Raw genomic sequence first — 57,671 nt, forward strand, 5'->3', positions numbered from 1 at the left:
GCCGATTGCGCTACGAGAACCGGAACTACCGCCTGCAAAAGGGCGACACTTTGCTGGTTCTCGTGCCGCACAACCACCGTTACTGGCTGGCCAAGGGCGAACGCTGGGAGTTCTTCTGGATATCGATGAACGGCGAGGAGGCACTGCGCATCCACAAGTCGATCCTTGCCGCCGTCGGTCCGGTGCTGCGGCTGCAGCCCTCGACGATCGATCATCTGGCTGATTGCAGTGTGCGCCTGATCACGGGCGCGGTCTCGCCGGGAGCCGCCTCGGCCGTCGCCTATGAAGCAGCCATGGCGCTCTACGACGATGTCTTCGGCTCGCATGCCGTCACCGACGACAAGAGCGCCATGCAGCCGGTCATCGATCACATCAGGGCCAATCTCGACAGGCCGCTCCGCGTTGCCGATCTCGCTGAGATCAGCGGCCTGAGCCGCGCGCATTTCTCGCGCTGCTTCGCCGAGAGCGAGGGACTTCCGCCCGCCGAATTTGTGCTGCAGCAGCGACTGCAGCGCGCGGCGAAGTTGCTGACGAAGGCCGATTTCCTGCCGGTCAAGGAAGTCGCCATCATGTGCGGCTTTGAGGATGCCAATTACTTTTCGAAGGTCTTCCGCCGCCTCTACGGCATCAACCCGACGCAATTCCGCACCAACGGAATGTATGCCAGCCTGGGAACCGCCCGATAGATTGGCACCGCGCGTGGCGTCGGAAGCGGGAACGCTTTTGCTTCCCCTTGGTTTAGGACAAGAGAGCCTGCTCGCCGCTGCGGCAACCCGCTCTTGGCGGAGATCAGGTCACAGTTGTCAGGGGAGTGATCGATGAACAATCCCGATCCGAATAACCCGAATCCACTGCCGGACAATCCCAATCCGGAGCCGGCCCGGCCGCCTGCCCCGCCGGAGACTCCGCCGGGAGAACCTCCAGGCGTACCCCCGCCCTCGCCGGATCCAATTCCGACGCCGGACCAGGAGCCGATCGGAGTTCCTCCCGGCACGCCTTCCGAAATTCCTTCGGAACCGACCTTTCCCGGGCCGACCGCCTGAAGGGCGGTCGGGTGGAGGATGGCAAGGGTGATTTCGGCGAAGCGCTCGAAACGGGTCTTGCCATGGAACGTTTTGCGCTGGCGCTCATTCACCCTTCCATCATGGAAACCCGCGGCGGGCCCTGCAACCAACGGAGGTTAAAATGAAAGTTAGCAACTGCATGACAAAGGACGTCGAGATCGCCAGTCCGCAGCAAACCCTGCGCGATGCGGCAGAAATGATGGGTCGCCTCGACGCCGGCGCAATGCCGGTGGGCGAGAACGATCGGCTTGTCGGCATGGTAACCGATCGCGACATCGCAATCCGCGGCGTCGCCCAAGGCAAGACACCTGACGCCAAGGTACGGGAAGTGATGAGCACCGAGGTCAGGTATTGCTTCGAAGACGAAGACGCGGAGGATGTTCTGCGTAACATGGCTGACCTGAAAGTGCGCCGCTTGCCGGTGCTAAACCGCGACAAGCGCCTGGTCGGCATCGTTTCGCTGGGCGACCTCGCCACCAACAGCGAGACGGCGACAGCAGGTGAAGCGCTGAGCGGCATCTCGCAACCCGGCGGCGAGCATTCGCAAACGATACACTGACGGCGCACCACCGGCCGGCCTTTGCTACGACCGAACCGCCGGCTGGATAGACGCCGGCCTGCCGGCGAAACTGTTCAGAGCGAACTGGACTGCAAACCGACGAGGAGCAAGCCATGATTACGATGAAGGCCGTCCGTATCCACGATTTTGGTGGACCGGAGGTTCTTTCGCTGGACGCGGTTCCGTTGCCTCAGCCGCATGACGACGAGGTCACGCTCAAGGTCTACGCGGCAAGCGTCAATCCCGTCGACTACAAGGTTCGCGAGGGCTCTTCGGGCGCGGATCTGCCCGTCACGCTCGGCCGCGACGTATCCGGCGTGGTGGAACTGTGCGGCACGCGGGCCCATATGCTGAAGAAGGGCGATCCGCTATATGCCATGCTCGGCAACGACCGCGGCGGCAACGCCGAATATGTCGTCGTCAAGGCAACGGAGGCGGCGGCGAAGCCGCAACGCTTAAGCCACGCCGAAGCCGCCGCCGTGCCACTTGCGGGCCTTACCGCGTGGCAAGGCCTTTTCGATCACGGCGGCCTCAAATCCGGGCAGCGGGTCCTTATCCATGGCGGCGCCGGCGGCGTCGGTCATCTGGCGGTGCAGTTCGCAAAGGCCGCGGGCGCGTTTGTCGCGACGACCGTGTCCGCGCAGGATTTCGATTTCGTCCGCGCGCTTGGCGCCGACCAGGCGGTCGATTACAAGAACCAGCGCTTCGAGGAGCTTGTCGAGGACGTCGACCTCGTCTTCGACCTGGTAGCGGGTGAAACACAGGACCGCTCGTGGGACGTGCTCAAGCCCGGCGGGACGCTCGTCTCAACGCTTTCCGAGCCGTCGGCGGTGAAGGCCCGCCTGCATCGGGCTCGCGGCGTTTCCTATTTGACCAAGCCGAACGCGGCGCAGCTTGCCGAGATCAGCCGCCTCATCGACGCCGGGAAGGTCAGGCCATTCGTGCAGGCAATCTATCCTCTTGAGGAAGTCGCCAGGGCCGAGGAACAGCTCGAGAAGCAGCATACGCGCGGCAAGATTGTGCTTCAGGTAGCTGCCTGAGCACTCGCCGAACAACAGGCCGCAGGCCAGTTTGCGGAGTGCTCGGACACAGGCCGTTTTCTGCTGTCCAGAAGCCCGGCGGCCGAGAGTTTGACACAGGACGGCCCGCCGGGCCTGGCCGGCTTAGGCAGGTGCCGGCTGAAGCAGCATGCGCCGGGTTTGCCGGGATGCACAAATCAAACAAATCAAGGAGATGCAACGGATTGTGAGGCACGTCGCGACGACATCGTCGCACGGCCGCCGTCAGTTAACTGCGAAGCGAAGGACACAGCGTTTACCGACAGGCGGGCTAGGTTCCTACCGGCCGCAAGCCGCAAAAACCGCTTCAAACTGTCGGAAACCGGCGATAGGTTCGAACCATGTCTCAACCCGCCAATCCGATCTCCATTGCCCGTCGCGATCAGATGTTTCCAGTGCTGGCTGAGGCAGAACTGGACCGCATGGGCCGTTTCGGCGAAGCCGTGTCCTATGCTGCAGGCGAACAGATCGTCAAAGCCGGCGAGCTGGCGCCCGGTCTGATCGTGGTCCTGTCCGGCAAGGTGGATATCATCCAGGGCGGCAGCTTCGGCCGGCGCGAAACAATCGTCACGCACGGTGCAGGCAATTTCGTCGGCGAGTTGGCGCAGCTTTCAGCCCGACCCTCACTGGTGGATGTGGAGGCGGTCGAGCCGGTCGAGGCGCTCGTCATCCCCTCGCAAAGGCTGAGGGACCTGATGGTGCAGGAAGCAAACCTCGGCGAGCGCATCATGCGGGCGCTGATCCTGCGCCGTGTCGGCCTGCTCGAGAGCGGCACAGCCGGCCCGATCATTGTCGGACCGGTCGACAGCGGCGACGTTTTGAGGCTGCAAGGTTTTCTGGCTCGCAGCGGTCAGCCGCATCGCGTTCTCGATTCGGCTGCCGATCCCTGCGCCAGGACCCTGATCGAACGCTTCCATGTCGATATCCACCATTTGCCGATCGTGCTCTGTCCGAACGGCAAGCTGCTGCTCAATCCCGGAGAGAACGAGCTTGCCCGCTGCATCGGCCTGGTGAGGCCGATCGACGCCGGCAAGCTGTACGACGTGGCCATTGTCGGCGCCGGACCGGCCGGCCTCGCGGCGGCCGTCTACGCGGCTTCCGAAGGGTTGTCGACGATCGTGCTCGATTGCCGTGCCTTCGGCGGACAGGCGGGTGCCTCCTCGCGCATCGAGAACTACCTCGGTTTTCCGACCGGCATTTCGGGAATGGCGCTGATGGCGCGCGCTTACAACCAGGCGCAGAAATTCGGCGTCGAGATGGTGATACCGGACGAGGCGAAGCTGCTGGGCAGCGCAAGCGACACGTCCGGTGCCCACTACACGCTCGCCGTCGGCGGCGGGGAGACCGTGCGGGCACGGTCGGTGGTGATCGTCAGCGGAGCGCGCTATCGCCGCCTCGACATGGCAAACCTGGCGCAATTCGAGGGAACCTCCGTGCATTACTGGGCTTCGCCGATCGAAGCGCGGCTTTGCGCCGGGCAAGAGGTAGCCCTTGTCGGCGCCGGCAATTCGGCTGGTCAGGCTGCCGTCTACCTGGCGGCGCATGTGAAGAAGGTATGGCTGCTGGCGCGCGGCAGCAGCCTCGATGCGAGCATGTCGCGCTATCTGGTGGAGCGCGTCAGGGCACAGCCGAACATCGAAGTGCTGGCTGAGACGCAGATTGCGGCACTGGAAGGCGACGACGGCAATCTTGGCAAAGTGCGCTGGCGCAACCGCGACACCGAGACAGCACGTCCGATCCGCCACCTCTTCCTGTTCATCGGCGCCGATCCGAACACCGACTGGCTGGCGCAATGCGGCGTGGCGTTGGACGCGAAGGGCTTCGTTCGCACCGGGCCTGACATTGGCCAGGAACGTGGTGCACTGGAGACGAACCGCGGCGGGGTGTTCGCCATCGGCGACGTGCGCTCCGGCTCGATCAAGCGCGTCGCCGCTGCCGTCGGCGAAGGCGCCCAGGTGGTTGCAGCGCTGCATGCATATCTCGCGCGAAACGGCAGTCTCGCCGTGGCGCCACAACTGGTCAGGAGCGTATGATGGCAGACGAATGCAGGCACGCCGGGGACATTCGCGACGTGACACCGAGCGCGCTCGGCTGCGAGGAATGCCTGAAGAGCGGTTCGCAGTGGGTGCATCTGCGGCTCTGCCGCACATGCGGCCATGTCGGCTGCTGCGACGACTCGCCCAACCGTCATGCCACCAAGCATTTTCGGGCAACCGGCCATCCTGTCATCGAAGGCTACGATCCGCCGGAAGGTTGGGGATGGTGCTACATCGACGAAATCTTCCTCGACCTCGGCGACCGCACCACGCCGCAAAACGGTCCGATACCGCGCTTCATTTGAGCTTTTTGCGAGCGGGCCGCTACAGCAATTCCAGGAAAAGTGTGAACGGTTTTCATCCGGAATTGCGTCAAAACAAAAGATGGAGCTGTTCGGCGTTTCCGTGAAACGATGGACCGTTCTAGTCCAAGGCTGCTTCGGCTTGAGTGGGCGTATCGCGTCCCTCTGGTGGTGCCGATGAACGCTCGCGCATATGCCTGACGGTCTGGAGGACACGATCGGCAAGAGATGCAAGCGCACCCTGTGCCGTGCGCGTCCCGATGACGGATTCCAGCGTAACCGACTGCGTTGAGAATTTGTGTTTGAACGACTCTGCGCCACAGAGGAAATCGACCATGCTCAAGCCGTGATCGATCGACCACTGCACGTAATCCATCAACAGGATCACACCTGGCGACGCCCGGCCGAAATCCGGATCGAACGTCGTCACGAAGGCCATCATCATGTCGTGCTGGACGAAGTTGATCGACACCGCGACCATCACGCCATTGCATTCGAGGACGAAGATATGCAGCACGCCGGCGCGCGCCAACGCATCGACGAGCGCGGCGAGTACCGGCACGCCCTCTTCGAAGAGGTCTGATTCACGCATGCGCTCGGTCAGCCATTTCCGCTTCAAGGCCGCGAGGCGCTCCAGTACCGGTTGCAGCGGCTCGTCGGGCGCAAGCAGGCGAAATCTCACCTCTCCGGTTTCTTCCAGCGCCTTGATGCCGCGCCGATAGTTCTGGCGCGTCTTTTTCGACTGGTCCGCCAACCATGCCGCTCCGCTTTCCCATTGTCCGGCAACGCGATAGCTGACTTCCGTTCGGTGAAAGTGACGAAGCCTGATGCCGTCGGAAGCTCCCGGCGTGAAAATTTTGCGGGCCGCCGCATCCGGCGAGAGACGACTGATCAAGGCAAGATCGAAGCCACCTGCATCGCAGAGTTGGGTCCATAGCTCCTGCAGCGCCGATAACGAGCATTCCGGAGCGACGAGAATATCCCCATAGTCGGTATAGCTGCCGGCCGCCCATTCGAGAAACCGCAGCCCCCTGCGCCTGCCGATCGCCAGCGGAACGACAGCAACGAGTCTCTCGCCCTTCCAGACCAGGCCGATCCGCAACGCGCGCTGGTCACGGCGTTGTACGGTACTCCACCATGCCGAAATCCAGGCATGGCTTTGAAAGATCAGCCCGTCGGTACGATGCCAAAGCTCCATCCAAGCGGCTTCGATCGCAGCCAGGCGATCCGCCGAACGGACGATTTCCAGGCGCTCCGCGCCTAGGACGTCGATGGAAACAGCGGTGTTCATGAAGGAGAACTGTCCTGTGGCTGCGCGACCACATTGGGCCGTCTGTGAAACAGTCGCATGACATGCCTTGCCATCTTCTTGAGCGGCAGGATGTAGAGCCCAAAGAGCGACTGGTAATCGCGCACATCGCGATCGACCAGGCCAAATTTCAGGTCTTCATCCGGCTCCGGGACAAATTGCGTTCCGAACAGACGATCCCAGAACGAAAAAAGCAGGCCGAAATTCTTATCGTAGTGACGCGGGTCGATGCTGTGATGCACCTGGTGCCAGTGCGGACACAGGATGATGTTGTTCAACGGGCCGAACGATATCTTGAGATGCGTATGGCGAACAAAGTCCATCATCAGGATGTTGCGGATGACGTAGACGTTGATGCCGAAGATAGCGACCTCTACCGGATCGAGTGCGATCAGGCTCCAGACACCGAAGCAGATGCCCGGGATGACGCCATCCCACATACGGTTCATCAGATCGTCCAGCGGATGAACCCGGTCCTTGGTGATCCCCACCATCACTTCGGCCGAATGATGTACCTTGTGCAATTCCCACAGGAACGGGAAACGGTGCTGGGCGACGTGGTAGAGGTAGTATGAAATATCATAGGCGACCAGCATGGTTGCGGTGAAGATGACGATCGTCACCGGTCCCGCCGGGCCGCCGAGAAGCGGCGCGTGGATGTTAAGGAGCCAGCCAATTGCCTCACGTGTGCCATAGCCCACCGCGACGACGAAGGTGACGCCGGCAGGAATAAGCAGGAAAGGCATCATCGCCCGTTTCGTGATCCAGAACAGGGCGTCGGCTCGCGCCGACGGGTGCAGGATGACTTCCTGTGGGAAGGCGAAGTCGAAAAAGTCCCTGAGGGACTTATGTTCGGCAGTTCGCCAGTAGGCGATCACCGCGCTGCCCAGTGCGGTGAGGAGAAGCAGGCCGAGCGTGGTCAGATTGACGTTCGAAAGCTTTTCCACAATCGCTCTGGCAAATTCGGAAAACATTGATGCAGCGGCTCCTGGTCGTAAGTCGTAAGAAGGCGATCTGGCGAATAGCAAAGCACAAAATTCCCGCCAAACTCGCTACGCCGCCTGCAACCAGTGGCTGTTGCGGGCGCAGCGGGCAAAGCAGGCTGGATGGTGCGAGACTAGCAGATCAACGGTAACGAAACCGCTAAATGTCCAAACGTAATTAATGTCGAATACGGCTGGAACTCGCCCGGCAACTCTACGTTGGCACCGGTTTTTGCTGTTGCGGCGGGTGAATTGGGGCAAGATGGATATCGATCCCGGCTTCGCCCACTTCACCGTGCCAGGCGAGGCGTTCGGCTTGCTGCCTAGTGCCAAAACGCAGTGAAACCCAACCGCCTTGGCCCGGCATGTCACCGCCCGCGCCGATATCGAGCGCAGCATCAGGAAAGCGGATGGCCAACAGTACCTCGTCGCCGCGCAATACCGTGACCGTATCTTCGTGCCGGTCGGCATGGAGGCCGGCGGCCAGTTGGAAGACGATCTCGGACTGGCGCCTGCCGCCGAGCAGTTGGTCGGTGATGAGGATGCCATCGGCCTGGCGCGCCAAAGTGCGCTGATGCACGACGCCGAAGCGGCTTCTATAGCCGTCATGCCGGGCGCTCAGCCTCCAGTGCGGTCCCGGCTCGCTCTCCACCAGCGCTGCGACTGCCTTGTGCGACCAGTTGAAATTTCCAGCGATGGTGCTTTGGCTCTCGCCCTCGATGTTGAGCGTGTTGTGCGCCGGTGTGGAGCGGAACCAGTCGCGCCATGCGCCTCCCGAACCGTAGAGCCAGGTGCCGGGATCGACCAGCACCGGCTCATCGTCGATGCACAGGGTGAGCGACAGCGCGTCGGCATGGCCGTGCGCCGCTATCGAGAGATAGCCGAGCGGTCCATGGTCGAACGTCAGTTCGACATTGCGGCCATTCATTGCTCCGCGCCAGACGGAGAGCCCGCCTTGCGTGAATGTCTGCAAGCCATGCACCGCGGGCGCCGGGCCTGACGGCGCACCAAAGAAAAGCGAACGAAAATCGTCAGGCTCCGGCGCGTTGCCCGGCGTCCCCAGTAAGCCGTGGATGGCGGCCGCGACGGATCGGATATAGTTCGGCTCGTCGCCCAGCTTCAGCACATGGCCCTCATCGTCGTCGCCGAAGCGGGCGGCTTTCTGTGGCAGCCAGCCGACGAAATTGGCGAAGGCGCCCAGACGCGCTTCGACGGCCGAGGGAAACGGCGTTCCCGCCTGGCGTGCCGCGGCGGCGCACAGCAAGATGAGTTCGGCGCTGAAGGCTGCATAGGTCGGCGTTTGCTCGGCACCGGCGCCGTCGGCAAGAATCTGCTTGTGCGTCTCATTTAAGAGGGCGCTGCGGGCAATTTCGGATTCGGCCCCGAGCGCCAGGCAAACCAGATATTCGCCAGCCAACTCTGCGACGAGATGGTTGTTGGCGGAGGAATATCGCGACGGAAACCGCGGCAGCCAATAGGCGCTTGCCGCGAGTATCTCACCAGCTTTCCGCAGCGTCGCCGGGTCAAGCCGGTCACCGATAAGGTCCAGGGTGACGATCAGGCTGATGGCTCGCAGCGCTACTTCGATGCCGGAAGCCCAGCCAATGCCTCGGAACGGCGGATTGGCGGAATGCCAACTGCCGATTGCCGCCTCAATGGCACTCCGGGATCGATTGTCCTCGCTGAGGAGCAGGTGTGCAGCCAGTACTGGCAATTGCTGCAGCCGGTTGACCTCCCAGACATATTTTATATCGCCAAGGTCGCCGCCATCGCGAAAATCGATATCGAAAGTATGAGCCTCGGCGCCAGGCCAAAGCCTGCCGGTTACCGGATCAAGACGCCAAAGCTCAGCAGGAAACAAAAGATCGGGCTCACGCTTTGGCCATGTCCGCCCGAGTGCCGAAAACCGGCCATGAAGCATCTCTTGCGCGGCCGCCGCTATGGCCTGCCGTTGAGCGTCGGTCGCTGCCAGCGCAGCATGGCGAAATCCGGGCAGCACTGGGTGCAACTGCGGCGATGGATAGCGCTCCCACCCATCATCGCGGCGGCGCGACACGATCCTTCGACGTTGCTCGCCCAGCCGGTGCAACACCTCGGCCGGTCCCATGCTGCGCAATCGGTTGATGTACCAGCCGATTCTCATGCACGCCCCGTCAACGTTTCGGTCCTTGTATACCATGCCGTCGAAAAGCTGCGGGCCGGCAATCTTCTTTCCCGTTCGTTGCGGTTAATATCTCCCGCGAGCATGCGGAGGGAGCGATGCGAAAAGCGGTGTATGTTGTTGCCTGGGTGCTCGCCTTGCTTGTGGCGGCCGCGGCAGAGCCCATCCCTCTCAAGCGCGGCGTTGGCGTGCATCAGTGGCTCAACTGGTCGCCGGTGGAGAAAGACGGAACCTACGTTTGGCCGCCCTATCGCAGCGAAAAGGAGTGGCTTGCGGAAAGCAGGCCGCTCACCGACTGGCCGGCCGGGGAGGTGTTTGCCCACATCCGATCGATGGGCTTCGACTTCGTCCGGCTGAGCGTCGATCCCGGCCCGCTGCTTGCCAGCGGGGACGCCAAGCGGCAGCAGGCGCTGGACATACTTGCCGCCGCCGTTGAGCGGATCACGTCGACCGGCCTCAAGGTGGTTTTCGACCTGCATGGCGTCACTCAGGTTCCCGACTACAGCATGGAGATGATCTATGGCGGCGCCGACAGCGAGGGCGTTGCCCGCTATCGTCAAATGGTTGTGGCGGTCGCTGCCATGCTGGTCAAGATAGGCACCGACAAAGTCGCCCTCGAACCTTACAACGAGCCCGCATACTACCCTTGCGATGCGAGCGGCAGCGATCACTGGCAGCGGATCATGGCAGGGACCGTCCACGACATTCGAGCGGTCAGCAGCGAACTTACCATCGTTGCAACCGGCGCCTGCGGCGGCAGCATTGCCGGATTGGTTAACCTCAGCCCCGGCTTTGATGACCCAAACCTCTATTACAGCTTCCATATGTATGAGCCGCACAGCTTCACCCACCAGCGGCCCGATGACACGATCAGCTTTGCTTCGGGACTTCCCTGGCCGGCCGACAGTAGTAGTACACCCGAAGTGGTGACCGAAACCCTTAGAGCGCGGATGGAAGCTGCCGGCTTGAGCAGGGTCGAGCAGGTCATGAACATGGCCACCGCGCGCCAAGCAATCGCGAACTATTTCGAGCAGAACTGGGGCCAGAGCCAACTGGAGGCGAGCTTTCGCCAGGCTGTCGACTGGGCTGAAGGCCATGGCATTCCCAGCCGGCGGCTCTTCATGGGCGAATTCGGCGCTATCCTCATGTCCGCGGACGGCCGCATGGGCGCCTTTGAGGCCGACCGTTCGCGCTATCTCAAGGCAGTGCGCCGAGAGGCCGAACGCTTCGCGATCCCATGGTCTGTCTGGGAGTTCTCCAATCCTTATGGGATGAGCCTCATCCCGCCCGATGGTCCCCCGGTTCCCGACCCGGAGATGCTGCAGGCATTGGGCCTGCCATAGGTGCCGTCACTCGCCCTCACCAGCGAACAACCGGTGCAACCCCTGACCGCCAGGCTCGATCGAGGAACGGCCCGTGGCAGCTTTCTCCCGGTTGGGTTGTATTGGCACGAAGTGTTTAACACATTTGTTGTACTGAATTGAGGAATGTGCGCGCCTAGGGGGAACAATGTGTGGAATTGCCGGATGGATCGGTCGAAGGGCTAAAAATCCACAAGAGCGGGCCGCCAGAATGTCAAACGCATTGCGGCATCGCGGTCCCGATGCCGAAGGCGCCGAGATATTGGACCTGAACACCGGCGAGCAACAATTGGCATTGGTCCATCGCCGCCTGGCGATCATTGACTTGGCGCCTGAGTCAAATCAGCCGATGCAGATTGAGGACGGCCGTCTCAAAATAATTTTCAACGGAGAGATATATAACTACATCGAGTTGCGGCAGGAACTGATCGGCCTTGGCCATCATTTTCGAACGCGCTCCGATACCGAGGTGCTGCTCCGAGCCTACGATCAGTGGCACTTGTCCATGTTCGACCGGCTGAGCGGCATGTTCGCCTTTGCACTCTGGGATGCTCAGAGGCAGGAATTGATCCTCGGCCGGGATCCCTTCGGGGAAAAGCCGCTTTACCTCATGCAAAGCGAAAGCTTGCTGCTGTTTGCCTCGGAGATCAACGCATTGTTGTCGGCGCAGCAAGATGCGCAGCAACTCGATCTGGATGCGGTGGACGAGTATCTGAACTGGCGTTATGTGCCGGGACCACGCACGCTTTTTAAACAGATCCGCAAGCTCAATCCCGGAAGCTATGCTGTCTGGTCGCAAGGGGTGGTCAAGGAAACGCGCTACTATACGCCTCCGGATCAGGCGGCCCTGGCCGAGCGGATCGACGGAAAAACCGCCAAGAAGCGATTTCTGGAACTGCTCGACCATTCCGTCGAGATCAGGATGCGCAGCGATGCACCTTTTGGGGCCTTTCTCTCCGGAGGACTCGACTCCTCGGCTATCGTCGCCCTGATGGCCAGGCATAGCGCCACGCCCATTCGCACGTTTTCCGTCGGGTTCGACGACGCAGCCTATAGCGAACTTGCATTCGCCCGGCGCGTTGCCGATCATTTCAAGACCGATCATTGCGAACTTGTCATCCAGCCAGGCGATCTGATGGATCAGCTGCCCGCGATGGTTCGCCAACGCGGGGGACCTGTTTCGCAAAGCAGCGATATTCCAATTTACCTGATGTCGGAGCGCGCCGCCCAGGACGTCAAGATGGTGCTCACCGGAGAAGGAGCCGACGAGATTCTCGGCGGCTATCCCAAGCATCGCGCGGAATCACTGGCCGGGATCTACCAGTCGCTTGTTCCAGCCTCGCTGCACGATAACGTCCTTTCCCCTTTGGTACGCGCCATGCCGGGCGCGTCGGCCAAGGTCGATACGTTTGCCCGCACCGCGGGCGAAAGGGACTTTGCCGCCCGGATGGTCTCCTGGTTTGGAGCCGTTTCGGCGCAGCAGCGCGCCTGCCTGATCGGCGCGTCCGCAAATCGCCGTTATGAGCGCAACGACTTTCCGTTCTCGTCAAGCGCTGCGGCTTCCCATCTTCGCCGCGTGCTGTTTTTCGATCAGACATCGTGGCTGCCTGACAATCTCCTGGAACGAGGCGACCACATGATGATGGCCGGTTCAATCGAAGGAAGAATGCCGTTCCTCGATCGAGACCTGGTTTCATTCGTCAGCAAATTGCCCGATCGCTACAGGCTGGGTTGGTTGCACAGCAAGCAGATCCTGCGCGACAGCATGGCCAATATCCTCCCGGAGGAAATTCTCAGCCGCCGCAAGGTCGGGTTCAAGGTACCGGTCGCCGAATGGTTTCGCGGATCGATGAGGAACTACGTGCATGACCATCTTTGCTCGCCTCACTCCGTCATTCGCAGCTATCTGAGTCCGAAACAGCTAGATCAAATCGTCTCGGAACACACCACGCGTGCTGCAGACCACGAAAAGCTGATATGGGCGCTGTTGAATTTGGAGATATTCCACCGCGAATTCAGGCTCGACGCGCCGCCGCGATCGTCGGCCTCAGCGCTTGACCGGTTGACGGCTTGACACGGCCGACCGCCAGACATCGCAGATTGCGCCAACAAACGGGGCGAGCTCAAGCCGTTCCCGATGCACGGCCATGGCACCGGCACCAAGCTTTGCCCGCAGTGCCGGGTTCTCCACGAGGCGGCTCAGCGCCTCGGTCAACGCTGTAACATCGCCTGGCGGCACCAGCAGCCCGGATTGCCCGTCGGTGATTATGTCTTCGACGGCGCCAACCGGGGTCGCCACCACCGCCAAACCGGCTGCCATGCCTTCGATCACCGACATCGGCAGATTTTCGGCGAAGGATGGAAGAACCAGAATATCGGCCGAAGAAATCAGCGATGCGACATCGTCCGGTCCCACCCAACCCGGAAAGGCGATCCGGTCTGCAATCCGCAGCGCGGCTGACTTTGCCCGTGCCGCCTCGACTTCGCCATCGCCGGCAATCGTGGCGCGCCAATTCTTGACAGGGCTCATGCGGTGCAGTGCCTCGAGCAATTGCGGTACGCCCTTGCGGTCGCCGATGCGGCCCAGGAACAGGATATGCACATGGTCGCCGCCGCCGACATGCGCCAGCGACGGGACTTCGGTCGCATTGGGCACGATCACGATATTGCCGGCTGCGCCCGGCGCCCGGCTGGCGACGAAATCGCGCCAAAGTCTGCCCAAAACGATCACCCGATCGGCATGCTCGAACAGAGCTTTGATACGGCGGCTTATGAAACCGCGGTCGGCTTTCCAGAATGTCTGATACTGCGCCCCGTGCAAATGCAGGACATAGGGTATCGACAGCAGCCGTGCGCAGGCGGCGATCACCATCTTGCGGTAGGTGCTGCCGGAAACTGAGATGTTGATATGAATGACATCGGCGCGTCCAGCCAGACGCGCTTTAAGCATCCGTAAGCAAAAACCGAGCATATAGAAGATCGAAAGTCCGACATGCCCCGGGCCACGACTGGCAAGAAAGCGCACATCGATGTCGGTGATTTCTTGCCGTTCGAACTCCTGCTTGAGCGCCCCCATGATGCGGTCGATGCCGCCCTGCCCCGAAACGCCCGAGGGCGTCGCGACCAGGACATGTATTTTTCGATCGGATATGAGGCGCTGCAACATGATGGTACTCTAAATAACACAGACCGGGTAACTGCAAAGCAAACATTCCCGATAAGGTTTACGGCAAATCTTTTAGTTCAAACTGAATCTGTTCACCCTTCGGCATCATCGGGCTGGATTTTCCGCCAGTCGGCGGCTAGTCGAAGGTGAGTTTTCCAGGGACACGCCCTTGCTGCTTCGTTCCACGCTCATTTATGCTCCGGCGATCCTGCTGACGCGAATTTCGGCGCTGCTCCTGCTGGTCGTCGTGACGCGTTTGATCGACCAGACCGAGTATGGCCTGCTCACCCTGGTGGTGACCGTCGGGGAAATGACCGACATTGCCGTCACCAACTGGCTGCGCATCGCCTTGCTCAGGCTTGGCGGCAAGGGCGAAGTCAGCCGCGGCAGCCTGATGCTGGCCGGGCAGGTGTTGCTTGCCACCACGGCACTGGCGCTGGTCATATCGGTAGGCGCGTCGGCGGTGATCGTGCCTGAACGCTGGGTCGAGTTCGCGATCGCAGTCTGCGGCTATCTGGTCGCCGGGTCCATCAGCCGCTTCGCGTTGACGGTGCTGCAGATGCAGCAGCGCCATTCGGTCTATTCGATGCTAGAAGCCCTGCGTGCCCTGCTGCAACTCGCGTTACCGATCGGCGCTATCCTCGTCTTTCAGGATAGCTTTCTGACGGTGTCGCTCGGCTCGAGCCTCGGCGCCTTGATTGCCGGCATCGTGGCGGGCATCATGGCATCGCGACGGCTCGTTGCCGGTCCGCCGCGCTTCACCCACAGGGACTTCTTTGCGCTCGGTGTGCCGCTGATCATCATGGCGCTGGTAGGCTTCGGGCTCAACAGCGCGGAGCGTCTGTTCCTCAAGATCTATTACGATGCCAGCGCTGTGGCGATCTTCGCCGCAGCCTATGCGCTGGCCCGCCAGCCGATCGACATGGTCGCCAACGCCATCAACATGGGCGCCTTTCCCGAGGTGGTCAGCCGGTTCGACGAGGATGGGCCCGCGGCGTCGGGCCGGCTGCTGTCGCAACTGATGGCGCTGATGATGCGGCTTTGCCTGCCTATTGCAGCGATGCTGGTCGCGCTCAGCAGCGATATCACCGAGCTCATGCTGCCCTCGCAATATCACGGCCGCTTCGGCCTGCTGTTTCCGATCATTGCCTTCAGCGTGCTGTGCGCCAACCTCACCAGCTTCGTCTATGGCGTCGTAGTGCACGCGCACAAGCGGCCGTGGCTGCTGATCATCGCCAATCTCTTCGGCTCGGTGGCAACAATCGCATTGTCCCTGCTGTTGATCCCCCCGATGGCGGAGATCGGCGCCGCTTTGGCGCTGGCGGGCGGCTCGGTGGTGGGCTCCATAACCTGCATCATCATCAGCGAGCGGCTCACACCGGTGCCGGTGCCATGGCGCGACATCGGTGTCTCGGTGGTCATCTCGCTCAGCACGGGGGTGGCCGCCAAGCTTGCCAGCATGGTGCCCGGCGACGTGCCGGCAATCTTCTCGCTTGTCGCCGGCGGCACTGCCGGTGCTGCGGTTTTCTTCGGGCTGACCTCGTTGTTCCACCCTGTGGCAGCGACGCAATTCGTCGCCCAGCTGCGAGCGCGGCTACGGATCGCGTAAAGCGAAGTCCAGGGTCAACGCCTGTTTTGTGGGGGAACGCGAAACTATAAACCGGCGTTTCGGCGCCAGCGACGCTCCCAGAACTCTCGGCACAGCAGCCCTGCATAGGCAGTGTTGGTATCGTAGTAGCGGCGCCACAAGCGTCGCGGCTCCTGGACGACGCGGAACAGCCACTCCAGGCCGGCCGCTTGTATCAGCTTCGGCGCACGGGCAACCTTGCCCCCATAGACGTCGAAACTGCCGCCCACGCCCATCACGAAGCTTGAGGCGAGTTCATCGCGGTAGCGTTTGAGAAAGCGTTCCTTGCGCGGTGTCGGCATGGCCACCAGCAGGCAGTCGGCGCCCGAGGCGTTGATCGCCGCGACGATCCCGGCCTCGTCCTCCGGCTTGAAATAGCCGTTGCGCATTCCCGCTATGACGAGGCTCGGATGGTCCTTGGCAAGTCTCACTACAACCGCGTCGAGAACGTCCTGTTCGGCCCCCAGCAGATACGGCCTGAATCCACGCTTCGCGCAGAGGCTCAGCAGATTGATCATGATGTCGACGCCCGCCACCCGCTCGGGCAGCGCGACGCCGCACAGACGTGCACCCCAAAGCACGCCGATCCCGTCGACATTGACCACGTCCGCCCCAGCCACGTCCTCGCGCAGCTCGGCATTCTGGCGCATGGTCACCAGCTTGGCGACGTTCACGACCACATGATGCAGCGGCCGCCCCAGGGTCATCGCCTCGTCGGCGATGGCCAGTGTCTCGGCCATGGTCAGCGCATGGATCGGTGCGCCAAGGAACTCCCGGCGCCGTGATGCCAACAGGGAATGCTGCGCCCATGCCGGGGCGTGCGCGTTCATGCGGCCTGCTCCCTTGCAAGCGTCACTTGTGCGACCTCTGGTTTCTTGCCTTCGATGCGGGCGTCGGGCTTGCGTGCCTTGCGCCACGTCCACAGACCCCTCGTATCGACGAGCTTCTTGTCCTTGAGCGCTTCGGGGTCGACCAGATTGAACTGCCGATGGTCGACCAGGAGGACGACGATATCGGACTTGTCGATGGCCGAAAGTGCGTCGGTGAACACGATGCCCCTGCCCTCGAGCTCATGCGGCAGCGCATTTGTGTTGGGTTCAGCCGCAATGATCTTCACATTGGGGATATCGGACAGAAGTTTCACCACCTCGACGGCCGGGCTCTCGCGCAAATCGTCGATGTTGGCTTTGAAGCTGAGGCCAAGACAGGCGATCGTCTGTTTGCGGGAGGGGTCGAGCAAGGCCTCAATATCCCTGACCACCGACATGGGCCGTTCGGAATTGATCCGGCGTGCCGAAGCCATAAGCCGCGTGCTGTTGGGTGCGGCGTCGATGATAAAATATGGATCGACCGCAATGCAGTGACCGCCAACGCCCGGGCTCGGCTGGAGGATGTTCACGCGAGGGTGTCGATTGGCGAGATCGATCACTTCCCATACATTGAGCGACAGATCCTGACACACGGCGGCAAGCTCGTTGGCAAAGGCGATGTTGACGTCGCGGAACGCGTTCTCCGTCAGTTTCACCAGCTCAGCACTTTCGGCCGTTGTCATGAACAGGTCGCCGGTGACGAAGGTCGAATAGAGTGCCGCGGTCCGCTCCGACGATTTGCGGGACAATCCGCCGATCGAGCGATCGTTGTTGATCAGCTCGGTCAGCACCTTTCCCGGCAGCACACGCTCGGGCGAATAGGCGACCAGCACATCGGCGTCTTCGCCATGCTGGACAGGAAATTTGAGATCAGGCCGCAACTCGGCAAGCAGCCCGGTCATGATACGCGTGGTTCCAACCGGCGATGTCGATTCCAATACCACAAGGTCTCCCCGCTTCAGCACGGGGGCGATGCTTCGTGCCGCCGCGAGCACGTAGGTCACGTCCGGCTTATGATCGTGGGTCATCGGGGTCGGCACGGCGATGATATAGGCGTCCGCCGGCTGCGGCGTGCTGTAGGCCATGAGCTTGCCGTTCGCCACGACCTTCTGGATCAGACCGTCAAGGTCCGGCTCGACGATGTGGATTTCGCCGCGGTTGACCTTCTCGACCACCGCTCGGTTGACATCGACGCCAATGACGTTGAGCCCGCGGCTGGCGAAAATGGCGCAGGTCGGCAGGCCGATATAGCCCATGCCGATTACGGAAACGGTTTTGATTTCAGCCATGATGCAGCAGTTCCTCAACAATCCGGTTACTGGCCCGGCCATCGCCATATGGGTTGTGTCGTTCCGCCATGCCGCAATAGGCAGCCTGATCGTCGAGCAGGCGATTGGCGTTGAACAGGATTTTCTCGACGTCGGTGCCGACAAGACGGGCGGTGCCGGCCACGATCCCCTCGGGTCGCTCGGTATTTTCGCGCATTACCAGCACCGGCTTGCCGAGTGAAGGCGCTTCTTCCTGCACGCCACCGCTATCGGTAAGCACCAGATAGCTCTGCTTCTGCAGGTACAGGAACGGCAGATAGTCCTGCGGCTCGACCAGGTGGATGTTCGGCACGCCTTCCAGCTCTGCGTTGACCACTGAGCGCACATTGGGGTTTGGATGGACAGGGTAGACGATCTGCACATCTCCGCGCGCCGCCAATCCCTTCAATGCCGTACAGATGCGCTGGATGCCGCCGTCGAAATTCTCGCGGCGATGACCGGTGACGAGGATCATCTTCTTGGAAGGGTCGAGGAAAGGGAAGCGGGCAGCGAGCTTCGCGTTCATCAGCCTGTCAGCATCGATCGCGCTTGAAAAATGCAACAGCGTGTCGATCACCGTGTTGCCGGTCACGAAGATGGTGCTTTCGGCCTTTCCTTCGGCGATGAGATTGTCGCGCGCTTGAACGGTCGGCGCAAAATGCCAGGTAGCGATGTCGCCGGCAATCTTGCGGTTCAGTTCTTCAGGAAACGGCGAGTTGATGTTGTGGCTGCGCAATCCTGCTTCGACATGAGCGACGGGGACACGCTTGTAGAAGGCAGCCAGCGCCGCGGCCATTGCCGTGGTGGTGTCGCCCTGTACCATGACGATATCGGGCTGCGACTTTTCCAGCACCTCGGCCATGCCCAGGAGCACGCGCGAGGTCACGTCGAACAGCGACTGGCCGGGTTGCATGATGTTGAGATCGTGATGCACCGGCAGGCCGGTCAGCTCGACAACCTGGTCGACCATTTCACGATGCTGGGCGGTGATGCATATTTCGGTGATGAAGCCTGGATGAGCAAGGGCGGCACGCGCCACTGGAAAGCATTTGAGTGCCTCCGGCCTAGTGCCGAACACGATCAGCAGTTTCTGCCTGGATGGCAGTTTTGGACGTGAAAGGACGTTCATCGCTGATCCTGGTCGCCTGCAGCCTTCGGGACATGCCGACTATTGCCCGCAAGAGCCATAATAGCGCCGGAAAGCGCCTTCGTGATCTCAATTCTTAATATATGATTAACAACCAAGGCCGCGTTCTCCCGGTTTAACTCTTGTGAAAGGTTGGGCTGACAAGTAGTCTATGACAGTAGTCTTGAAAAAGAATATATTGGATTGACTAATATTTTAATCATCGGCCACGCCGACACATCCCGGCGCTGGGAAAATGAGCTTCTGGCGCGGTTGAGTGCAGCTGGACATGCGGTTTCGAGTTGCCGCGCGCCGACGCCTGAACCCAATGCGCGCACGATGGATAACGTGCTGGCGCTCGAGGGCCGGCGCTTCGGCCCCTCACTGGCAAGCCGTTCCCGGCCGTTGCCGTCCGGCGACACCGGCCCAGTCGATCTTATGGTCGATCTCACCGCTACCGCCGCACGACGGGGCACGCCTGTCCTGACGCTCGAATTTTGCGGCCAAAGCAGCTTTGCCGCGGGCATGACCGAGATGCTGGCGAGCGGGCGGCTGCCCGAACTCACCGCTCGGCTCGACGGCGTTGCCGTCGCCAGAGCGCGGCCGATGATCAGCGACCGGTTGTGGCTGTCTCGAACCAGCAACGACCTGCTCGCCGGCGCCATCTCCCTGATTGCCCAATGTGTCGCCCGCTTTTCCGCGGGCAAACTTGCGCCGATTGCCGAGAGCCCGGCGCCGCCCCTGCAGAAAGGCGGATTTATCGGGCACTATCTGCCCTTTTTCGGCAGGGGGTTGGTCGACCGCGCCGTGCAAAAACTGCGACGTGGTCGGCGCCCCTTCTATTGGCAGGTTGCTTATCGGCTGATCGACGGTCCAGGCGTCGCCGAAACCGGACAGCTGGATGGTAAGCCGTTCACTGTGCTTGCCGATGACGGGCAGCGCTTCTACGCCGATCCGTTCGTTCTCGAGCGCGACGGCCGTCATTTTCTGTTTGTCGAGGAGTTTCCCTACTCCACCGGCCGCGGGGTGATTTCTGTCGCTGAACTTGGCACCGACGGCACTTTCGGCGTGCCGAAAGTGGTGCTGGAGGAAGCGCATCACCTGTCATATCCGCAGGTGTTTGCTCACTCCGGCGAGATTTTCATGATCCCTGAAAGCGCTACGGCGCGAGAACTGGTGCTCTACCGTGCCGAGCAGTTTCCGGATCGCTGGGTACGCGATACGGTGCTGATGACGGACAGGGATTTCAACGACGCCACGCTGCTCGAATCCGACGGTCGCTTCTGGCTGTTGGGGACTGAGCGGTTCGGTCACGGCAGCGCGTCCGACACGATGGCCGTCTATTCCGCCCCGGCGCTGCGTGGGCCGTGGGCTGCGCACGCGCTCAATCCCGTCGCAGTCGACCACTCCGCCACTCGGCCGGGCGGCGCCTTTATCCGCCAGGGCGACGCTTTGCTGCTGCCGGTGCAAAACGGGTCTAGAGCCTATGGCGGCGGCCTGGGATTGATGCGGCTGGATCGGCTTGATGATTTCGACGTCCGTTTTGAACTGCCCCGCTCAATCGATCCCGGGCCGGCATGGGCTCGGTCCGGCATTCACACGCTCAATCGCGCGGGCGGTGTCGAGGTCGTGGACAGCGCCGGCTGACCGGATCCGAGGTCCGTGCTTAACGAGATCCAGCCGGGTTTGGGCTGGATGCAGCAGCCGAAGGCATGCTCTCGAGCGAGCCTCCATGGGGCTGCTTCCTGTAGGCAAGCAGCAACACCACGATGATCGTCATGTCCGGCGTTTTTGACGAAAGCGCGTTATTTGACAGCGCGGCAAGCAAGAACGTTATGGTGCCGATCCATGCCGGCAGCGGCGCCCCGCGCAGCAGCCGGAAGACGAACCAGAATATCAGCGCTGTAAACAGCAGGGCTATGGGCAGGCCGAAGAGCAAGATAATTACCACCGGCGCGCTTTCGATGTAGGGCAGATGCAGCTTCTGCCGGACGATCGCCAGCAGGTCGTCAACGTTCATGCCGAACAGGATGTCGTTCCAGCTGACCAGTCCGAACACCTGATAAATGGTCACCCGGGCCATGAAGTTTTCGTCGAAGATGGTGTTGCTGAACCGATTCAGCAGACCGCCCGCAAACAGTACCGCTACGAGCACCGCGCCACCCGTCACGGTGAACATCAGCACGACAAATTTGGCCTGCCGCTCATATTTGAGCGACAGGCCCGGCCAAGGCACGAACAGCAGCAGAATGAGGATTTCGCCGGTGGCGAGCATCAGCGCGGCGCGAGCGCCCGATGCAGCGCAACCGATGAACAACAGGAAGATCGCCATCACCCGCGCCCATATGCGCCAGTGCGTCAGCGGCACGAATCCGATGGTTGTGGCGCAGAGCGCGCCCAGTGCCAGCGGATGGGCCGACAGGCCAGTTGGCCTGAATTGCAGTTCGTTCAACCCATAGGGCAACAGCCGATGTTGAGTCACCGCCTCGATGGTGCCGATGACAGCGCTCAGGATCGCCATTCCAAGCACGACGTCCCCCAGCGCCCGCCGCACCTCTGCATTCAATGCCAGCATCAACAGGCCTGTGGCGCCGGCCACCAGATAGGTATCGATGATGAACCCGGAGGAGCCCGCACGGCCGGTAACGAACAGATAGGGCACCAGCGCGAACATCAGCACCGAATAGCGGATCAACGCCTTGAATATTCCAATTTCGTCGCCGTGCAGCAGAAACGGCCGGCTGAAAAGAACGATAGGAAGCAGCAGGATGATCGCATAGGTGCCGAAATGCAGCTTCTCGTAGAACGAGCCTCCCTGGGCCGTATAGTCGACGACCATGTTCATCACCTGCGGTGATACCGTAAAGCGAAGCAGGAGCGCGAACGCTGCGCATAGGAAAAACAGCAGCGACAGCGCGTTCTGACGGCGCGCTCGGCTGGACGATAATCGTTCCGAAGCGGCAGCGGGATAGCTCATGGCCCATCCAAATGGCGATATTCGAACGGCATTCTGGGCAACGAAATCCCTTCAACGTCCGCCGGACGGACAGCGTGAGCGGTAAAATGGGCCAACTTGGAAAATAAGATGTTAACGATGTTTCTGTAGAGCAGGCCAAGCGTAATGATTTAACAAGGGTTGTCACCATGTCTGCCGGTTCCGGCACACCCCCCATCTCCGCGACGGCTTCCAATAACAGTGCATTCGAGCGTATCGCCAATGCACGGCGCAGGGCATTGCTGCAACAGCATGGCCCAGTCGCGGCGCTAAGCTCCGCGCCGGTGACGCCGCAACCTCCAGAGCCTGTCGCAACGGTGACCCTGGACAAGATCGGCGATTTCCTCGAGCTCGATTTTCGACGCCTGTTCGTCTGGCTGCGGGCCGGCCTCGCCCTGGCCTTCATGCTGGCGGTAATCGGCGGCATTGTCGGCGGCGCCTATGCATTGCTGAGCAAGCAGCGTTACACCGTCACGACCGAGGTCCTCATCAACCCATCCAATTTGCAGGTTGTGGAAAACGACCTCTACTCGCAACCGGGCCAGATCGATAGCCAACTGCTCAGCACGCGCAGCAAGCAGCGCATCCTGACCTCGGGCAACGTGCTTTCCCGTGTGGTGGACGAACTGAATCTGACTCACGATCCGGAGTTTTTCGATCCGGACCGGAGCACATCCTCGTCCGGCGCTGTGGCGAAGCCCGACCCGAGGCTCATCGCCTTGAAGAACCTGGCGGACCGGGTAGACGCCATCGCGGATCCGACCTCGTTTGTCACAACCCTCTCGGTATCTGCGGAAACCACCGCCAAGGCGATCCTGATCTCGCAGGCCATAGTCAAAAACTTCCAGGAAGAACTGGCTAAGGCGGAAGCTGCCGGCGCCAGCCGTGCCGCGGCTGCCCTTGACAGCCGGCTTGGCCAACTCAAGAGCGACGTGCAGGCAGCCGAAGAGAAGGTCGAGAGCTACAGGCGCAGCCACAACCTGTCGTCCAGCAATGGCCAGCTCGTCAGTTCGCAGACGCTGACGCAGCTCAATGGCGAAATCGTCGATGCGCAATCGCGTGTCATCGCCGCGCAGGCAAGCTACGACGCCCTGGTTGCCTCCGGTATCAACGGGGCCAATCCCGACCCCACGGTTTCGGAAGCGCTCGCGGCGCTGCGCGACAGGTCAAACAGCCTGCGGCAGCAGATCGATTCACAGTCGATGACCTTCGGTCCGCGCCACCCGACGATTGTCAGGCTCAGGACGGAACTCGAGACCGTCAACTCGCAACTCCGGGCCGAGTTCTCCCGCACCATCGGCACGGCAAAGGCCAGCCTGGACAAGGCCGGGGCCTCGTTGGCTTCTCTCAACGCCAGGATGAACGATCTGAAGAGCAATGTATTCACCGACAGCGAATCCGAAGTCGCCCTGCGTGAACTTGAACGCGATGCCGCCTCGAAGAGAGCGGTCTATGAGAGCTTCCTGTCACGTGCGCGCCAAATCAGCGAGCGCGAGCAGATCGACACCACAAACGTACAGGTGATTTCGACCGCGGTGCCCCCGCCAGCGCGCTCATGGCCCCCGCGCACTGCCCTGGTGGCAGGCGCAGGAGCGTTCGCAGGCTTTGCCCTGGGCATGCTGCTGGCCATCGGCATGGGCATCATCCGCGACATGCGCCGGCCGCCGAACCGATCAGGCCTTGCCGCCAGCCGAGCCTGAAGCAAGGCATGGTGAAGCGCATCGTTTTCCACATCGCCAGCCTGAGGGGCGGCGGCGCCGAACGTGTTTTCGTCCTGATGGCAAATGAACTGGCGTCGCGTGGCCACGAGGTCATGCTTTTTACCTGGAACGCGGAAGGCCCTAACGCCGCGCTGCGTTCAGCTGCCGTGCATCTGGTCGACTTCGGCCTTCTCTTGCGCGGCGAGGGTTACGCCAAGTCGGCGACGCTGAAAGGCATCGTGCGAAGCGCAAATTTGTTCCGCCGCCTTGATCCTGATGCGGTCTATAGCGCCCCGGAATTCGCCAATCTGGTGATGGCGCTGTCACTCATGTTGGCCAGAAGCCGGGCAAAATTCTTTCCAAGCTTCCATGCCGCCGCCTCGCTGCCTGCCAGCGGCCTCGGCGCGAGGCTGGCGATCTGGCTTTCCGCGCTGGTTGCAGCGCGCGCAACCAAAGCCATCGCCGTTTCAGCGGGTGTCGGCCGTGACATCATCGCCCGCGGCTTCCCCGAATCCAAGGTCGTCGTCATCAATAACCCGCTGCCGCCGGCTGAAGCACCGCCGGGGACTTCCTATGCCTGGCAGGCAGCGTTGGCGGCGATGGGCGATGCGCCGGTCATTGCCACCGCCGGGCGCCTGGTGCCGGTCAAGGACCACCGGACTTTGCTGCGGGCCTTCGCTGCCCTGCGCGCCGGCCGCCCCGCCCGGCTTGTTATCTTCGGCGAAGGTCCGCTGGCTGCCGAATTGCACGCCTATGCCGAAGAGACAGGCATAGGCGGGGACGTGCTCTTTGCCGGCTATGTCAACGATCCCGCGGCTTGCTATGCCGCGGCCGATCTGTTCGTTCTGTCATCGACCAGCGAAGGCTTTGGCAACGTCTTGGTCGAGGCCATGGCCGCCGGTGTCCCCGTAATCTCCACCGATGCTCCGCATGGCCCGCGCGAAATACTCGCTGACGGCCGTTTCGGCACCTTGGTGCCGGTCGGTGACGCCGCGGCCCTGGCGAAGGCGATGGCCGAGATGCTGGACCACCCCACCCCTGCTGCCGTGCTGAAAAACAGGGCGGCGGATTTCACAGTCGACAAGATTGGCGATCAATACGAAGCGTTGCTCTAGTCGTTACGCACTGCCAGCAGATCGCGGTTGGATGCGGTCGACGTGGTCGGGCTTTGATTGCGATAATCTCTTCACGGGCTGGGGCGCAACGAATTTATCGTGAGGCATTCCCTCGTTCCTTGAGTTGTTGGGCGAGGAAATCCTTGACCGAATCGAGAACCGCATCCCGTTCATGAGATACGCCTGGCAGCAAATCGAAGCGCACGCGCGCCCCCGCCTCCTCGAACGATCGACACAATGCCATGAGGCGTTCCGGCCGTGTTCGCCCCGCATCGTTGGCGCCCGGCATCCAATGGGTGCTGCCTTGGACATGAGTGATCTCCCAAGTCTCCAGGTCAGCGTCGCCGACGATCATCTGGAAAGGCACTTTTGCCAGCGCTGCGGCATCGAAGGTGATGCCGAACTTCTCCGGCAGATCGCGAATGCCCACCCACCAGTCACGCGTCGGATCGAGCAAGGTCACCGAGCCTGGCGCGCCGATTGAGGCCGCCCAGAGCCTGTCGGGATGCAGGATAGCAAAACGATGCGTGAAATGCCCGCCGCCGGAAAATCCGAACATGGCAAAGCGGCTCCAATCCTGACTGTATTTGGCGCTGACCTCCTCAACCATGGCGAGCAGCACCTGATCGTAGCGTATGTTGCCCTCGAGCAAATATTTGTATCCGCTGCGGGCATCATCCCCGAGAACGCCGATTGGAAACAGCGGACACAAAACGGCGCAGCCGTTCCAGCGTCCGAACTCGGAAAATGCATCGCGGAATCCAAGAAAAGAGGTGCGGCCGGTGCCATGGACAGCGACCATCAGATCGACTTTGGCCCCTTCCCCAACCGCGGGAGGCACATACAGGCAATAGTGAAAGCGCGGGTCTGATTTGGAAGCAAAGATGGCGGTCGCGCCAAGGTCATAGGTAGCGCGACCGCGATCCGCGACAGGCCCCTTGGCAACGCTTGTCAAATCGATAACTCCTTAATAGGCCCGGCATTCCGGCAACAATATACCGGTCGGCCGACCTCGTGAACTGGAGGCGCCTCCAGGCAGCCGCGAGGAGGACCTCGTCGTGCATCGGAAGCAGGGCGCCGGCGGGGCGATCAGGGGCAAAAAGAATGCCTCCGCCAACGCCTCGGGAAGCCGCCATTAACTTTTCGTTAACCATGCCGGGCTAGCCTTAACCAATCAGTAAGGACTCGCCTCTGTGACCTGCGTCTCTCCCATCCAAAACAAGTCCATACGCTTTCGAGCGCGCTCGTTTGTAGCCTTCACCCTCACCCCTGAGGCCCCGCTAGGGGAATGGCTGCAAAGCCTCGATCACTGGACCGAAAACTCTCCCGGCTTCTTTGCCGGCCGCCCGGTCGTGCTCGATCTGAATATACTCAAGCCCGAGGTGGGCGAGATGCGGGATCTGGTCTTACAACTCGCGGAGCGCGGGATTCGCATCTACGCGATCGAGGCCGATGGCAATGTAGCTCTCGATGCCGATCTGCCGCCGCTCCTCGTTGGCGCCAAGGAGGCCACCGCCGACGCGCTTTACGTGCAGCCGCACCCGAAGGCCGCAGCTGAGGCCAAGACGGAAGAGCCGCAGGCGCCGAACTCATTGATGATCAAGGCACCGATCCGCTCCGGCCAGTCGATCTTTCATCCCGATGGCGATGTGGTCATTGTCGGCTCCGTCAGTTCCGGTTCCGAGATCATCGCCGGAGGATCGATCCACGTCTACGGCACGCTGCGTGGACGTGCGTTCGCCGGCGCCACGGGAAATTCCGCGGCTCGCATCTTTTGCCGGAAAAACGAAGCCGAACTTCTGGCGGTGGACGGCTGGTACCGCACTGCCGAGGAGATGGACGCCTCCTCGCGAGGAAGGCCGGTACAGGCCTTTCTCGAGGACGGCGCACTTTGCGTCGCACCGCTCAACTAACAACATTGGAGGCACAAATATGGGCAAGGTAGTGGTTGTCACATCCGGCAAAGGGGGTGTCGGCAAGACGACCTCGACGGCCGCTCTCGGCGCCGCGGTCGCGAAAACCGGCAAGCGGGTGGCTCTCGTCGATTTCGACGTCGGCCTGCGCAACCTCGATCTGATCATGGGTGCCGAGCGGCGCGTTGTTTTCGATATCGTCAACGTCATTCAGGGAACCGCCAAGCTTTCGCAGGCGCTGATCCGTGACAAGCGACTCGAAACGCTGTTCCTGCTGCCGGCCTCGCAAACGCGCGACAAGGATGCTCTCACCGAGGAAGGCGTCGCCGATGTCATCGACAAGCTGCGATCGGTTTTCGACTACGTCTTCTGCGACAGCCCAGCCGGCATAGAGCGGGGCGCGCAACTTGCCATGCGCTTTGCCGACGAGGCGGTAATCGTCACCAACCCGGAAGTGAGCTCGGTCCGCGATTCCGATCGCATCATCGGCCTGCTCGACTCCAGAACGATGAAAGCCGAGCAAGGTGAATCGATTGTCAAACACGTCCTCGTCACGCGCTACGATGCTGCGCGCGCTGCCCGCGGCGAGATGCTGAGCATCGATGACGTGCTCGAGATCCTGTCGACGCCCTTGCTGGGAATAATTCCCGAGAGCCAGGACGTGCTGCGCGCATCCAATGTGGGCGCGCCGGTTACGCTCAGCGAAAACACCAACCCCGCCGCACGCGCCTATATCGACGCGGCAAGAAGACTCGAGGGCGAGGACCTGCCGGTCATTCTGCCTTTCGAGCGGAGGGGCCTCCTCGACCGGCTGTTGGGAAGGAGGGCAGCATGAACCTGCTCGATATCTTCAAGCGCCGCGGCAGCGCGCCGGTGGCGCGCGAACGCTTGCAACTGCTGTTGGCTTACGAGCGTCGAAGCCGCAACCAGCCCGATCTCGTCTCGGTGTTGCGCGAGGAGATCATGGCGGTGATCGCCCGGCATGTTCAGGTCGACCAGGATTTCCTGCAGGTGAGCATGGATCACGGCGAAACGACGTCGAGATTGGAGATCGACATCCAGATCCCCAACAAGGTCGCAATGCCCATGGCCGCGGCGTTCTAACGGAATCCTCCGGCCAGGGCTTGCGTCGGCTGCTGCCGAGGTTGCGGCGCCGTGGTTGGCGTGTTTGACCCGGTCGCCACCGGCAAGTTCTCGCAATTCGAGGACAATAACCACTCCCTCACCAAAACCCCGCGGCCGTTTCCAGCCGCGGGGGCCTTGGGAGGGCCTTTCGAAACCGTGGTCAGATGTTGGCGAGCAATTCGTTGACGCGGCTTTCCATGTCGGCAAGGGCGGTGTCGACGTCCTTCTGGCCACTGATTGCTGCACTCATCTCTTCGCCGATAATGTCCTGGATCGCAAACTGACGCTGTACGGCGGACGGCAGCGGCTTGCCGAGATCAGCGACCGCAGAGATCGTGTTGCGATGCGGCAGGGCCTTGAACGCGTCCGAGGTGATGACGGCCTTATAGGCCGGCAGGTGACCGGTGCGTGACCATTCGAAGTCGTTGTCGGCGAAGAACTTCAGGAATTTACCGATGGCCGCGATCTGTTCAGGCGTGCGGTCTTTCTGCGAAACGGCCCAGGTGTGGCCGTCGGCATATTGCGCGTGGGCGCCGCCAAACAGCTGCGGATACGGATAGACCGCATAGCCGCCCTTGTTGAGCGCCGTACCCTTGGTCTCGGACTGGGCGTTGTAATCGCCGACCACCCAGGTGCCGTTAAGGTGGACGCCACCCTCGCCGGCAAGGAAGGCGTTGATCGAGCCGCCATAATCGAGATCCTTGGTGGTGTAGCCCTTCTCGAAGATCGCCTTGTACATCTCGACGACCTTCTTGGCTTCCGGCGTATTCAACTTCACATGCTTCGGATCGGCGAAGAAATCGGAATCCTGCTGGAAAAGATAGGTGTAGAGGTTGCGTGTGTAGAGTGCAGTCTCATTGGTCAGGTTCTGGACGAAATAAGGCTTGCCCGTCTTCTGCTTGAACTGTTCGGCCTGGGCGAGCAGTTCCTCGGGCGACTTTGGAAAAATCGGCGTGCCGTCGGCATTGACCAGGCCGGCTTGTTTGAAAAGATCCATGTTGACGTGATAGAGCATCGTCCAGCTGTCGATCGGCAGGCCATAGACCTTGCCGTCTTTGGTGGCGCCATTGCGTGCCGCGTCGGTGAAGGCGTCGGGTGTCACGCCGACCGACTTCAAGAGATCGTCGAGCGGCATCAACAGGCCCTTCGACTGATAATCCGACAGTACGGATTCATGGATCGTGACGATGTCCGGAGCGTCGCCTGAAGCGAACTGCGCGGTCAGCTGATCATAGCCGGGCCATTCCACGGTGGTGACGTTGACATGGACATCGGGATTGTCGGCGTTGAACTTGTTGATTAGCGAGGTGATGATGCCGCATTCGCCAACGGCCTTGGTGGCATCGGTGTTGGTGCCGAAATCGGCATCGCAGGCGCCGAAAAAGCGCTGCACGCTCAGCTCCGTGGCCGCGAAGCTTGGACTTGCGAGCATCATTGCGCCCGCAGAGACTGCTGCAAACAGTATTTTCTTCAGTTTCATATCAGTTCCTCCTACTGAGTTTCCGCCGCTCCACCCTGGATTGGCTTTCGTGCTTCAATCGCTGCGCATTCCCCCGGCCGTCAGGCAATCTTCGTTATCTCACCGCAGCGCCGGAGACCGCCGTGACGATGTATTTCTGGAAGAACAGGTAGACGATCAGGATCGGTGCACCGGCGAACACCGCCTGCGCCATCAGGAAGCCGATGCCTTCGGACTGGGCGAAGTTGGTCTGGGTCGAGGCCATGCCGACCGTCAGCGTGAACATGTCCTTCTTCGTCGCCGAAATCAGCGGCCAGAAGTAGTCGTTCCAGGCGCCGAGAAAGGTGAAGATGCCGAGCGTCGCCTGCGCAGGCAGCGTGAGCGGCAGAAGCACCTTCCAGAAAATTCTGAGCCGGCTGGCGTTATCGAGCATGGCGGCTTCGTCCAGCTCCTTCGGGATGGCCTTGAAATACTGGGTCATCAGGAAGACACCGAACGGAGCCGAAAGGCCCGGCAGAATGAGCCCTTGATAGGTGTTGTGGAACTTCAGCATGCTGAAGATCTGGTGACGGGCGACAAGCACGGCCTGTTCCGGGACCGCCAGACCGAACAGCACGATCACGAACAGCACGTCTCGGCCGGGGAAATTCAGCCGTGCAAAACCGTAGCCGGCGAGCGACGACAGGATCAACGTGCCGAGCGTCAATCCGCCCGAGACGATGATGCTGTTGCGCACCCAGATGAACACGGACGAGGTGCCGACGGTGTTGATGTAGTTCTTCAGCGTATAGGGCGCGTGAAACACCGAATTCGGATCGGCCATCAGCTCCGTATTGTCCTTGAGTGACAGGCCGATGACCCACAGAACCGGCGCGATCATGACGATCGAAAGCAGGATGACCAGGGCCAATAACAAATGGTCGCCAAATGCCCGGCCCTTGATGGAAGCTGCTGTGGCGCTCATGCCTGGTCTCCGCTGCTGCGTGTCACCAGGTACTGGGCCATGGCCGCGACCAGGATGAGGATGAACAGGATTTCCGATGCAGCGGCGCCCAGGCCGAGATCCCAGCGACGGAATGCGGTATCGTAGATGTAGAGCACGATCGGCTTGGTCAGGTTGTTCGGACCGCCGCGCGTCATCAGCCAGGCCTGGCCGAACAGCTGGAATTGCAGCACGATCTGGATGATGATCACCAGGATGAAGGTCCGCTTGATCGACGGCAGCGTGATCGAGCGTAGCGTCTGCCAGCGATTGGCATTGTCCAGCGCTGCCGCCTCGTAAATATCCTGTGGAATCTGCTGGAGCGCCGAGAGAAAGAGCATCATCGGCAGGCCGATACACCACCAGATGGTGGCAATGGCGATGCCGACCATCGCCAGGCTGGGATCGGAAATGAAGGCCGGAGCCGTTGCGCCGAACCATCCGTAGATCGTCGACAACAGGCCGACATTCGGAATGAAGACGATGCGCCAGATCAGCGTGACGATGGTGACCGATAGCACCGACGAGGAAAAGAACAGCGTCCGCAAAACCGCGGCAGTGCGCGTGCGGCGGTTGAGGCAAAGCGCCAGGAAAAGGCCGATCAGCGCCAGCGTCGGCACCGTCAGAAGCACGAAATAGAAGGTGTTCCAGATCGATTGCAGGAAGACCTTGTCGTGATACAGCCTGGCGTAATTGCCGAGACCGACAAAATTTCCGGACGAAAACGTGTCGGCCTTGTGGAAACTCAGCCACATCCCCCAGAGCAGCGGGAAGAGCAGCAGCGTGGTGAAGAAGAACAAGAATGGCGCAACGAAAATGACGTTTCGCCATTGCGGCGCATAGATGTCGGCGGTAGGGGCTCTGACGCCGACAGCAAGCGTCGCGGTCGGGGACATCGCCAGCCGGTCAGCCATCTCAGGCCTCCCTCGCATGCCAGGCGCGGCCGGTCTCGTTGAACAGATGCGATTTCTGGCCATCAAAGGCGAGCCCGATTCTGTCGCCGACGGCGACGCGGCTGTTGCCGGCATCCGAGCCGACGATCTGCTGGCCATCGCCCAGCCGCGCGTAGATCAGGGTGCGTTCGCCGAGGCGCTCGAGCACATCGACCACGCCGCCGGAATTGCCCTGTCCGGCGGCAACGATGCGCACGTCTTCAGAACGGATGCCGAAAGTGTACTTGCCATCGGTCAGTTGGCTGGAGGCGATCTCGGTCTGCACCGAGACGCCGTCCGCAAACCTGGCCGTGGCGTTCTCGCCGGATCTGTCAAGCGTCGCATCGACGAAGTTCATCGCTGGCGCGCCGACGAAACCCGCGACGAATTTGGTCGCCGGGCGCTCGTAGATCTCCATCGGGGTACCGATCTGGTCGATCTTGCGATTGTTCATGACGACGATGCGGTCGGCCAGCGTCATTGCCTCGACCTGGTCATGGGTGACGAAGATCATCGTCGATTGCAGCCGCTGGTGAAGCTGGGCAAGCTCGATGCGGGTGCGGGTGCGCAACGCGGCATCGAGATTGGAAAGCGGCTCGTCGAACAGAAAGGCCTTCGGCTCCTTGACGATCGCACGGCCGATGGCGACGCGCTGGCGCTGACCGCCGGAGAGCTGGCCCGGCTTGCGATCGAGCAGATGCGGCATTTCGAGGATGCGAGCGGCTTCGTTGATACGCGCCTCAATGACCTTGCCTGGTACGCCGATATTCGCAAGGCCGAAGGCCATGTTGTCGCGCACCGTCATATGCGGATAAAGCGCATAGGACTGGAACACCATCGCAATGCCGCGCTTGCCCGGCGGCAGATGATCGATGCGCTCGTTGTTGATGGCAATCTCGCCGCTATCGACAGCTTCAAGACCGGCGATCATCCGAAGAAGCGTCGATTTTCCGCAGCCGGACGGCCCCAGGAACACGATGAATTCGCGTGCCCTTATGGAGAGCGACAGATGATCCAGCACCGTCATGGCACCGAACTGCTTGCTCACGTTCCTGATCTCGATATCGGCCGTCACGTCGACGCTCCTCCTCAGCGTTTGCGCTTTCTCGATGATCCGCCTGAACTCAGAGCCTCAGGCGTATGACCTGGTAGGAATAGGCGGGCAGTGACAGGCTCAGCTTGCCGCCGGCGAGCGAGGCGCCCTCACCCTTCCTGGGGCCGACATTGCCAGGGTTTTCGGCCGAATTGACGGCTTTCAGATCGGCGTGTGCCATCACCTGGTGATCGACGATCTCCGCCGCGCCGAAGCCGGTGAGGTCGACCACTGTTTCGATTGCCTCGCTCGAATGGCGGTTGACGGCGAAGAAGGTGACGTGGCCGGTTTGCCTGTCGTGCACGCCGGCAACATCGACATAGGCGACGTCGCCCGCAACGCTGGATTTGTAGGTCGGGCTTTCCACCTTGAGATCCAGCGCATTGCCGCGACCATAGTTAGAAGCAAACAGATAGGGATAAAAAATCGTCTGCCGCCATGCCGGGCCATTCGGAACGGTCATGATCGGCGCGATGACATTGACCAGTTGTGCCAGGCAGGCGATCTTGACGACATCGGAACGGCGGATGAAGGTGTTGAGGATCAGGCCGACCTGCAGCACATCCTCGAAATTATAGATGTCTTCGAGCAACGGCGGGGCGAACGGCCAGCCGTTGCTGCCGCCGAGTATCTTCCTGTCCTGCTCCTTGGAATGGTACCAGACGTTCCATTCGTCGAACGAGATGTAGACCTGCTTGTTGGAGCGCTTCTTGGCCTTGATATACTCGATGACGCCGGCGACCGAGACAATGTAGTCGTCGAGCTTTTCGCTCATGGCGAGATAGTTCGGAGCGTCGTTGGCTTCGTTGTCGAAATACATGTGCAGCGAGATGTAGTCGACCTCGTTGTAGGTATGGTCGAGAACCGTCGCTTCCCATTCAGGGTAGGTCGGCATCTTGGCATTCGAAGAGCCGCAGACCACCAGCTCGAGTGACTTGGAGAAGGCGCGCATGGCCTTGGCCGTCTCATGCGCCAGCCGGCCATACTCGTCCGCGGTCTTGTGGCCGATCTGCCAGGGGCCATCCATTTCATTGCCGAGGCACCAGAGCTTGACGTCGAAGGGCTCCTTGCGGCCGTTGGCGATGCGCCTGTCGCTCCATTTGCTGCCGCCGGGATGGTTGGCGTACTCCAGCAGATTGCGGGCTTCGTCGAGGCCGCGCGAGCCGAGATTGACGGCAAGCATCATCTCGGTGTTGGCGGAGGTGCACCAATCGGCAAATTCATGCAGGCCGACCTCGTTGCTTTCCGATGTGTGCCAGGCGAGGTCGAGGCGCACTGGGCGCTGTTCCTTGGGGCCAATGCCGTCTTCCCAATTGTAGGCCGAGACGAAATTGCCGCCGGGATAGCGGACGATCGGAACATTGAGTTCCCTGACGAGATCGATGACGTCCTGACGCATGCCGTTGGCATCCGCTGTCGGATGGCCGGGCTCATAGATGCCGGTGTAAACTGCCCGCCCCAGATGCTCGATGAAGGATCCGTAGAGCCTCGGATCGATTTCCGAGACGACATAATGCGGATGAGCCGTAACGGCTGCCTTCATGCATTCCTCCCATCGATATCACAAACGATGATTTAAATCATCTTGCCCGATATCAAAGAGGAATTGGCAGCCCTTCGTCAAGCCAAAATACCCAAATGTAGGACAATTAGACGAACGCTTTGGCACAGCAGAAAGCCAGATAGTTGAAATTGCTGCGTTATCCTCAGAACCCGGTTTCATGATATCAACCAGTTTTGATCCTGAGCAGGATGTCCTGATCGTAATTTCCAAAGCCCTTGCCGAAAATATTGATCCCGCCAGGGCGCTTGGCGTCGTCCTTGACGCCGATACGGACGCGGATTGAATGATGGCTCTTCAGATCGAGTGCGGCGAGGCCGGTTTCGGAAATCCTGAGGCCGTCGACATAGGTGCCGTCATTGGCAATTCGCCAGTTCTTCAGCTTACCGTATTGCGAGCCCTTGAGCTTCCACCAGGAGGGCGTGAAGACGCCGCGCTTGTCGCCGAAATCCCCCGGCGACGTCCAGGTGCCGACATCGACGCCATTGATCGTCAGCGTGATGTCCGAGGGCCAATCGGCGCTGGTGCCCGGCACTTCCGAAGACAGTTCTATCGCCACTTCGAGTCCGGTGATCTCGGCATTGGCGAGCTTGGCATTGTTGGGGAACTGGTATTCGACAAAACCGCGCGTGAACCATAGCAGACCGGCTTTCATGCGGTCCGGATCAAGGAAAGTGTTCGGCACATCGAGCAAGCCGATGATGCCGTCCGGCGAACAAAGGCCGCAGGGCGCGGTAACCTCAAAGCCGGTATAAAGCCCGATCGGCATCGACACTTCGATCGCGTCGTTCTTGACCGCACGATATTCGCTCTTGAACACGACGAGCACTTCTTCGGCCGTCGGATAACAGATTTTCTGACTGCCTTTCTTCGCTTTCAGGTTCTCGGTGCGGATCAGCCCCGCATCCTCCAGCACCTGGATGTTGGTCGAGACGGTCGACTGCGGAAGCGACAGCACGGCGGCGATTTCGTTGACATTCATCGGCCCCTTCTCATGCAGCAGTTTCAGCATCGAGATCCGCGCCGAGGAGGCAAGCCCCTTGAGCACGGCAATGCCTTCCTCAGGTTCAATCACCAGAAAATTGCGACTCATGAAATTGCCCGGCCCATGTAAAATCTATATCCGAAATTACCCTGTATATCGGGATATCTGATTTAATCAATGTGCAGGCGGAACGCCGGGCAATTTGTTGAATCCGGCAGGGCGAGGGTCGCGCGGTGGCCCTGCACAGAATTTGTGCAGGAGCCATATGCAGAGTGGACACCTGAACGCCGATCGCCCAATCTAGTCCGGAGCCGAGCCCGGTGATGGCGGCTTGCACATAGAGTGGTTGGACGGGTCGTGACCAAAGGGTGGAAATTATACGATCAGCGACTGGCCTGGGTCCTCGTCGCGCCTGTGCTTTTACTGCCTACCCTGCTTCTGCTGCTGCCGATCGCGATGATGACGGTCTACACGTTTTTCACCTTCGTCACCGCGGGGGTGGAATCGGCGGTGCTGACCTTCGACAACTGGAAGGAATTCCTCACCGACAGCTACTATCACGGTTTTCTTTGGAAGACCGTTCGCGTCGGCGCCATCACCGCTGTGATCTGCGCGATCCTTGGCTATTTCCCCGCCTATTTCATCTGGGCCACGACCTTCAGGCACAAATGGCTGCTGTTGCTGCTGCTCATCGTGCCGTTCTGGATCAGCTTCACCATCCGGACATTCTCGTGGATCCATATTCTCGGCGAACAGGGGCTGATCAACGTCGTGCTCATCAGGCTGGGGGTTATCAACGAGCCGTTGCCGATGCTCTACACCGAGGGCGCCGTCATCATGGGGCTGCTGCATTTTCTGCTGCCCTATATGATCCTGAACGTCTATGTCAGCCTGGAAAGCATCGACCGCACGCTGATCGCCGCCGCCCGCTCGATGGGCTGTACCAGCGCGCAGGCGTTTCGCGAAGTGACCCTGCCGCTATCGATGCCGGGGCTGGGCGCCGGGCTGCTGCTCTGCTTCGTGCTGGCGGCCGGCTCCTATGTGACGCCGCAGCTGCTCGGCGGCAGCCGCGATGCGCTGTTCGGCAACTTGATCTACGACACCATCATGGGGCAGCTCAATTGGCCGATGGGCGCCACGCTTTCCATCGTCCTGTTCGTCCTGCTCGGCGCGGCCGCGGCCGCCTACAGCCGCTATATGGGCCTATCGCAGATCATGAAGGGCCTCAGTGCATGAGAGCGGATCATCCCAATCGCGAAGGCAGATGGGCGTGGCGGCTGACCGGCGCGATCACGGTGTGCGTCTACATCTTCATGTTTGCGCCGATCCTCGCCACGGTCGTGCTTTCCTTCAACGCCTCGATGTTCGGCGGCTTTCCCCTCACCGGCTTCAGCCTGCGATGGTACGAAAAGCTGCTCACCAACGAGCCGGTTCTCGACGCCTTCCGGACATCGATGTGGATTGCCCTGGTGACGGCAACGGTGACGACGCTGCTCGGCATCATGGCGGCATTGGCGCTGGTGCGCTTCGAGTTCCGTGGCAAGCAGGCGATCAACACGCTTGTCATTCTTCCCGCGCTGGTCCCCGAAACGATACTCGGCGTCGGCCTGCTGGTCATGATCAAAGCCGTCGACCAGCCGCGCAGCATGACGCTGCTGGTGCTCGGCCACATTCTGCTCACGCTCCCCTACGTGGTGCTGATCGTCCAGGCGCGCATGGTCGGCATAAAACGTTCCTATGAGGAGGCGGCGCTTTCGCTCGGGGCGCCGCGTGTGTCGACATTCCGCGAAATCACGCTGCCGCTGCTCATTCCCGCAGTGCTTGCCAGTGTTCTGCTCGCTTTCACCATTTCGTTCGACAACACCTCGGCCAGCCTGTTCTGGCGGCCGGCGGGCGTCGAGACCATGCCGACGCAAATCCTTTCGATGCTGAAGATCTCGATCAGCCCCGAGGTGAACGCGCTCGGAACCGTCATGATCCTTTTGACGGTCGGCATTCCCTTGGCTGGCGGGCTCGTCCTGCAAAGCCTCACCTGGTTCAAGGCAGGCAAGTGAAGATGAAAATGGGAGAATGGAAATGAAACTGACAACCACCAAACGACTGGAACGGCTCAACGAACGCTATGCCAATGGCGACATCAGCCGCCGATCGTTCCTGACGCTGACGGCCGCCGCTGCCGCCGCCACCGGGCTTTCCATGCCCTGGATGGGACGGGCGCTCGCCGCGGTTTCGGAAGTGCGCTTCGACGGATGGGGCGGCGTGGTGCAGGAGGCGATCGATAAGTACGCGTTCCAGCCTTACACCGCCAAGTCCAAGGTCAAGGTCGTCCAGGGCACCTTTGGCGACGAGAACGAGATCATCACCAAGATCAAGACGTCGAAACCAGGCGACTTCCAGATCGTCCATTCTTCCGGCGTCAACTACTATATCAAATACGTCAATGGCGGTTTCAATTCCGAGATCAACGAGGCGAACATTCCGAACATGGCGAATGTGCTGACCGCCATGATCGAGCCGTTCCGTAAGATCACGCCGAAGCTGTCGGCGGTGCCATATGATTACGGCACCACCGGCATCGCCTACAACAACAAGGTCATCTCGCCGGAAGAAGCCAAGGAAAAGGGCGCCAACCTGCTTACCGACACGAAATATGCCGGCAAGATCGGCGGCTACGCCGATATGACGACGCGCGTCTGGTATGCGGCACTGCAGATGAAACAGGACCCCAACAACATCCAGGACATGGATGCGGTCTGGGCCAAGGTTCGCGAGACCCGCGACCTGGCCAAGAAGTTCTGGAGTTCCGGCGCGGAACTCATGGACCTCCTGTCGCGAAACGAGATCGTCGTCACTGACGCCTGGTCAGGACGTGTCGCCGCCCTGCAGCAGCAGGGCCAGCCGATCGGCTATCTCGACCCTGCCGGCTCATACGCATGGATGGAGGACATGCTGGTGCTCAAGGGATCGCCGATGGCCGAATGCGAGGAGCTGATCAATTTCATGCTGGATCCGGCCACGTCGATCGCCGTCGCCGAGGGCCAGAACTATCCGCCATCGCTTGACCCGACCAAGGTGAAGCTGACCGACAAGATCGCGGCGCTTCCGGCCTTCGACCCGACTGGATCGATGAAATCGCTGACCTTCGCCGATCCGCTCTACTGGGCGAAGAACGAAGACGCCTGGACCAAGCAATGGGACAGGGTGTCGAAAGGTGCATGACGACAACAGCCACGACCAGCAGCCCCGGCCGGCTTCGGCCGGGGCTGATGGCGACCCGCTCGCCCAGAGCGAGCGGCAGCCGATAGGAAAGCCTGCGGTCGAGTTTCGCGACATCGATATTTTCTACGGCAAGTTCGCCGCTGTGCGCGATTTTTCACTGGCGATCCGCAAGGGTAGTTTCGTCACCTTGCTGGGGCCGTCCGGGTGCGGCAAGACGACGATCCTGCGCTCGATCGCGGGCCTGGTCGACATCTCCGGTGGCCAGATCTCGATCGGCGGAAAGCGGGTCGACGACATCCCGATCTACAAGCGCAACATTGGTCTGGTGTTCCAGAACTACGCGCTCTTTCCGCACAAGAACGTCTTCGACAACGTCGCATTCGGCCTGAAATACCGAAACGTGCCGAAACCGGAAATCGTGCGCCGGGTCAAGAAGGCGCTGGATATGGTGCGGCTGCCCGGCAGTGAGACAAAGCTGCCGTCGCAGCTCTCGGGCGGCCAGCAGCAACGCATCGCACTGGCCCGCGCCATCGTCTTCGAGCCGGAAGTGCTGCTGCTGGATGAGCCCTTGTCGGCGCTCGACGCCAATATGCGCGAGGACATGCGCGTCGAGATCAAGAAAATCCAGAGGGAGACGGGCATCACCGCTATCTTCGTGACGCACGACCAGGAAGAAGCCTTGTCGATGTCCGACCACATCGTCGTGATGAACGCCGGCCTGATCGAGCAGATCGGCTCTCCCGCGCAGGTCTATGACCAGCCGGCCACCGCATTCGTCGCCAATTTCCTTGGCAAGGCCAACATGCTGCCCGGCAGCGTGACAGTGATGGACGGCAAGATGGCGACGATCGCGCTGGCCAGCGGCCATGTCGTAAAGGCGGCCGCGCCGAAGGCGCTCGCGACCGGCAGCGCGGTCACCGTCGTCGTTCGCCCGCAGAAGCTTACCGTCGGTACCGCCGGTGCTGCCAACAGGCTGGCGGGACGGATCGTCTCGACCTCCTATCTCGGCGGCAATGCGGTCTACGAGATCGACATCGGCGCCGGCACGCTGGTGCGCGCCAACACGTTGATCGACGGCCAGCCGCTGCGTGAAGGCGAAGCGGTCGATGTCTGCTTCGACCCGCTGGGCTGCGTGCTTCTCGACGCGCAAGGCTTACGCATCGCCTAGCGAGGCGGAACTGAGCCGTTCAGTCTTTCGCGTCACCCTTTGGCCCGAGAAACCGCGCATAGACCTCACCGACAATACCGCGCCGGAAAACCAGCACGCAGACCATGAAGGTCAGGCCGGTGGCGATGGTCACCGGAAAGTTCGAGGTGGCGAGCGTGTTTTCCAGGCCGACGACCAGACTGGCGCCGATGATCGGCCCGGCCATGGTGCCGATGCCGCCGAGGAGCGTCATCAGGATCACCTCGCCCGACATCTGCCAGGTGACGTCGGTGAGCGTGGCAAACTGAAAAACGATCGCCTTGAGCGCGCCGGCCAGCCCGGCCAATGTTGCCGACATGACGAAAGCCGCCAGCTTGTAGTTGGCGACGGAATAGCCGAGCGAAATGGCCCGGCTCTCGTTGATGAGGCCGACCAGCAATTGGCCGAGGAATGCCTGAACGGGTATTCCGAAGATCATCGCAACATAGCGTCGGATCGTGCGGCGTCCAGATCGGCCTCTATTCTCGCCGAAGCGACGATTGCGGCTGAACGGTCCTGATCCGATATCGTTGAACGAGAATTCCCCTAGTCAACCGTCGGCGGGATGATGGCACGCGACCAGGCGGCCCTCGCCAATGCTTTGGAGAAGCGGACGGTCGCTGCGGCAGATCGGGGTGGCAGCTGGGCAACGGGTGTGGAACCGGCACCCCGAGGGTGGGTTCATCGGGCTGGGCAGATCACCCTTGAGCACCAGCCGGCCGCGCCGCGCCCGGTCGATGCTGGGTATCGGCACGGCGGAACGCAGCGCCGCGGTGTAATGGTGTCTGGGCGCCGCAAAGACCTCGTCGGTCGGCCCGCTCTCCACGATCGACCCCAGATACATCACCGCCACACGGCTCGAGATTTGACGCACCACGGAAAGATCGTGGGCGATGAACACATAGGTCAAGTTGAACTCCTCGCGCAGGTCGGCGAGCAGATTGACGATCTGCGCCTGGATCGACACGTCGAGCGCCGAGACCGGCTCGTCGGCCACGATCAGCCGTGGCCGCAGCGCCAGCGCGCGGGCGATGCCGATACGCTGGCGCTGGCCGCCGGAGAATTCGTGCGGGTAGCGCGATGCGTGCTGGGGCGACAAGTCGACCCGGCGCAGGAGCTCGGCCACGCGGTCCGCCATTTCCGATGCCGAGAGGCGTTCATGGATGCGGAACGGATCGGCCAGCAGATCGCCGACCCGCCGGCGCGGATTGAGCGAAGCGCTGGGATCCTGAAAGACCATCTGCATCTGCCGCCGCAACGGCCGAAGCTGGCGCTGGGAGGCGTCGCTGATGTCGCGGCCCTCGAATTCCAGCGACCCCGAGCTGATTTCGGTCAGACGCACCAGACACCGGCCAAGCGTGGATTTGCCGCAACCGGACTCGCCGACGATGCCGAGGGTCTCCCCGGGCCAGATGTCGAGCGACACCGTATCAACCGCATGCACGGTCCGGCGCTGCGCCGGGAAGATCGAGCGGCCGACGCTATAGCGCTTCGACAGGTCGCCGGCACGAAGCAGCGGACGTTCGCGTGGCCTGGCATTCATCGTTGCATCTCGACCACGCGGCCAGGCCTCTGGGCAGCGAATTGTCTGCGCGTAGGCTCCGGCAACAGGCACGCGGCGCGATGGCTCTCGCCTTGCATGATCGGCAGTTGAACCAGACAGGCGTCGTGGCGAAAGGCGCAGCGGGGGCTGAAGGCGCAGCCTTTCGGCAGGTTGGAGAGCGATGGCGGAATTCCCGGAATGGCAGCGAGCCGGACTGGACGTGGTCCCTCCATCGGCGGGATCGAGCCGAACAAGCCCCATGTGTAGGGATGCAGCGGCGCCCGGAACACGCTGCTCTTGCCGCCCTCCTCGACAAAGCGTCCGCCATACATCACCAGTACCCGGTCCGCGACTTCGGCGACGACGCCAAGATCGTGCGTGACCAGGATCACAGCGGAACCGAACTGGTCGCGCAATCGTCCGATCAGTTCGAGGATCTGCGCCTGCACGGTAACATCGAGGGCTGTAGTCGGTTCATCCGCGACGAGCAGCGCCGGGTTGCACGAGAGCGCCATGGCAATCACCGCGCGCTGGCGCATACCGCCGGAAAGCTGGTGCGGGTAGCTGTCGATGACCCGATCCGGATTTGCGATGCCGACCGCATCCAGCAATTGCACGGCCCTCGCCCGTACCGCTTTCGCCGACACTTTTTCATGCGCGCGGACCTGCTCGCCGATCTGGTTGCCGATCGTATGCACCGGGGTGAGCGCAGACATCGGATCCTGGAAGATCATCGCGATCTGGCGGCCGCGAATGGCATCGAGCGCACGCCGCTTGAGCCCGATCAGCTCCTGTCCCATGAAACGGATGGAACCGGAGACGATAGCGTTGGGGCTGTCGATCAACCCCATAATGGCGAGCAAGGTCTGGCTTTTGCCCGAACCGGATTCGCCGACCACACCGACGATCTCGCGCTGCTCGACGGAGAACGAAACCCCTCCCACCGCGCGCACCAGGCCCTCGTCGCTGCGGAAGGAGACGGTGAGGTCCTTGACCACCAGAAGAGGAGCATCAGCCGACATCGCGAGCCCTCGGGTCGATGAAGACGAAGACCACGTCGACGACGAAGTTTGCCATCACCACGAAGAAGGCGGCGTAGATCACCGTGGCAAGGATCATCGGCAGATCGAGCGTCTGCAGCGCCTCGTAGGTCAGTTTTCCGACGCCCTGCAGTCCGAAGACCACTTCGGTCAGCAGCGCGCCGCCACCGACCAGGGCACCGAAGTCGAGGCCGAACATGGTAACAAATGCGACCAGCGAGGTCCTGAGGCCATGATGCAGCACCACCCGCCGCTCGCCGATCCCCTTGGCTCGGGCGGTGCGGATGAAATCCTCCTGCATCATCTCGATCAGGCTGGCCCGCAGCACCCGGCCGTAGAGGCCGACATAAAGGGTTGCCAGCGTGAACCACGGAATGACGAGCGCCTTGAACCAGCCCCAGGGATTCTCGGTCAGGGGGATGTAGCCGAGCGGAGGAACCCAGGAAAACAGCCAGTTGTCGTGCCAGCGGCTTTGCGTCAGCAGGTTGGCGACCTCGCCCAGCCAGAAGACCGGGATCGACACGCCTACCAGGCTCAGGATCATCAGCGCGCGATCAATGAATGTACCGCGCGTTGCGCCTGCGATCACACCGACGATCAATCCGCCGAGCACCCACAGCACTGCCGCGCCGCCGACCAGCGACAGCGTCACGGGAATGGCGCTTATTACGGTCGGAATGACGCGCTGCCCGCGATTGACGAAGGAGGTGAGATCGCGGCTGACGAAAAGCCGGTTCATCATCAGCCCATATTGCACCGGCATGGCCGGTCGAGACCGAAATCGTGGCGCACCTGGATCAGCGTCTCTTGCGAAGCATTGCGGCCGGCAATGCGCGCCGATGGATCAGCGCCAGGCGTCGCAAAGAAGATCAGGAAAGCGACGACGCTGATACCGAACATAACCAGCACCATCTGGCCAAGCCGGAAGCTGAGCGCGGCAACCACTAGACGCCCCTCGGCGAGGATTTCGGATCGAGCGCGTCGCGCACGCCGTCGCCCAGAATGTTTAGGGCCAGCACCGTGATCACAATGGCTAGCCCCGGCGCCAGTGCCACGACCGGCCGCGAATAGAGCAGGCCCTGGCCGTCCTGGATGATCGTGCCCCAGCTGGCATCCGGCGGCTGCACGCCGATCGACAGGAACGACAGCGAGGATTCCGTCATCATGTTGAGCGCCAGGATCAACGGCACGAAAACGATGATGCGGGTCACCACATTGGGCATGATGTCGCGCAAAAGGATGCGCCAGGGCGATGCGCCAAGGCCGATCGCAGCGGTGACGAATTCGGCATGCATTAAGGTCAGGACATGGCCGCGGATCGGCCGCGCCACATAGGGCACATAGACGATGCCGATGATGAAGACCGGTAGCCACAGGCTGCCGGAGCGGATTTCGAACGGACCGACCTGGATACTCTGCGCAATCAGCACGATCGACAACGAAATCGCCAACAGGAAAATCGGAAAAGCCCAGAGCACGTCGAGAATGCGCGACAGGCCGATGTCGACGATGCCGCCGAAGAAGCCGGAAACGACCCCCAGGAATGTCGCGAGGACAAGGCACAGCACGGCTGCAGCACCCGAGATCAACAGCGAATCCCGTCCGCCGTAAAGCAGCCGCGCCGCGACGTCACGGCCCTGGTTGTCGGCACCGAGCATATAGGGGCCGATGCGCCAGGTCGGCCCGACCGGCGTCATGCCGAGGCCAAGGCCTTCGGTGGAGGGCTGCAGCACCGGCTGGGTCACCCCATCGACGACGATCTCGCCATTGAGATTGGTCACAAATGGATCGGTGCCGGAGACGTATCGCGCATAAAGCGGCGCCGCGAGCGAGGCGATCACGATGACGACGAGCACGGCGAAGGCAGATATTGCCGAACGATCGCCTTTCAGCTTGCGCCAAGCGGTGCGCCACGGGCCATCGGTGGCCCGGCGAACCGGGATGGCAGGCTGGTCCGCAATGACATTGACCATGAACAGGGTTGCCTGGGAAAATCGCGGCCTGGAAGATGCGCTGATCCGCCGGAAAAGGAAATGCGACGGAGAGCCAGCGGCACTCCGTCGCATTGGCTCCGGTCGGCTATTCCACCCAGGACTGGCTGACAATCCAGTAGAATTGCGGGCTGAAGGTGAAGTTCTTCAGCCTGGAAGAGATCACATCGACGCGCTTTGGCGTGAACAGGACAGCGACCGGAGCCTTGTCCGTCACAGCCTTGTCGATGGCGGTCCAGAGTGTCGCGCCCTTGGCCGGATCGGCGATGGTGGCTGCCTCTGCCTCGTCCATCGATGCGTCGATCGACTTGTCGCAGAACCCCGAAATATTGACCGAGGCGTCGGAGCCCGGCGTAAACGAGGCACAGCTGAACAAGACCTGCAGGAAATTCGATGGCGCCGGGTAATCCTGGAACCATTGCGAGATCGAAATCTGCACCTTGTTATTGGTGTTCTGGATGTAGGTGAACTGTATGTTCTGCGAGATCGGCTTGACCGACGTCTTGTAGCCAAGCTGGTTGAGCACATCCTGCAGGTAGACGCCGATCGCCTTGGAGACCGTGGTGTCCTCGGTGATGATCGTCACCTCCTGACCTGCGGTTCCCGATTCCGCGACCAATTGCTTGGCCTTGTCCATATCCGGCGCCGACCACTTCTCACCTGGATTGGCGGTGAACGGGCAATAGGCTGCGAATGACGGGAAGCCCGGCGGCAGGATCTGACAGGCCGGCTGCGCCAGATTGCTGCCGCCGAACAGCTTGACGATCGCGGCGCGGTCGATCGCGAAGTTCACGGCTTGGCGAACGCGGATGTCGTTGAACGGCGCCAGATTGGTGTTCATCGGCGCATACCACATTGCCGTCAGCGGGTGAACCGTGACCTGCGCGGCATATTTGGTGCCGAGTTCGGCGAGACGGTCGGACGGCGGTGGGTCGAACATCCAGTCCGCCTGCCCGTTCTCGACAGCGGTCACCGCCGCCTCGTCGGTTAGGCCGAATTCGTAGTCGATCTCGTCCGGATATCCAGCCGGCTGCGCTTCCTTGCTCCATTCCTTGAAATGAGGGTTGCGCACAATCTTCATCAGCTTGTTGGGGTCGTAGCTGGCGATCATGTACGGTCCGGTACCCGGGATCGGATGGGTGCCGGCGTCCTTCAGCGGCGCGCTCGCCGGCAGGATCGACGCGTGTGGAACGGCCAGCTTCTGCAGGAACTCGGCATCCGGCTGGACCAGGTTGAAGGTAATGCTTCCGGCCGCATCGTCGACCGACAGGCCACCTTCGAGGGTGCATGCAGCGGGGGCCTTCAAGCACGCATCCGCGCCGACGATGCCTTTGTAGAAGGTCCCGGCCGTCGGCCCGCTGATCTTGAAGATGCGTTGGAACGAAGCCACCACGTCCTTCGTGGTGACATCCGAGCCATCCGCGAATTTGATGCCCTTGCGCAGCTTGAAGACGTAGGTCTTGCCGCCGTTCTCGACCTGCGGGAGGCTTTCCGCCAGGTCCGCGACGACTTCGAAGCCGGTCTTGTCCCCGGCCTTCTTGTAGGTCACCAGGCCATCGTAGAGGACATAATTGATCTGGAAATACTGCAGCGTGTAGTTGATGTGCGGATCGGCGGTGCCTGCCGCGGCATTGGCCAGCAGTCGGAGTGTGCCGCCTGGCTTGCCCTCGGTGGCCAAGGCACTGCTTGCCGGCGACATCATGGTCACGCCGAGCAGAGCCAGGCAGGGTATCAACGCTGCAAATGCTTTTTGGGGTCGCATATTTGTTCCCTCATGGAGGCGTGTCGGCTTTTGCCGCGCTGAACCCGGTCGATCGACCATTGCGCGGCTGAAACAGTCTGGGTTTGCGAACGGTGTCCGCTACTTGGCCCAATCGCAAAAGATTACGGCGAGCGAAGCCGGACGGGATAGCTATTAAGATAGATAGGGTCGGACAGGCTTATCCGCGCCTATTTGTTGAGCAGCCGGCCGACATGGCTATTTGACAAGCAATCATCAGCGGGTAAGCTTGCCCGATGCAAAGCCTTCCAGGCGATCTAGAGAGCCGGTTCCAAACCGGAATGAGCATCGACGCTGCCATGGCGGTGGCAACGGAGGTGCTGGAGCCCATCGGTTTCACCGCATTCATCTACGACTATACGCCCGTGCCGGTCAGTCACAAGGGCGAGCTTATCACGCCCTCGTTGATGGCTCTGCGCAACGTGCCGCGCGACATGCAGGATCTCTGGTGCAAGGGCGGATATTATCAGCTTGACCCGGTGCAGGAGGCCGCGCTCACCGTATCGAGACCGTTTCTCTGGTCGCACAGCGGCGTTCAGAGCACCGTCATGCAGCGCGTGCTCCAGTCCAAGCACGATCCTGTGGTCAGCTATTTGCTTGACACCAGGATGACCTGCGGCGTCACCGTACCCATTCGCCTTGCCGGCGGCGATCTCGCCACCTTCACCGCGATCCGTGCCGATCCGGAGGCCGGGTTCGAGCTCGAAGCCAGACCCTTGATCGCCGAGATCGGAGATCTGGGTCATCTGCTGCATGACTCCGCCTACGCCGGTTTCGACGCCGGAATCCGCACCTGCCAACATGTCCATCTGACGTCGCGCGAACGTCAGTGCCTGCGCCTGGCCGCTGCCGGACTGACGGCCAAGCAGGTCGCGCGTGAGATTGGCCGCGCGGTGCCTACCGCAACGCTGCACCTCAACGCGGCGACGCGAAAGCTTGGCGCGCGCAACCGCTTCCATGCCATCGCGCTCGCCGCCCATTACCGGCTGCTCGAACCGGAGCATTGAGGCTCGCGACCTGCGGGGGATCGGCCTTGCCTCGGGCAAACCCATAACCGGCGAACCTATAAAAAGTGCTAGCTGTAAATGCGCTGGGCCGCTTAGTACCGTCGGCCGCAAACAAGGCTTGGGAGGGGTGCACCAAAGTGGCTCCTGCCGCGCCATGATGCGGAGCTTGGACTGTGACGGCACATGCGATCACCGAAGGATTTAGCGACTACAAGGGCTATCGCACCTGGTACCGTGTGACCGGGGACCTCGGGTCGGGCAAGCTGCCCCTGGTCGTCGCTCATGGTGGACCGGGCTGCACCCACGACTATGTGGACTCATTCAAGGAGCTTGCCGGAACCGGGCGAGCCGTCATCCACTACGATCAGATCGGCAACGGCAAATCGACCCATCTGCCGGACAAGGGCGGCGACTTCTGGACCGTCGATTTCTTCCTGGGCGAACTCGATGCGTTGCTCGCCCATCTCAGCATTGCCGGCCATTATGCCCTGCTCGGCCAGTCCTGGGGCGGCATACTCTCGGCCGAGCACGCCGTGCGCCGCCCTGAGGGGCTCAAGGCATTGATCCTGGCCAATTCGCTGGCCTCGATGGCGCTGTGGGTGGAAGGAGCCCGGCAATTGCGCACCGAGTTGCCAGCCGATGTGCAAAGTGCGCTCGACCGGCACGAAGCGGCGGGAACCACCGATCACCCCGAATATGTTGCGGCGACGAAGGCTTTCTACGACCGTCATGTCTGTCGCGTCGTTCCGATGCCGCCAGAGGTCGCCCGGACATTTGCGGCAATCGAGGAAGATCCGACCGTCTATCACACCATGAACGGTCCCAATGAGTTCCACGTCATCGGCACGATGCGGAATTGGACCATCGTCGACCGCCTGCATCGGATCGAGGCGCCGACCCTGGTTTTCCGCGGCTTCTACGACGAAGCGACCGAGGCCTGCGTCCAGCCCTTTCTGGATCTTATCCCGTACGTTGAAGGCCTGGTCTTCCCGAATTCCAGCCACATGCCGCATGTGGAGGAAAAGTACGACTGCCTCAGCGCCGTCGGGCGCTTCCTGGCCAAATACGATTGACGTTCCAGCGCCAGGTCTTCTGTTCCAACGGATCGTCGACACGACGCAGTCGTCGTGAGGCAGGTTCAGAAAACCTCGAACCGTCCCATTTCTCTGCCGACGCACATTGCTATGCCTCGGTGATGGCGACGCCACGCTATGTGGATGTCCCGCAAAGGCCTGCAGGGTCGTCCGATGAGGCCAAATCACGGGCAGAATGCCAGATCACGGACAGCATAAAGGAGCCCATTCGAGCGCCTTTTCCATTGCCCGCGGAGGCAGGGGCCTAACGTTGCGGCGCAGATTGGCATGTCGCCGGCATGGCCGCAATCAGCCTGCCCTCCCCTGAACTGGCATCCCGTCGCTGAAAAACCTGACGGATACGGAGGACCAAGTTGCCGGTGGGTACGGAAAGTATCGGACCCAAAGTTTCGCCAAGCAGTTGCAACCGAATTCATTAGCCGGCGTTAAAGTGCGGGTGATCTAGCGGGGCATGGGGAGGCTTTCATGCAGACGTATCTCGTCGAGCGTATGGACGGCGACGATGTTATCTCGGTGCGCGTTGTCAACGCGCCGAGTCCGTTCAGAGCCGCAGCTATGATGACGGGCGGGCGTATTACCTTCCGAACGTGGGAAAAGGATTGGATCCGCGTGACCGACGAAAATCGGGGACAGATCTATGCCTATTGTTTCGTCCCCGGCAGCTATTCCGACACCGAAGCATCGCCGGTGTCGTCCGGAAGAACCACCGAATAGGCAATATGCCTGAATAGCGGCAATTCCATCTTCGACCCCACCTTGGTCTTCGAGCCCGCCTTGGCATGTGTCCGTGTCATGCGCACCACAACAGCCAGCGAGCCCGGCATGATTGGCTCGGCCGGCGGCTTGCGAAACAGGCGAAGTGACTAACCAAGCGCCCTTGAGGGAAGATCAGGGCATCATCAGAATGATCGATGAAAAGATTGGGGCGGGGGGCGATAAGTGACCCTAATCTTAGCGTAGGCAACTCATGTCTTCGGCATATTTGGGATCAGAAGTCGCGGATCAGGATCTAGCGGTGGATTGTCAGACAACGACCTCCGATAATTGGTCCAGTGTCCCACAATACGCACTGGATCAGGGTGGTCCCGTACTGCGCCCATTTCAAAGATTGGGCGTCGATTTTACCAACATTGCGGCCTTCGATCACCTGAGAAATGTCGTCCGCCAGTACCCCGACAAGCTTGCAATCAGCGACGGCGCCAATCGTCTGACCTATTCCCAGCTCCTCCGGTCAGTCGAGACGCTGTCCCACCAGATCGCGGCGACCGTCCCAGACGGACAGGCGATAGGGATTCTTCAGGCCAACTCGGCCTGGTATCCCATTGCCATGCTGGCAAGCATGACGGCTGGGCGGCCTTCGGTGCCACTCAACGCGCGAGATCCTAGCTCGCGTATCCTTGAAATCGTGGCCGGGGCGCGGCTCTCAGCTGTCCTGGGCGAGGGCAATGTCCGACCCGATGGATTGCCCCACCTGGTCAGTTGGATCGATGTGTCGACCAGTGCGGCCTCGCAGGCTGGGCAAGTGCCTCGTTCTTATTCCGTCTCGGTCGATGCGCCCGCCATCGTGCTTTATACGTCAGGGAGTACGGGCCGGCCCAAAGGCATCGTTAACAGCCAGCGCAGCTTGCTGTGCCGGGTCCAGCAATATGTCGATGCGTGCCACATCAACTCGGATGATGTTTTCCTGCCATTGACCGGACCCGCCACAATCGCCGGGTGCCGGGAGATTCTTGCTGCTCTTCTCACCGGCGCCACCTTGCATCTGGTCGAAGTCGAAGCGGTCGGCCTGCGCGCCGTTCAACGCCTGGTGCGATCCGAAGACGTGACAATCACCTATCTGGTGCCGGCACTGCTTCGCGCGCTTATGGCAGACGGACCTGCAGAAGCGTTCCATTCACTCAGAGTCGCCCGGATCGGTGGCGAGAAGGTGCCCTGGACCGACATCGCCCTGCTGCGCAAGGCCGTCTCCGATACGTGCCTTATCCAGATCGGTTACTCGTCAACCGAGACCACCGGCTCGCAATGGTTCCTGCCGCGAGACTGGCCAGAGCATGGAGATTCGGTTCCAGTTGGCTGGCTGCTGCCTGGAATCACCTTCGCAATTGTCGACGAAGCGGGCCGCCGCGTTCAACCGGGCCGCAGCGGAGAGCTTCTGATCAGGAGCCCGTATGTCTTGCTTGGCCATTGGGAGGACGGGGCGGTTGTGCCGGCAACATCAGACCCGCACGATCCAGGCCTTCGGATTTTCGCGACAGGTGACCTCGTTCGACTTGATGATCAAGGCCTACTGCACATCGTCGGTCGCAAGGGGCGCCAGGTAAAAATCAACGGTCGACGCGTCGAGCCAGCCGAACTCGAACGGGTGCTGCGTTGTGCACCCTCTGTCGCGGATGCCGTGGCAATCGTGACGGCCGCGAATGAGCTTGTCGCCTTTGCTGTTCCTCGGCGCTCGGCCGAAGCGACCTTTTCGGACGAGCTTCGCCAGCTTGTCAGGACCAATCTGCCGCCGCCGCTGCGTCCCTTGCGGTTGCACACGATCGCCGAGATTCCGCGTCTGCCGAGCGGCAAAGTCGACATCACGACACTTGCAGAGATGGATCTTTCAGCCAGAGAGACAGCGGCGACCGCGCGTCCGCTCGAGCCGCGAGGCAAGCTGACCGCGCAGCAGGTTGTCCAGCGGGCATGGACCAGCATTCTCAATACGCGCGTGGCGGCAGGACGCTGGGATGACGCCGGAGGAGATTCGCTGAAGCTGCTGCACTGCGTCATGGAAATCGAAAGCGCCATCGGGCAGGAACTCGGCCTTGAGGCCTTCACCGTCGGGATGAGCCTGGAGCAAATGGTCAAGGCGGTCGTGTCCGCCCAGGCAGGCGATCAAAGCGCGCGCGCCCAGAAGCACGACCCTCCCATTCTTTTTCTGTTCCCGGGGTCCGTCGGCTATGGCCCGAGCCTTGCAGCCTTTGCAGCAGCGATGGGCAAGGTGACCCGCGTTGCCCCGATCAGGTATCCGGCCCTGGCTATGATACTGCGCGGACAAGACAGCCTCGCCGATATGGCCGACGCCGCCGTCGACCAGATCCGCCGCGCCCAACCCTCGGGCCATGTACGACTTCTCGGCCATTCGCTCGGCGGCGCTGTTGCCTTCGAAGTTGCGGCGCGGCTGCTGGCAGCGGGGCGAACCGTAAAGTTCCTCGGCATCCTCGACACCAGCCTCGTCGGGGAGCGAAGCGCCCGCTGGGAGACGTTTACGCGCACATTCAATCGAATCCGAACCAACCGCGTGTCCGCTTACCGGATGGCATGCCGCGCCCTCGCGAAAGTCGCCGTGGCAATGAAGCGCGAGGCACAACTGGTCCAGTTTCTCGACCGCTTCGCTCAAGGACAGTTCAACGCGACGAGCTTTAGAACCAAACTGGAACTGCAAGAGGTTTTGCGCGCGCAAGCCTTCTTCCAGTGGGTGGCCGAGCCAAAGCCGGCTCTGCCGATCACAGGCACCCTGTTCCGCTGTGCTCGACCCGGAATGCCTCTGGCAATCGGCTGGGATAGCGTCTTCGCCCATCTGGACGTGATTCCGATCGTCGGCAGCCACATCGATCTGGTTGTAGAGCCTCACCTTACCACCAATCGTCCCCTTATCGAGAAAGCGGTGGCGAAAACCTATTCGCCAATCGAGTCTCGCAAACTGGAGTACAAGCCATCGACCTGATCTCAACATTCGGCAAAGACGCCCTGGTGCTCGACGCTGGCGCGGAAGTCGATCGCATCGTCCAGATCTTGCGCCAGCAGGTCTTCGGCACGCTGCGACGTCGAGGGGTGGTTGTCGGCCTCTCAGGCGGCATTGACAGCTCCGTCGTTGCGGCGTTGTGTGTTCGCGCCTTTGGGAAAGGCAAGGTCCTCGGGATATTCATGCCGGAGCGCCATTCCTCCGGCGACTCACTGAGGCTCGGCCGCATTGTCGCCGCACACCTTGGTATCGAAACGATCCTGGAGGATATAACGCCGGCCCTGGAAGCGGTCGGCGCCTATAGACGGCAGACCGAAGCAATCCAGACCGTCGTTCCCGAATATGGGGACAGCTGGAAATGCAAGCTGGTGCTCGCCTCGGTTCTCGAGAGCAACGGTCTCAACATCACGCGCCTCACGGTTCAGGACCCCGAGGGCAGGACCGACACGGTGCGCCTGCCGTCGGCAGCCTATCTGCAGATCGTCGCTGCAACCAACTACAAGCAGCGCCTGCGCAAGATGACCGAATACTACCATGCCGACCGCCTCAACTACGCGGTAGCGGGCACGCCGAACCGCCTGGAGTACGACCAGGGCTTCTTCGTCAAGCAGGGCGACGGAATTGCCGACCTGATGCCAATCGTCCACCTCTACAAGACCCAGGTCTACCAGTTGGCCGAATATCTTGGGGTGGAGGAAGAGGTCCGGCGCAGACCGCCCACCACAGACACCTTCTCGATGGCGCAGAGTCAGGAGGAGTTCTACTTCGCGCTTCCTTATTATCTGATGGATCTGTGCCTCTACGGCTTGAACCATGGGATCGCCGACGAAGACGTCGCCGAGGCAACCGGCCTCACCGTGATGCAGGTCCAGAAGGTTTTCAAGGATATCGACAGCAAGCGGCGCGCCGCACGTTATCTTCACGCGCGGCCGTTGGTGTCCTCTTCAATGGGCGAGGGCTAGGCGATGTGCGGCATCGCCGGAATTGTGTCGCTGAGCGCCGCAGCGGCGCCCCCTTCCCGCGATGCGCTGATACGCATGGCGGGGGCGCTGGCGCATCGCGGCCCGGACGAACGCGGCCTTTACCGGGACAGACGTGCAGGATTGGCGCATGCCCGCCTGTCCGTCATCGATCTCGCAAGCGGCCAGCAGCCACTCGCCGGCGCGGGCGACACAATGTGGATCGTCTTCAACGGCGAAATCTTCAATTACGTCGAGCTGCGACAAGACCTGGTCGCGCTCGGTTATCGCTTTCGCACACGCAGCGACACCGAGGTCATCGTCCATGCCTATCATGCCTGGGGCGAGGCCGCCTTCGAGCGAATGAATGGGCAGTGGGCAGTCGCCATCTGGGACTCCGTGGCAGGTCGTCTCGTCTTGTCGCGGGATCGGTTCGGCATCTGCCCGCTGCACTTTTGCGAGCATGGCGGACGGCTTTACTTCGCCAGCGAGGTGAAGGCCATTTTCGCGGCCGATGCGGATATACCCCGCGCCTTCGATCCAGCCGGCATCGATCAGACTTTCACACTCTGGACTGTCGCGCCGCCACAAGGCGTGTTTGGAGGAGTAAGCGAACTCACGCCGGGGCATGTCCGCATTTATGACAGCGGCGTCGTCCGGGAGCGGGCTTTTTGGAAGCCTGACTATCCAGAGGTTGACGGACCCGGCGATGATGAATTCACCGGCTCGCTTGATGACGCGGTGGAGGAAGTGCGCAGCGCCCTGGAAGCCGCGACGGCGCTCAGGATAGTACGCGCCGACGTGCCGGTCGGCTGCTATTTGTCCGGCGGGCTCGACAGCTCGCTGGTCGCCACGCTGGGGAGACGCTTCGCGGGCGAGCGCTTCCAGACTTTCTCGCTGCGTTTTGCCGACGCCGAGTATGATGAGACGCATTTCCAGCGCCTGGTTGCCGGCGTGGCCGGCAGTGACCATCATGAGGTGGTTGTTTCGCGCAGCGATATCGCTGGCATCTTCCCTGAGGTGATCTACCACACCGAGCGGCCAATCCTCAGGACCGCGCCGGCGCCGCTGTTCCTGCTCTCGAGACTGGTGCGCCAGCACGGCATCAAGGTCGTGCTGACCGGCGAAGGGGCCGACGAAATGTTCGCCGGCTACGATTTGTTCCGCGAGGGCAAGGTCCGCCGCTTCTGGGGACGCCAGCCCGCCTCGACGCGACGCTCGCGGCTGCTGGAGCGCCTCTATCCCTATCTCAGCCGCTCGCCGGTGCAGCAGCAGGCGATGGCACGCCAGTTCTTCGGGCGCGACATCCACGCCTGTGACGCGCCTGGTTTTGCGCATGGCACGCGCTGGCGTACCACAAGCGCCATCAAGCGGCTGTTTTCGGCAGACATGCGCGCCCAAACGGAGCGCCGCAACGCCGTGTCCGAGCTGCTTGCCCGCCTGCCGCCGGAGTTTTCGCGATGGGGCTCTCTTGCGCAGGACCAGTATATAGAGATTCAGACGCTGATGTCGGGATACCTGCTTTCCTCACAAGGGGACAGAATGCTGATGGCTCATTCCGTCGAGGGGCGCTTCCCGTTCCTCGATCATGAACTCGTGAGACTCGCGAATTCGCTTCCTGCCGCCTACAAGCTGCGCGTGCTCGATGAAAAGCATGTGCTGAAGCGCGTAGCGCAACCGATCGTGCCGTCGGAAATCGTCACCCGCAAGAAGCAGCCTTACCGGGCCCCCAACGCGCTCTGCTTTGTCGCAGATGGCGCTCCGGCCTACATTCGCGAAGCACTTTCGGAGGCGGCGCTGCGCGAAGCGAACGTCTTCGATCCCAAGTCGGTTACCCGGCTCCTGAACAAGTGCCAGGCCAGCGCCGGCGACGGCGACCTGTCCAACTCCGACAATATGGCGCTTGTCGGGGTGCTGTCGACGCAGCTTCTTCATCGGCAATTTATCGCGAGCCTTCCAAGTGGGGCTCGCACGCTCAAGCTCAGCATCGATATCGACCGCGAACACCGCGAAGAGGTGCTCGCATGATGCATGGCGCCGTACCGCTCCTGCATGACTATCTCACCCACTCTGCCAGCCGGCTCGGCGAGAAGGTGGCCCTGGTGTGCGGCAATCAACGTGTCACTTATGGCGATCTCGATATGCGTTCGAACGCCATAGCGCACCATTTGACCGATGCCGGAATTGCGCGTGGCGATCGCGTGGTGGTCTTCGCCGACAACACTGTCGAGGCCGTCATTGCGTTCTGGGCGGTGCTCAAGGCCAACGCCGTGGTGTGCATCGTCAATCCGCTCACCAAAAGCGACAAGCTTGATTATCTGCTCAACGATTGCCGCCCGACGGCACTGATCACCGACAAACACCTGCACTCGATTTTCAGGGAGCCGGCGCGGAATTGCCCATCGTTGCGCCGCATGATCGTCTCCGGGCCGATCGAACACAGCGACCTGCAAGAATTGCCGCATGCTGTGCGCTGGGACGCCGCGGTCGCGGCAGCCCGCAGCACGCCGCCCTCGCGCCGCTGCATCGACATCGATCTCGCTGCGATCATTTATACATCCGGCTCGACGGGCGAGCCCAAGGGGGTGATGCTGACGCATCGAAACATGATCGCCGCGTGCGCCTCGATTTCCTCATACCTGGCGCTTGCCGAAGACGAGGTGATCCTCAATGTCCTGCCGCTCGCCTTCGACTACGGTCTTTACCAGATGATCATGGCATTCGGCGCGGGCGCCCGGCTGGTGCTTGAGCGCTCGTTCGCCTTCCCGGCGCAGATCCTTGGGCTGATCAAGCAAGAAAGGGTGACGGGTTTTCCCGGCGTACCGACCATCTTCGCCGCACTCGGGGAGCTCAGGTCTCTCAGGGATCAGGATTTTTCGAGTATTCGCTACGTCACGAACACTGCGGCCGCCCTGCCGCTCAAGCACATTCTCCTGCTGCAGGAGCTGTTTTCTGGCGCCCGCATCTATTCGATGTACGGCCTTACCGAATGCAAGCGCTGCACCTACCTGCCGCCGGAGGATCTGGAGCGAAAGCCGTCGAGCGTCGGGATCGCCATCCCCAATACGGAAATGTGGATTGTCGACGAGCATGACAGGCGGGTCGGCCCCGGCATCGTTGGTCAGCTCGTCATCCGCGGAGCGACGGTGATGAAGGGCTATTGGGGCAAGCCGGAGGCGACAGCCAGGAAGCTCAAGCCTGGCCCGCTGCCGGGTGAGCAGGTCCTATACACCGGCGACTACTGCCGGATGGACGCCGAGGGCTATCTCTACTTCGTCGGTCGCGGCGACGAGATCATAAAATCGCGCGGAGAGAAGATAGCGCCGAAGGAGGTGGAAAACGTGTTGATGAACATTGCGGGCGTACGGGAAGCCGCGGTCATCGGCGTTCCGGACGAGCTGCTCGGGCAAGCAGTGAAGGCATTTGTCGTGATGGAGCAGGGAAGCATGATCGGTGAAAAGCAGTTGCAGAAAGAGTGCCAGAGACGGCTGGAAAACTTCATGGTTCCGAAGTCCATCGTCATCGTACCCAGTCTGCCGATGACCGACACGGGTAAGCTCAAAAAAACGGCCCTGTCATGAGTCGGTACCAGGGCGAAGTTGATCAGCATTCATCTTTTGTACCGGAGGCGAAATCAATGTTATCTACCAAGGATAGAACCGATACCTGCAGCGAACAAATTCGCGCTTTCCTGGCTTCGAATTTCTATATAGCCGATCCCGAGAGCCTGGAGAGCGACACCTCGCTACTCGACCAGGGCATCGTGGACTCGACGGGTGTGCTCGAGGTTATCGGCTTCATCGAGGAGACCTTCGGCATCACGGTCGAAGACAGCGAGCTGCTGCCGGAGAATCTCGATTCCATCGAGGGAATTGCGCAATACGTCATGCGCAAGAGAAACTGACGCAAGAGAAACTGATCGCCGAAATCTCGCGCAACTCTGTTTCAACTTCCCGGCCGTTTCTAGCCGCGACAGCGCGTCTACCTGCCGCGGCTGCGATGCTTACGCCTGCGCCCTCGTATGTCCCACAACCACCCTGCCCTCACCGGCCTGGTTGGTGACTGCCCGGATACTCGAATAGGCCTTGGAACGCTCGAGCAAACTCATGACCTGCCGGTCCTGGCCAAGCCCCACCTCGAAAAGCAGGATGCCTCCGCGCCGCAAATAGCGCGGCGCCTCCTTGAGCACCCGCATGTGGATGCTCAGGCCGTAGGGGCCGGCTGCGAATGCTTCACGCGGCTCGAGCTCGACCAGATGCGAACGGTCGCCCTCGAGCCGTTTTTCCGAAATGTAGGGCGGGTTGCAAACGATCACGTCGATCGTGCCATCGAGCTCCAAGCCTGAGAAGGCGCTGAACAAGTCGCCCTGAAGCACCGTTACCCGGTCCTCGATTTCAAGATGGGTGACGTTGCGGCGCGCGACCTCCACGCATCCGTCGGTAAGATCGCTTGCCCACACGCGCGCGGTGGGAGCGTGGTGCGCGATGGCGCACGCCAGATTGCCCGCCCCACAGCACATGTCGACAACGCGAGGCACCGGCAGGTTCAGTTGGCTCAGGACATCGAGAGCGGCCTTGCCGAGCAGTTCCGTTTCCGGCCGAGGAACAAGCGCACCGGGCGAGACCAGCAACTGCAATCCCATGAAGGTGCTGCGCCCCCTGCCGTAGGCATCGGCAACGTTGATCTCTTCGCTCACGACACTCGCCTCCCGATTTAGCCGGCGTTGGTGGCCGACAATTGCGTACCGATGAAGTGTATCTCAAAACCGTTTAACTCTCGATCGACAAAATCAAAACCGATCCCTCCCCAGACGCTTTGAAGCCTTGATGCTACAAAGATGACCATAAGCTTCTGCGCCGTGTCATGATTAGGAATATCTCCTTACTCGACCCGGTTATCCCCAGCCTGGCGAGCCAGTTGCCGAATTCTCAGCCTGGCGTCACGATTTTGCTACATTTTAATCAAAGAAGGCACGTATGTAAGCAATTCGTAATGTTCAGCAGCGGGGCGGGGCTGCTGCTTCCCGGAAGGTTAAAGTTTGTCCCTCATCGAAAGAATCGACGAGATTGCGCGGCAATTTCGCGTCAACGAGCGCACATCATGAAGTCGACCAAAGGGCGCTCGCTCGATCTCCGCTCCGCAATGTTCGGCTGTGTGCACGGCCTCGTCGGCGTAGGCATTTTCTCGGCATTGATAAATATCCTCGCCTTGACCGGCTCCGTCTACATGCTCCAGGTCTATGACCGCGTGCTGCCTTCGCAGAGCGTGCCGACTCTTGTCGGATTTACAGTCGGGATGCTGGGACTTTACGCGGCCTATGGGCTCCTCGATTTCGTGAGG

The 57,671-nt window shown here is 61.3% G+C and carries 48 protein-coding genes and 2 pseudogenes (2 of these 50 cut by a window edge); 27 read left to right on the forward strand and 23 right to left on the reverse strand.

The window, feature by feature from the left end:
• The 5 genes and pseudogenes from NKI47_RS03000 to NKI47_RS03020 form a co-directional block, all read left to right on the forward strand.
• Window positions 1–686, forward strand: a pseudogene (locus NKI47_RS03000) (AraC family ligand binding domain-containing protein) (it extends 318 nt beyond the left edge of the window).
• Between the two features lie 499 nt (window positions 687–1,185).
• Window positions 1,186–1,623, forward strand: a complete 438-nt coding sequence (locus tag NKI47_RS03005; RefSeq protein WP_031211895.1) for a CBS domain-containing protein — start codon at window positions 1,186–1,188, stop codon at window positions 1,621–1,623.
• Between the two features lie 113 nt (window positions 1,624–1,736).
• Entirely contained in the window at window positions 1,737–2,663 is a 927-nt protein-coding gene (locus NKI47_RS03010; RefSeq protein WP_245274720.1) for an NADP-dependent oxidoreductase, read from the forward strand.
• Between the two features lie 359 nt (window positions 2,664–3,022).
• A complete protein-coding gene (locus NKI47_RS03015) occupies window positions 3,023–4,714 on the forward strand; it encodes an FAD-dependent oxidoreductase (protein WP_352587342.1) in 1,692 nt (563 codons plus the stop codon).
• Window positions 4,711–5,022: a UBP-type zinc finger domain-containing protein gene (locus NKI47_RS03020; RefSeq protein WP_036238601.1), complete on the forward strand. Its 312-nt coding sequence runs from the start codon at window positions 4,711–4,713 to the stop codon at window positions 5,020–5,022. The genes NKI47_RS03015 and NKI47_RS03020 overlap by 4 nt, the downstream gene beginning before the upstream one ends.
• A gap of 118 nt (window positions 5,023–5,140) precedes the next feature.
• Here the strand turns inward: NKI47_RS03020 and NKI47_RS03025 are convergent, their stop codons facing one another.
• From NKI47_RS03025 to NKI47_RS03035, 3 genes are all read right to left on the reverse strand, one after another.
• The gene (locus NKI47_RS03025) at window positions 5,141–6,310 is read right to left on the reverse strand and encodes a GNAT family N-acetyltransferase (RefSeq protein WP_352587345.1); all 1,170 of its coding nucleotides are present in this window, start codon (window positions 6,308–6,310) and stop codon (window positions 5,141–5,143) included.
• Window positions 6,307–7,302, reverse strand: a complete 996-nt coding sequence (locus NKI47_RS03030) for a sterol desaturase family protein (RefSeq protein ID WP_023677167.1) — start codon at window positions 7,300–7,302, stop codon at window positions 6,307–6,309. Before NKI47_RS03030 ends, NKI47_RS03025 begins: the two co-directional genes overlap by 4 nt.
• Window positions 7,303–7,525: 223 nt before the next feature.
• Window positions 7,526–9,454, reverse strand: a complete 1,929-nt coding sequence (locus NKI47_RS03035) for a heparinase II/III family protein (RefSeq protein WP_031211889.1) — start codon at window positions 9,452–9,454, stop codon at window positions 7,526–7,528.
• A 116-nt stretch (window positions 9,455–9,570) separates the two neighbouring features.
• Between NKI47_RS03035 and NKI47_RS03040 the strand changes: the two genes are divergently transcribed.
• Window positions 9,571–10,815 carry a glycoside hydrolase family 5 protein gene (locus NKI47_RS03040; RefSeq protein ID WP_352587348.1) on the forward strand — a complete coding sequence of 415 codons (1,245 nt, stop codon included), beginning with the start codon at window positions 9,571–9,573 and terminating at the stop codon, window positions 10,813–10,815.
• Between the two features lie 166 nt (window positions 10,816–10,981).
• Window positions 10,982–12,907: an asparagine synthase (glutamine-hydrolyzing) gene (asnB, locus tag NKI47_RS03045; protein ID WP_051406144.1), complete on the forward strand. Its 1,926-nt coding sequence runs from the start codon at window positions 10,982–10,984 to the stop codon at window positions 12,905–12,907.
• Here asnB (NKI47_RS03045) and NKI47_RS03050 read toward each other — a convergent pair.
• A complete protein-coding gene (locus tag NKI47_RS03050; RefSeq protein WP_023677163.1) occupies window positions 12,881–13,999 on the reverse strand; it encodes a glycosyltransferase family 4 protein in 1,119 nt (372 codons plus the stop codon). The genes asnB (NKI47_RS03045) and NKI47_RS03050 overlap by 27 nt on opposite strands.
• 169 nt (window positions 14,000–14,168) lie before the next feature.
• On the opposite strand from NKI47_RS03050, the gene NKI47_RS03055 reads away from it, so the two are divergent.
• Window positions 14,169–15,608, forward strand: a complete 1,440-nt coding sequence (locus NKI47_RS03055) for a lipopolysaccharide biosynthesis protein (protein ID WP_352576415.1) — start codon at window positions 14,169–14,171, stop codon at window positions 15,606–15,608.
• 44 nt (window positions 15,609–15,652) lie between these two features.
• Here NKI47_RS03055 and NKI47_RS03060 read toward each other — a convergent pair whose 3' ends face one another.
• From NKI47_RS03060 to wecB, 3 genes are read right to left on the reverse strand one after another with little or no spacing between them, the layout of a single operon-like run.
• The gene (locus tag NKI47_RS03060) at window positions 15,653–16,456 is read right to left on the reverse strand and encodes a WecB/TagA/CpsF family glycosyltransferase (RefSeq protein ID WP_352587351.1); all 804 of its coding nucleotides are present in this window, start codon (window positions 16,454–16,456) and stop codon (window positions 15,653–15,655) included.
• The gene (wecC, locus tag NKI47_RS03065; protein ID WP_023677160.1) at window positions 16,453–17,784 is read right to left on the reverse strand and encodes a UDP-N-acetyl-D-mannosamine dehydrogenase; all 1,332 of its coding nucleotides are present in this window, start codon (window positions 17,782–17,784) and stop codon (window positions 16,453–16,455) included. The genes NKI47_RS03060 and wecC overlap by 4 nt, the downstream gene beginning before the upstream one ends.
• The gene (gene wecB, locus NKI47_RS03070) at window positions 17,777–18,931 is read right to left on the reverse strand and encodes a non-hydrolyzing UDP-N-acetylglucosamine 2-epimerase (protein WP_023677159.1); all 1,155 of its coding nucleotides are present in this window, start codon (window positions 18,929–18,931) and stop codon (window positions 17,777–17,779) included. The genes wecC and wecB overlap by 8 nt, the downstream gene beginning before the upstream one ends.
• 201 nt (window positions 18,932–19,132) lie before the next feature.
• On the opposite strand from wecB, the gene NKI47_RS03075 reads away from it, so the two are divergent.
• Window positions 19,133–20,575, forward strand: coding sequence for a glucosamine inositolphosphorylceramide transferase family protein (locus NKI47_RS03075; protein ID WP_245274719.1), 1,443 nt, complete (start codon window positions 19,133–19,135; stop codon window positions 20,573–20,575).
• A gap of 19 nt (window positions 20,576–20,594) precedes the next feature.
• Here NKI47_RS03075 and NKI47_RS03080 read toward each other — a convergent pair whose 3' ends face one another.
• Window positions 20,595–21,905 (reverse strand): VpsF family polysaccharide biosynthesis protein, encoded by a 1,311-nt coding sequence (locus NKI47_RS03080; protein ID WP_352455347.1) that lies wholly within the window; start codon window positions 21,903–21,905, stop codon window positions 20,595–20,597.
• Window positions 21,906–22,072: 167 nt separating this feature from the next.
• On the opposite strand from NKI47_RS03080, the gene NKI47_RS03085 reads away from it, so the two are divergent.
• Entirely contained in the window at window positions 22,073–23,623 is a 1,551-nt protein-coding gene (locus tag NKI47_RS03085) for a GumC family protein (RefSeq protein WP_031211881.1), read from the forward strand.
• 8 nt (window positions 23,624–23,631) lie between these two features.
• A complete protein-coding gene (locus tag NKI47_RS03090; protein ID WP_352587354.1) occupies window positions 23,632–24,738 on the forward strand; it encodes a glycosyltransferase in 1,107 nt (368 codons plus the stop codon).
• A 94-nt stretch (window positions 24,739–24,832) separates the two neighbouring features.
• Here the strand turns inward: NKI47_RS03090 and NKI47_RS03095 are convergent, their stop codons facing one another.
• Window positions 24,833–25,693: a hydrolase gene (locus NKI47_RS03095; RefSeq protein ID WP_023677154.1), complete on the reverse strand. Its 861-nt coding sequence runs from the start codon at window positions 25,691–25,693 to the stop codon at window positions 24,833–24,835.
• 238 nt (window positions 25,694–25,931) lie between these two features.
• Between NKI47_RS03095 and minC the strand changes: the two genes are divergently transcribed.
• Genes minC through minE form a run of 3 tightly spaced genes read left to right on the forward strand, consistent with a single transcriptional unit; the run spans window position 25,932 to window position 27,755 of the window.
• Complete coding sequence (gene minC, locus NKI47_RS03100) at window positions 25,932–26,651, forward strand: septum site-determining protein MinC (protein ID WP_352587357.1); 720 nt, start codon at window positions 25,932–25,934, stop codon at window positions 26,649–26,651.
• A 19-nt stretch (window positions 26,652–26,670) separates the two neighbouring features.
• On the forward strand, window positions 26,671–27,486 hold the full coding sequence (minD, locus tag NKI47_RS03105; RefSeq protein WP_023677152.1) for a septum site-determining protein MinD: 816 nt from the start codon (window positions 26,671–26,673) through the stop codon (window positions 27,484–27,486).
• Complete coding sequence (gene minE, locus NKI47_RS03110) at window positions 27,483–27,755, forward strand: cell division topological specificity factor MinE (protein WP_023677151.1); 273 nt, start codon at window positions 27,483–27,485, stop codon at window positions 27,753–27,755. The genes minD and minE overlap by 4 nt, the downstream gene beginning before the upstream one ends.
• Window positions 27,756–27,936: 181 nt before the next feature.
• On the opposite strand, the gene NKI47_RS03115 is transcribed toward minE, so the two are convergent.
• The 6 genes from NKI47_RS03115 to NKI47_RS03140 form a co-directional block, all read right to left on the reverse strand.
• Window positions 27,937–29,256 (reverse strand): ABC transporter substrate-binding protein, encoded by a 1,320-nt coding sequence (locus NKI47_RS03115; protein ID WP_352449655.1) that lies wholly within the window; start codon window positions 29,254–29,256, stop codon window positions 27,937–27,939.
• Window positions 29,257–29,350: 94 nt separating this feature from the next.
• A complete protein-coding gene (locus NKI47_RS03120) occupies window positions 29,351–30,199 on the reverse strand; it encodes a carbohydrate ABC transporter permease (protein ID WP_031211878.1) in 849 nt (282 codons plus the stop codon).
• Window positions 30,196–31,113: a carbohydrate ABC transporter permease gene (locus NKI47_RS03125; protein ID WP_502897375.1), complete on the reverse strand. Its 918-nt coding sequence runs from the start codon at window positions 31,111–31,113 to the stop codon at window positions 30,196–30,198. Before NKI47_RS03125 ends, NKI47_RS03120 begins: the two co-directional genes overlap by 4 nt.
• Before the next feature lie 19 nt (window positions 31,114–31,132).
• On the reverse strand, window positions 31,133–32,224 hold the full coding sequence (locus NKI47_RS03130; RefSeq protein WP_352587364.1) for an ABC transporter ATP-binding protein: 1,092 nt from the start codon (window positions 32,222–32,224) through the stop codon (window positions 31,133–31,135).
• A 49-nt stretch (window positions 32,225–32,273) separates the two neighbouring features.
• Window positions 32,274–33,785, reverse strand: coding sequence for an arabinosylfuranosidase ArfA (arfA, locus tag NKI47_RS03135; RefSeq protein ID WP_352449659.1), 1,512 nt, complete (start codon window positions 33,783–33,785; stop codon window positions 32,274–32,276).
• A 184-nt stretch (window positions 33,786–33,969) separates the two neighbouring features.
• Window positions 33,970–34,896, reverse strand: coding sequence for an ArsR/SmtB family transcription factor (locus NKI47_RS03140; RefSeq protein WP_352455343.1), 927 nt, complete (start codon window positions 34,894–34,896; stop codon window positions 33,970–33,972).
• A gap of 249 nt (window positions 34,897–35,145) precedes the next feature.
• Here NKI47_RS03140 and NKI47_RS03145 point away from each other — a divergent pair, with 249 nt between their 5' ends.
• The 4 genes from NKI47_RS03145 to NKI47_RS03160 are packed head-to-tail and all read left to right on the forward strand — an operon-like array spanning window position 35,146 to window position 39,175.
• The gene (locus tag NKI47_RS03145; protein WP_352587368.1) at window positions 35,146–36,024 is read left to right on the forward strand and encodes an ABC transporter permease; all 879 of its coding nucleotides are present in this window, start codon (window positions 35,146–35,148) and stop codon (window positions 36,022–36,024) included.
• Complete coding sequence (locus tag NKI47_RS03150; protein ID WP_023675644.1) at window positions 36,021–36,842, forward strand: ABC transporter permease; 822 nt, start codon at window positions 36,021–36,023, stop codon at window positions 36,840–36,842. The genes NKI47_RS03145 and NKI47_RS03150 overlap by 4 nt, the downstream gene beginning before the upstream one ends.
• A gap of 22 nt (window positions 36,843–36,864) precedes the next feature.
• Window positions 36,865–38,007 carry an extracellular solute-binding protein gene (locus NKI47_RS03155; protein WP_352587371.1) on the forward strand — a complete coding sequence of 381 codons (1,143 nt, stop codon included), beginning with the start codon at window positions 36,865–36,867 and terminating at the stop codon, window positions 38,005–38,007.
• A complete protein-coding gene (locus NKI47_RS03160) occupies window positions 38,000–39,175 on the forward strand; it encodes an ABC transporter ATP-binding protein (protein WP_352587374.1) in 1,176 nt (391 codons plus the stop codon). Before NKI47_RS03155 ends, NKI47_RS03160 begins: the two co-directional genes overlap by 8 nt.
• Window positions 39,176–39,194: 19 nt before the next feature.
• Here NKI47_RS03160 and NKI47_RS03165 read toward each other — a convergent pair.
• From NKI47_RS03165 to NKI47_RS03195, 7 genes and pseudogenes are all read right to left on the reverse strand, one after another.
• Window positions 39,195–39,575, reverse strand: a pseudogene (locus tag NKI47_RS03165) (branched-chain amino acid ABC transporter permease); the annotation flags it as partial.
• Window positions 39,576–39,743: 168 nt separating this feature from the next.
• On the reverse strand, window positions 39,744–40,736 hold the full coding sequence (locus NKI47_RS03170) for an ABC transporter ATP-binding protein (RefSeq protein WP_352587377.1): 993 nt from the start codon (window positions 40,734–40,736) through the stop codon (window positions 39,744–39,746).
• On the reverse strand, window positions 40,733–41,758 hold the full coding sequence (locus NKI47_RS03175) for an ABC transporter ATP-binding protein (RefSeq protein ID WP_352587379.1): 1,026 nt from the start codon (window positions 41,756–41,758) through the stop codon (window positions 40,733–40,735). The genes NKI47_RS03170 and NKI47_RS03175 overlap by 4 nt, the downstream gene beginning before the upstream one ends.
• Window positions 41,748–42,539 (reverse strand): ABC transporter permease, encoded by a 792-nt coding sequence (locus NKI47_RS03180; protein ID WP_352587382.1) that lies wholly within the window; start codon window positions 42,537–42,539, stop codon window positions 41,748–41,750. The genes NKI47_RS03175 and NKI47_RS03180 overlap by 11 nt, the downstream gene beginning before the upstream one ends.
• Window positions 42,518–42,721 carry a hypothetical protein gene (locus NKI47_RS03185; RefSeq protein WP_352587385.1) on the reverse strand — a complete coding sequence of 68 codons (204 nt, stop codon included), beginning with the start codon at window positions 42,719–42,721 and terminating at the stop codon, window positions 42,518–42,520. Before NKI47_RS03185 ends, NKI47_RS03180 begins: the two co-directional genes overlap by 22 nt.
• Complete coding sequence (locus tag NKI47_RS03190) at window positions 42,721–43,749, reverse strand: ABC transporter permease (protein ID WP_352587388.1); 1,029 nt, start codon at window positions 43,747–43,749, stop codon at window positions 42,721–42,723. Before NKI47_RS03190 ends, NKI47_RS03185 begins: the two co-directional genes overlap by 1 nt.
• Before the next feature lie 106 nt (window positions 43,750–43,855).
• On the reverse strand, window positions 43,856–45,529 hold the full coding sequence (locus NKI47_RS03195; RefSeq protein WP_352587391.1) for an ABC transporter substrate-binding protein: 1,674 nt from the start codon (window positions 45,527–45,529) through the stop codon (window positions 43,856–43,858).
• A gap of 299 nt (window positions 45,530–45,828) precedes the next feature.
• Here NKI47_RS03195 and NKI47_RS03200 point away from each other — a divergent pair, with 299 nt between their 5' ends.
• From NKI47_RS03200 to NKI47_RS03235, 8 genes are all read left to right on the forward strand, one after another.
• Entirely contained in the window at window positions 45,829–46,554 is a 726-nt protein-coding gene (locus tag NKI47_RS03200; RefSeq protein WP_245274646.1) for a LuxR family transcriptional regulator, read from the forward strand.
• Between the two features lie 173 nt (window positions 46,555–46,727).
• Window positions 46,728–47,627 (forward strand): proline iminopeptidase-family hydrolase, encoded by a 900-nt coding sequence (locus NKI47_RS03205; RefSeq protein WP_023675634.1) that lies wholly within the window; start codon window positions 46,728–46,730, stop codon window positions 47,625–47,627.
• Window positions 47,628–48,113: 486 nt separating this feature from the next.
• The gene (locus NKI47_RS03210; RefSeq protein WP_156937305.1) at window positions 48,114–48,362 is read left to right on the forward strand and encodes a hypothetical protein; all 249 of its coding nucleotides are present in this window, start codon (window positions 48,114–48,116) and stop codon (window positions 48,360–48,362) included.
• 253 nt (window positions 48,363–48,615) lie between these two features.
• Window positions 48,616–51,354 (forward strand): non-ribosomal peptide synthetase, encoded by a 2,739-nt coding sequence (locus NKI47_RS03215; RefSeq protein ID WP_023675632.1) that lies wholly within the window; start codon window positions 48,616–48,618, stop codon window positions 51,352–51,354.
• Window positions 51,351–52,334, forward strand: coding sequence for an NAD(+) synthase (gene nadE, locus NKI47_RS03220; protein ID WP_352569191.1), 984 nt, complete (start codon window positions 51,351–51,353; stop codon window positions 52,332–52,334). Before NKI47_RS03215 ends, nadE begins: the two co-directional genes overlap by 4 nt.
• A gap of 3 nt (window positions 52,335–52,337) precedes the next feature.
• Window positions 52,338–54,359, forward strand: a complete 2,022-nt coding sequence (gene asnB, locus NKI47_RS03225) for an asparagine synthase (glutamine-hydrolyzing) (RefSeq protein ID WP_023675630.1) — start codon at window positions 52,338–52,340, stop codon at window positions 54,357–54,359.
• Complete coding sequence (locus NKI47_RS03230) at window positions 54,356–55,912, forward strand: class I adenylate-forming enzyme family protein (RefSeq protein ID WP_352569014.1); 1,557 nt, start codon at window positions 54,356–54,358, stop codon at window positions 55,910–55,912. Before asnB (NKI47_RS03225) ends, NKI47_RS03230 begins: the two co-directional genes overlap by 4 nt.
• Before the next feature lie 56 nt (window positions 55,913–55,968).
• Window positions 55,969–56,235, forward strand: coding sequence for an acyl carrier protein (locus tag NKI47_RS03235; RefSeq protein WP_023675628.1), 267 nt, complete (start codon window positions 55,969–55,971; stop codon window positions 56,233–56,235).
• Window positions 56,236–56,334: 99 nt separating this feature from the next.
• Here the strand turns inward: NKI47_RS03235 and NKI47_RS03240 are convergent, their stop codons facing one another.
• The gene (locus tag NKI47_RS03240; protein WP_023675627.1) at window positions 56,335–57,027 is read right to left on the reverse strand and encodes a N5-glutamine methyltransferase family protein; all 693 of its coding nucleotides are present in this window, start codon (window positions 57,025–57,027) and stop codon (window positions 56,335–56,337) included.
• Window positions 57,028–57,431: 404 nt separating this feature from the next.
• Here NKI47_RS03240 and NKI47_RS03245 point away from each other — a divergent pair, with 404 nt between their 5' ends.
• Window positions 57,432–57,671, forward strand: the beginning of a protein-coding gene (locus NKI47_RS03245) for a type I secretion system permease/ATPase (RefSeq protein WP_352576401.1). 1,512 nt of this gene lie beyond the right edge of the window; only the first 240 of its 1,752 coding nucleotides appear in the window; it begins with the start codon at window positions 57,432–57,434; its stop codon lies beyond the right edge, outside the window.

The sequence above is a fragment of the Mesorhizobium sp. M0633 genome, assembly GCF_040320645.1.
In the GTDB taxonomy this organism is placed as follows: domain Bacteria; phylum Pseudomonadota; class Alphaproteobacteria; order Rhizobiales; family Rhizobiaceae; genus Mesorhizobium.

Coding starts and splice junctions, on each gene's coding strand:
- NKI47_RS03005 (WP_031211895.1), top strand. CDS start 1,186: ATGAAAGTTAGCAACTGCATGACAAAGGACGTCGAGATCGCCAGTCCG.
- NKI47_RS03010 (WP_245274720.1), top strand. CDS start 1,737: ATGATTACGATGAAGGCCGTCCGTATCCACGATTTTGGTGGACCGGAG.
- NKI47_RS03015 (WP_352587342.1), top strand. CDS start 3,023: ATGTCTCAACCCGCCAATCCGATCTCCATTGCCCGTCGCGATCAGATG.
- NKI47_RS03020 (WP_036238601.1), top strand. CDS start 4,711: ATGATGGCAGACGAATGCAGGCACGCCGGGGACATTCGCGACGTGACA.
- NKI47_RS03025 (WP_352587345.1), bottom strand. CDS start 6,310: ATGAACACCGCTGTTTCCATCGACGTCCTAGGCGCGGAGCGCCTGGAA.
- NKI47_RS03030 (WP_023677167.1), bottom strand. CDS start 7,302: ATGTTTTCCGAATTTGCCAGAGCGATTGTGGAAAAGCTTTCGAACGTC.
- NKI47_RS03035 (WP_031211889.1), bottom strand. CDS start 9,454: ATGAGAATCGGCTGGTACATCAACCGATTGCGCAGCATGGGACCGGCC.
- NKI47_RS03040 (WP_352587348.1), top strand. CDS start 9,571: ATGCGAAAAGCGGTGTATGTTGTTGCCTGGGTGCTCGCCTTGCTTGTG.
- asnB (WP_051406144.1), top strand. CDS start 10,982: ATGTGTGGAATTGCCGGATGGATCGGTCGAAGGGCTAAAAATCCACAA.
- NKI47_RS03050 (WP_023677163.1), bottom strand. CDS start 13,999: ATGTTGCAGCGCCTCATATCCGATCGAAAAATACATGTCCTGGTCGCG.
- NKI47_RS03060 (WP_352587351.1), bottom strand. CDS start 16,456: ATGAACGCGCACGCCCCGGCATGGGCGCAGCATTCCCTGTTGGCATCA.
- wecC (WP_023677160.1), bottom strand. CDS start 17,784: ATGGCTGAAATCAAAACCGTTTCCGTAATCGGCATGGGCTATATCGGC.
- wecB (WP_023677159.1), bottom strand. CDS start 18,931: ATGAACGTCCTTTCACGTCCAAAACTGCCATCCAGGCAGAAACTGCTG.
- NKI47_RS03080 (WP_352455347.1), bottom strand. CDS start 21,905: ATGAGCTATCCCGCTGCCGCTTCGGAACGATTATCGTCCAGCCGAGCG.
- NKI47_RS03085 (WP_031211881.1), top strand. CDS start 22,073: ATGTCTGCCGGTTCCGGCACACCCCCCATCTCCGCGACGGCTTCCAAT.
- NKI47_RS03090 (WP_352587354.1), top strand. CDS start 23,632: ATGGTGAAGCGCATCGTTTTCCACATCGCCAGCCTGAGGGGCGGCGGC.
- minD (WP_023677152.1), top strand. CDS start 26,671: ATGGGCAAGGTAGTGGTTGTCACATCCGGCAAAGGGGGTGTCGGCAAG.
- minE (WP_023677151.1), top strand. CDS start 27,483: ATGAACCTGCTCGATATCTTCAAGCGCCGCGGCAGCGCGCCGGTGGCG.
- NKI47_RS03115 (WP_352449655.1), bottom strand. CDS start 29,256: ATGAAACTGAAGAAAATACTGTTTGCAGCAGTCTCTGCGGGCGCAATG.
- NKI47_RS03120 (WP_031211878.1), bottom strand. CDS start 30,199: ATGAGCGCCACAGCAGCTTCCATCAAGGGCCGGGCATTTGGCGACCAT.
- NKI47_RS03125 (WP_502897375.1), bottom strand. CDS start 31,113: ATGTCCCCGACCGCGACGCTTGCTGTCGGCGTCAGAGCCCCTACCGCC.
- arfA (WP_352449659.1), bottom strand. CDS start 33,785: ATGAAGGCAGCCGTTACGGCTCATCCGCATTATGTCGTCTCGGAAATC.
- NKI47_RS03140 (WP_352455343.1), bottom strand. CDS start 34,896: ATGAGTCGCAATTTTCTGGTGATTGAACCTGAGGAAGGCATTGCCGTG.
- NKI47_RS03150 (WP_023675644.1), top strand. CDS start 36,021: ATGAGAGCGGATCATCCCAATCGCGAAGGCAGATGGGCGTGGCGGCTG.
- NKI47_RS03155 (WP_352587371.1), top strand. CDS start 36,865: ATGAAACTGACAACCACCAAACGACTGGAACGGCTCAACGAACGCTAT.
- NKI47_RS03170 (WP_352587377.1), bottom strand. CDS start 40,736: ATGAATGCCAGGCCACGCGAACGTCCGCTGCTTCGTGCCGGCGACCTG.
- NKI47_RS03175 (WP_352587379.1), bottom strand. CDS start 41,758: ATGTCGGCTGATGCTCCTCTTCTGGTGGTCAAGGACCTCACCGTCTCC.
- NKI47_RS03180 (WP_352587382.1), bottom strand. CDS start 42,539: ATGCCGGTGCAATATGGGCTGATGATGAACCGGCTTTTCGTCAGCCGC.
- NKI47_RS03190 (WP_352587388.1), bottom strand. CDS start 43,749: ATGGTCAATGTCATTGCGGACCAGCCTGCCATCCCGGTTCGCCGGGCC.
- NKI47_RS03195 (WP_352587391.1), bottom strand. CDS start 45,529: ATGCGACCCCAAAAAGCATTTGCAGCGTTGATACCCTGCCTGGCTCTG.
- NKI47_RS03200 (WP_245274646.1), top strand. CDS start 45,829: ATGAGCATCGACGCTGCCATGGCGGTGGCAACGGAGGTGCTGGAGCCC.
- NKI47_RS03210 (WP_156937305.1), top strand. CDS start 48,114: ATGCAGACGTATCTCGTCGAGCGTATGGACGGCGACGATGTTATCTCG.
- NKI47_RS03215 (WP_023675632.1), top strand. CDS start 48,616: ATGTCTTCGGCATATTTGGGATCAGAAGTCGCGGATCAGGATCTAGCG.
- asnB (WP_023675630.1), top strand. CDS start 52,338: ATGTGCGGCATCGCCGGAATTGTGTCGCTGAGCGCCGCAGCGGCGCCC.
- NKI47_RS03230 (WP_352569014.1), top strand. CDS start 54,356: ATGATGCATGGCGCCGTACCGCTCCTGCATGACTATCTCACCCACTCT.
- NKI47_RS03235 (WP_023675628.1), top strand. CDS start 55,969: ATGTTATCTACCAAGGATAGAACCGATACCTGCAGCGAACAAATTCGC.